Origin of the sequence: Streptomyces sp. DT2A-34 (assembly GCF_030499515.1) — a bacterium.
GTDB lineage: Bacteria > Actinomycetota > Actinomycetes > Streptomycetales > Streptomycetaceae > Streptomyces.
Genome location: NZ_JASTWJ010000001.1, coordinates 5,552,261 through 5,607,602, shown reverse-complemented (window position 1 = coordinate 5,607,602; position 55,342 = coordinate 5,552,261). Strand labels below are relative to the sequence as shown.

At 70.3% G+C, this 55,342-nt stretch carries 56 protein-coding genes and 1 pseudogene (1 of these 57 only partly in view); 29 read left to right on the top strand and 28 right to left on the bottom strand.

Translation table 11 applies throughout. The features are described 5' to 3' along the window. Positions 1 to 136: 136 nt before the first annotated feature. Positions 137 to 1,270: a peptidoglycan bridge formation glycyltransferase FemA/FemB family protein gene (locus QQM39_RS25065; protein WP_301999779.1), complete on the bottom strand. Its 1,134-nt coding sequence runs from the start codon at positions 1,268 to 1,270 to the stop codon at positions 137 to 139. A 173-nt stretch (positions 1,271 to 1,443) separates the two neighbouring features. Continuing rightward, positions 1,444 to 4,422 (bottom strand): FAD-binding and (Fe-S)-binding domain-containing protein, encoded by a 2,979-nt coding sequence (locus QQM39_RS25060; RefSeq protein ID WP_301999778.1) that lies wholly within the window; start codon positions 4,420 to 4,422, stop codon positions 1,444 to 1,446. 163 nt (positions 4,423 to 4,585) lie between these two features. Between QQM39_RS25060 and serC the strand changes: the two genes are divergently transcribed. Next, positions 4,586 to 5,704, top strand: coding sequence for a phosphoserine transaminase (gene serC / locus QQM39_RS25055; RefSeq protein WP_301999777.1), 1,119 nt, complete (start codon positions 4,586 to 4,588; stop codon positions 5,702 to 5,704). 72 nt (positions 5,705 to 5,776) lie between these two features. On the opposite strand, the gene QQM39_RS25050 is transcribed toward serC, so the two are convergent. The 4 genes from QQM39_RS25050 to QQM39_RS25035 all read right to left on the bottom strand — a co-directional run bounded on the left by QQM39_RS25050 (position 5,777) and on the right by QQM39_RS25035 (position 8,141). After that, positions 5,777 to 5,956, bottom strand: coding sequence for a DUF397 domain-containing protein (locus QQM39_RS25050; protein WP_301999776.1), 180 nt, complete (start codon positions 5,954 to 5,956; stop codon positions 5,777 to 5,779). Further along, the gene (locus QQM39_RS25045) at positions 5,953 to 6,375 is read right to left on the bottom strand and encodes a DUF5753 domain-containing protein (RefSeq protein ID WP_367669070.1); all 423 of its coding nucleotides are present in this window, start codon (positions 6,373 to 6,375) and stop codon (positions 5,953 to 5,955) included. The genes QQM39_RS25050 and QQM39_RS25045 overlap by 4 nt, the downstream gene beginning before the upstream one ends. 131 nt (positions 6,376 to 6,506) lie before the next feature. After that, positions 6,507 to 7,355, bottom strand: a complete 849-nt coding sequence (locus tag QQM39_RS25040) for a helix-turn-helix transcriptional regulator (protein WP_301999775.1) — start codon at positions 7,353 to 7,355, stop codon at positions 6,507 to 6,509. A gap of 18 nt (positions 7,356 to 7,373) precedes the next feature. Next, complete coding sequence (locus QQM39_RS25035; protein WP_302003714.1) at positions 7,374 to 8,141, bottom strand: DUF6879 family protein; 768 nt, start codon at positions 8,139 to 8,141, stop codon at positions 7,374 to 7,376. 378 nt (positions 8,142 to 8,519) lie between these two features. On the opposite strand from QQM39_RS25035, the gene QQM39_RS25030 reads away from it, so the two are divergent. Both QQM39_RS25030 and QQM39_RS25025 read left to right on the top strand, forming a co-directional pair. Further along, positions 8,520 to 8,744 carry a DUF397 domain-containing protein gene (locus tag QQM39_RS25030; protein WP_301999774.1) on the top strand — a complete coding sequence of 75 codons (225 nt, stop codon included), beginning with the start codon at positions 8,520 to 8,522 and terminating at the stop codon, positions 8,742 to 8,744. A 94-nt stretch (positions 8,745 to 8,838) separates the two neighbouring features. After that, positions 8,839 to 9,309, top strand: a complete 471-nt coding sequence (locus QQM39_RS25025; RefSeq protein WP_301999773.1) for a hypothetical protein — start codon at positions 8,839 to 8,841, stop codon at positions 9,307 to 9,309. On the opposite strand, the gene QQM39_RS25020 is transcribed toward QQM39_RS25025, so the two are convergent. Then, entirely contained in the window at positions 9,232 to 9,987 is a 756-nt protein-coding gene (locus tag QQM39_RS25020) for a hypothetical protein (protein ID WP_301999772.1), read from the bottom strand. The genes QQM39_RS25025 and QQM39_RS25020 overlap by 78 nt on opposite strands. A 162-nt stretch (positions 9,988 to 10,149) precedes the next feature. Between QQM39_RS25020 and QQM39_RS25015 the strand changes: the two genes are divergently transcribed. Continuing rightward, positions 10,150 to 11,190, top strand: a complete 1,041-nt coding sequence (locus QQM39_RS25015; RefSeq protein ID WP_301999771.1) for a helix-turn-helix domain-containing protein — start codon at positions 10,150 to 10,152, stop codon at positions 11,188 to 11,190. A gap of 62 nt (positions 11,191 to 11,252) precedes the next feature. On the opposite strand, the gene QQM39_RS25010 is transcribed toward QQM39_RS25015, so the two are convergent. From QQM39_RS25010 to QQM39_RS25000, 3 genes are all read right to left on the bottom strand, one after another. Then, the gene (locus tag QQM39_RS25010; RefSeq protein WP_301999770.1) at positions 11,253 to 12,782 is read right to left on the bottom strand and encodes a cellulase family glycosylhydrolase; all 1,530 of its coding nucleotides are present in this window, start codon (positions 12,780 to 12,782) and stop codon (positions 11,253 to 11,255) included. 303 nt (positions 12,783 to 13,085) lie between these two features. After that, positions 13,086 to 13,913: an ABC transporter permease gene (locus QQM39_RS25005; RefSeq protein WP_301999769.1), complete on the bottom strand. Its 828-nt coding sequence runs from the start codon at positions 13,911 to 13,913 to the stop codon at positions 13,086 to 13,088. Continuing rightward, the gene (locus tag QQM39_RS25000; protein WP_301999768.1) at positions 13,910 to 14,908 is read right to left on the bottom strand and encodes an ATP-binding cassette domain-containing protein; all 999 of its coding nucleotides are present in this window, start codon (positions 14,906 to 14,908) and stop codon (positions 13,910 to 13,912) included. The genes QQM39_RS25005 and QQM39_RS25000 overlap by 4 nt, the downstream gene beginning before the upstream one ends. Positions 14,909 to 14,996: 88 nt before the next feature. Here QQM39_RS25000 and QQM39_RS24995 point away from each other — a divergent pair, with 88 nt between their 5' ends. Further along, entirely contained in the window at positions 14,997 to 15,797 is an 801-nt protein-coding gene (locus QQM39_RS24995; RefSeq protein WP_301999767.1) for a TetR/AcrR family transcriptional regulator, read from the top strand. 10 nt (positions 15,798 to 15,807) lie between these two features. On the opposite strand, the gene QQM39_RS24990 is transcribed toward QQM39_RS24995, so the two are convergent. Then, entirely contained in the window at positions 15,808 to 16,782 is a 975-nt protein-coding gene (locus tag QQM39_RS24990; protein ID WP_301999766.1) for a WD40 repeat domain-containing protein, read from the bottom strand. A gap of 129 nt (positions 16,783 to 16,911) precedes the next feature. Here QQM39_RS24990 and QQM39_RS24985 point away from each other — a divergent pair, with 129 nt between their 5' ends. After that, on the top strand, positions 16,912 to 17,589 hold the full coding sequence (locus QQM39_RS24985) for an SGNH/GDSL hydrolase family protein (RefSeq protein ID WP_301999765.1): 678 nt from the start codon (positions 16,912 to 16,914) through the stop codon (positions 17,587 to 17,589). On the opposite strand, the gene QQM39_RS24980 is transcribed toward QQM39_RS24985, so the two are convergent. Continuing rightward, positions 17,550 to 17,786: an aminoglycoside adenylyltransferase domain-containing protein gene (locus QQM39_RS24980; protein ID WP_367669065.1), complete on the bottom strand. Its 237-nt coding sequence runs from the start codon at positions 17,784 to 17,786 to the stop codon at positions 17,550 to 17,552. The two genes, QQM39_RS24985 and QQM39_RS24980, sit on opposite strands and share 40 nt — an antisense overlap. A 163-nt stretch (positions 17,787 to 17,949) precedes the next feature. On the opposite strand from QQM39_RS24980, the gene QQM39_RS24975 reads away from it, so the two are divergent. Together QQM39_RS24975 and QQM39_RS24970 are read left to right on the top strand one after the other, a co-directional pair. Further along, positions 17,950 to 18,351, top strand: coding sequence for a hypothetical protein (locus QQM39_RS24975; protein WP_301999764.1), 402 nt, complete (start codon positions 17,950 to 17,952; stop codon positions 18,349 to 18,351). Between the two features lie 77 nt (positions 18,352 to 18,428). Then, a complete protein-coding gene (locus tag QQM39_RS24970) occupies positions 18,429 to 18,809 on the top strand; it encodes a hypothetical protein (protein WP_301999763.1) in 381 nt (126 codons plus the stop codon). Positions 18,810 to 18,891: 82 nt separating this feature from the next. Here the strand turns inward: QQM39_RS24970 and QQM39_RS24965 are convergent, their stop codons facing one another. Beyond that, complete coding sequence (locus QQM39_RS24965) at positions 18,892 to 19,836, bottom strand: nuclear transport factor 2 family protein (RefSeq protein ID WP_301999762.1); 945 nt, start codon at positions 19,834 to 19,836, stop codon at positions 18,892 to 18,894. 122 nt (positions 19,837 to 19,958) lie between these two features. Here QQM39_RS24965 and QQM39_RS24960 point away from each other — a divergent pair, with 122 nt between their 5' ends. The 4 genes from QQM39_RS24960 to QQM39_RS24945 all read left to right on the top strand — a co-directional run bounded on the left by QQM39_RS24960 (position 19,959) and on the right by QQM39_RS24945 (position 24,353). Continuing rightward, positions 19,959 to 20,951 (top strand): aldo/keto reductase, encoded by a 993-nt coding sequence (locus tag QQM39_RS24960; protein ID WP_301999761.1) that lies wholly within the window; start codon positions 19,959 to 19,961, stop codon positions 20,949 to 20,951. Positions 20,952 to 21,178: 227 nt separating this feature from the next. Then, positions 21,179 to 22,339, top strand: coding sequence for an ABC transporter substrate-binding protein (locus QQM39_RS24955; RefSeq protein ID WP_301999760.1), 1,161 nt, complete (start codon positions 21,179 to 21,181; stop codon positions 22,337 to 22,339). A 116-nt stretch (positions 22,340 to 22,455) separates the two neighbouring features. Further along, entirely contained in the window at positions 22,456 to 23,664 is a 1,209-nt protein-coding gene (locus QQM39_RS24950; protein ID WP_301999759.1) for a sensor histidine kinase, read from the top strand. Beyond that, complete coding sequence (locus QQM39_RS24945) at positions 23,661 to 24,353, top strand: response regulator transcription factor (protein WP_301999758.1); 693 nt, start codon at positions 23,661 to 23,663, stop codon at positions 24,351 to 24,353. The genes QQM39_RS24950 and QQM39_RS24945 overlap by 4 nt, the downstream gene beginning before the upstream one ends. A 105-nt stretch (positions 24,354 to 24,458) precedes the next feature. Here the strand turns inward: QQM39_RS24945 and thpR are convergent, their stop codons facing one another. Further along, on the bottom strand, positions 24,459 to 25,031 hold the full coding sequence (thpR, locus tag QQM39_RS24940) for an RNA 2',3'-cyclic phosphodiesterase (RefSeq protein ID WP_301999757.1): 573 nt from the start codon (positions 25,029 to 25,031) through the stop codon (positions 24,459 to 24,461). A 26-nt stretch (positions 25,032 to 25,057) separates the two neighbouring features. Between thpR and QQM39_RS24935 the strand changes: the two genes are divergently transcribed. Together QQM39_RS24935 and QQM39_RS24930 are read left to right on the top strand one after the other, a co-directional pair. After that, positions 25,058 to 25,576 (top strand): GNAT family N-acetyltransferase, encoded by a 519-nt coding sequence (locus tag QQM39_RS24935; RefSeq protein ID WP_301999756.1) that lies wholly within the window; start codon positions 25,058 to 25,060, stop codon positions 25,574 to 25,576. A 109-nt stretch (positions 25,577 to 25,685) separates the two neighbouring features. Beyond that, positions 25,686 to 26,276: a Uma2 family endonuclease gene (locus QQM39_RS24930; RefSeq protein ID WP_301999755.1), complete on the top strand. Its 591-nt coding sequence runs from the start codon at positions 25,686 to 25,688 to the stop codon at positions 26,274 to 26,276. A gap of 14 nt (positions 26,277 to 26,290) precedes the next feature. Here QQM39_RS24930 and QQM39_RS24925 read toward each other — a convergent pair whose 3' ends face one another. Then, positions 26,291 to 27,652, bottom strand: coding sequence for an MFS transporter (locus tag QQM39_RS24925; protein ID WP_301999754.1), 1,362 nt, complete (start codon positions 27,650 to 27,652; stop codon positions 26,291 to 26,293). Between the two features lie 27 nt (positions 27,653 to 27,679). Next, positions 27,680 to 28,117, bottom strand: coding sequence for a MarR family winged helix-turn-helix transcriptional regulator (locus QQM39_RS24920; RefSeq protein ID WP_301999753.1), 438 nt, complete (start codon positions 28,115 to 28,117; stop codon positions 27,680 to 27,682). A gap of 119 nt (positions 28,118 to 28,236) precedes the next feature. Between QQM39_RS24920 and QQM39_RS24915 the strand changes: the two genes are divergently transcribed. Next, complete coding sequence (locus tag QQM39_RS24915) at positions 28,237 to 28,419, top strand: CopG family antitoxin (protein WP_048581217.1); 183 nt, start codon at positions 28,237 to 28,239, stop codon at positions 28,417 to 28,419. Here the strand turns inward: QQM39_RS24915 and QQM39_RS24910 are convergent. Next, entirely contained in the window at positions 28,412 to 29,863 is a 1,452-nt protein-coding gene (locus tag QQM39_RS24910; protein ID WP_301999752.1) for an NCS2 family permease, read from the bottom strand. The genes QQM39_RS24915 and QQM39_RS24910 overlap by 8 nt on opposite strands. Positions 29,864 to 29,981: 118 nt before the next feature. On the opposite strand from QQM39_RS24910, the gene QQM39_RS24905 reads away from it, so the two are divergent. Both QQM39_RS24905 and QQM39_RS24900 read left to right on the top strand, forming a co-directional pair. Next, positions 29,982 to 30,266, top strand: coding sequence for a DUF2530 domain-containing protein (locus QQM39_RS24905; protein WP_301999751.1), 285 nt, complete (start codon positions 29,982 to 29,984; stop codon positions 30,264 to 30,266). A gap of 106 nt (positions 30,267 to 30,372) precedes the next feature. Then, positions 30,373 to 32,769 carry an HAD-IC family P-type ATPase gene (locus tag QQM39_RS24900; protein ID WP_301999750.1) on the top strand — a complete coding sequence of 799 codons (2,397 nt, stop codon included), beginning with the start codon at positions 30,373 to 30,375 and terminating at the stop codon, positions 32,767 to 32,769. 15 nt (positions 32,770 to 32,784) lie between these two features. Here QQM39_RS24900 and QQM39_RS24895 read toward each other — a convergent pair whose 3' ends face one another. The 3 genes from QQM39_RS24895 to QQM39_RS24885 form a co-directional block, all read right to left on the bottom strand. Beyond that, complete coding sequence (locus tag QQM39_RS24895) at positions 32,785 to 33,696, bottom strand: hypothetical protein (RefSeq protein ID WP_301999749.1); 912 nt, start codon at positions 33,694 to 33,696, stop codon at positions 32,785 to 32,787. A gap of 243 nt (positions 33,697 to 33,939) precedes the next feature. Further along, positions 33,940 to 34,878, bottom strand: a complete 939-nt coding sequence (locus QQM39_RS24890) for a hypothetical protein (protein WP_301999748.1) — start codon at positions 34,876 to 34,878, stop codon at positions 33,940 to 33,942. Between the two features lie 188 nt (positions 34,879 to 35,066). After that, a complete protein-coding gene (locus QQM39_RS24885) occupies positions 35,067 to 38,219 on the bottom strand; it encodes a molecular chaperone Hsp90 (protein WP_301999747.1) in 3,153 nt (1,050 codons plus the stop codon). Between the two features lie 378 nt (positions 38,220 to 38,597). Between QQM39_RS24885 and dacB the strand changes: the two genes are divergently transcribed. The 3 genes from dacB (at position 38,598) to QQM39_RS24870 (ending at position 40,830) form a co-directional block, all read left to right on the top strand. Continuing rightward, positions 38,598 to 39,878 carry a D-alanyl-D-alanine carboxypeptidase/D-alanyl-D-alanine-endopeptidase gene (gene dacB / locus QQM39_RS24880; RefSeq protein WP_302003713.1) on the top strand — a complete coding sequence of 427 codons (1,281 nt, stop codon included), beginning with the start codon at positions 38,598 to 38,600 and terminating at the stop codon, positions 39,876 to 39,878. A 105-nt stretch (positions 39,879 to 39,983) separates the two neighbouring features. After that, entirely contained in the window at positions 39,984 to 40,199 is a 216-nt protein-coding gene (locus QQM39_RS24875) for a hypothetical protein (protein ID WP_301999746.1), read from the top strand. A 436-nt stretch (positions 40,200 to 40,635) separates the two neighbouring features. Continuing rightward, on the top strand, positions 40,636 to 40,830 hold the full coding sequence (locus tag QQM39_RS24870; protein ID WP_301999745.1) for a hypothetical protein: 195 nt from the start codon (positions 40,636 to 40,638) through the stop codon (positions 40,828 to 40,830). A gap of 502 nt (positions 40,831 to 41,332) precedes the next feature. Here the strand turns inward: QQM39_RS24870 and QQM39_RS24865 are convergent. The 3 genes and pseudogenes from QQM39_RS24865 to QQM39_RS24855 form a co-directional block, all read right to left on the bottom strand. Beyond that, complete coding sequence (locus QQM39_RS24865; protein ID WP_301999744.1) at positions 41,333 to 41,545, bottom strand: DUF397 domain-containing protein; 213 nt, start codon at positions 41,543 to 41,545, stop codon at positions 41,333 to 41,335. Continuing rightward, entirely contained in the window at positions 41,542 to 41,760 is a 219-nt protein-coding gene (locus QQM39_RS24860) for a DUF397 domain-containing protein (RefSeq protein WP_301999743.1), read from the bottom strand. The genes QQM39_RS24865 and QQM39_RS24860 overlap by 4 nt, the downstream gene beginning before the upstream one ends. Continuing rightward, a pseudogene (locus tag QQM39_RS24855) lies at positions 41,757 to 42,632 on the bottom strand (helix-turn-helix transcriptional regulator). The gene QQM39_RS24860 and the pseudogene QQM39_RS24855 overlap by 4 nt, the downstream one beginning before the upstream one ends. Positions 42,633 to 42,791: 159 nt before the next feature. Between QQM39_RS24855 and QQM39_RS24850 the strand changes: the two are divergent. The 3 genes from QQM39_RS24850 to QQM39_RS24840 all read left to right on the top strand — a co-directional run bounded on the left by QQM39_RS24850 (position 42,792) and on the right by QQM39_RS24840 (position 45,299). Next, positions 42,792 to 43,286: an ATP-binding protein gene (locus tag QQM39_RS24850; protein ID WP_301999742.1), complete on the top strand. Its 495-nt coding sequence runs from the start codon at positions 42,792 to 42,794 to the stop codon at positions 43,284 to 43,286. Positions 43,287 to 43,500: 214 nt separating this feature from the next. Further along, complete coding sequence (locus tag QQM39_RS24845; RefSeq protein WP_301999741.1) at positions 43,501 to 44,355, top strand: helix-turn-helix domain-containing protein; 855 nt, start codon at positions 43,501 to 43,503, stop codon at positions 44,353 to 44,355. A 47-nt stretch (positions 44,356 to 44,402) separates the two neighbouring features. Beyond that, positions 44,403 to 45,299, top strand: coding sequence for a hypothetical protein (locus tag QQM39_RS24840; protein WP_301999740.1), 897 nt, complete (start codon positions 44,403 to 44,405; stop codon positions 45,297 to 45,299). A gap of 31 nt (positions 45,300 to 45,330) precedes the next feature. Here QQM39_RS24840 and QQM39_RS24835 read toward each other — a convergent pair whose 3' ends face one another. After that, a complete protein-coding gene (locus QQM39_RS24835; RefSeq protein ID WP_301999738.1) occupies positions 45,331 to 46,257 on the bottom strand; it encodes a DUF3027 domain-containing protein in 927 nt (308 codons plus the stop codon). Positions 46,258 to 46,613: 356 nt separating this feature from the next. Here QQM39_RS24835 and QQM39_RS24830 point away from each other — a divergent pair, with 356 nt between their 5' ends. From QQM39_RS24830 to QQM39_RS24815, 4 genes are all read left to right on the top strand, one after another. Beyond that, positions 46,614 to 48,041 carry an MFS transporter gene (locus QQM39_RS24830; RefSeq protein WP_301999737.1) on the top strand — a complete coding sequence of 476 codons (1,428 nt, stop codon included), beginning with the start codon at positions 46,614 to 46,616 and terminating at the stop codon, positions 48,039 to 48,041. Between the two features lie 79 nt (positions 48,042 to 48,120). Continuing rightward, positions 48,121 to 48,618, top strand: a complete 498-nt coding sequence (locus tag QQM39_RS24825) for a DUF2771 domain-containing protein (protein ID WP_301999736.1) — start codon at positions 48,121 to 48,123, stop codon at positions 48,616 to 48,618. Further along, positions 48,588 to 49,289 carry a futalosine hydrolase gene (locus QQM39_RS24820; protein WP_301999735.1) on the top strand — a complete coding sequence of 234 codons (702 nt, stop codon included), beginning with the start codon at positions 48,588 to 48,590 and terminating at the stop codon, positions 49,287 to 49,289. The genes QQM39_RS24825 and QQM39_RS24820 overlap by 31 nt, the downstream gene beginning before the upstream one ends. Next, on the top strand, positions 49,279 to 50,175 hold the full coding sequence (locus QQM39_RS24815; protein ID WP_301999734.1) for a 1,4-dihydroxy-6-naphthoate synthase: 897 nt from the start codon (positions 49,279 to 49,281) through the stop codon (positions 50,173 to 50,175). The genes QQM39_RS24820 and QQM39_RS24815 overlap by 11 nt, the downstream gene beginning before the upstream one ends. 40 nt (positions 50,176 to 50,215) lie before the next feature. Here QQM39_RS24815 and QQM39_RS24810 read toward each other — a convergent pair whose 3' ends face one another. Then, positions 50,216 to 50,599 (bottom strand): cold-shock protein, encoded by a 384-nt coding sequence (locus QQM39_RS24810; RefSeq protein WP_058924654.1) that lies wholly within the window; start codon positions 50,597 to 50,599, stop codon positions 50,216 to 50,218. 165 nt (positions 50,600 to 50,764) lie between these two features. Between QQM39_RS24810 and QQM39_RS24805 the strand changes: the two genes are divergently transcribed. After that, positions 50,765 to 51,052, top strand: a complete 288-nt coding sequence (locus QQM39_RS24805) for a hypothetical protein (RefSeq protein ID WP_301999733.1) — start codon at positions 50,765 to 50,767, stop codon at positions 51,050 to 51,052. On the opposite strand, the gene QQM39_RS24800 is transcribed toward QQM39_RS24805, so the two are convergent. The 3 genes from QQM39_RS24800 to QQM39_RS24790 all read right to left on the bottom strand — a co-directional run bounded on the left by QQM39_RS24800 (position 51,025) and on the right by QQM39_RS24790 (position 54,555). Then, complete coding sequence (locus QQM39_RS24800) at positions 51,025 to 51,672, bottom strand: HAD family hydrolase (RefSeq protein ID WP_301999732.1); 648 nt, start codon at positions 51,670 to 51,672, stop codon at positions 51,025 to 51,027. The genes QQM39_RS24805 and QQM39_RS24800 overlap by 28 nt on opposite strands. A gap of 102 nt (positions 51,673 to 51,774) precedes the next feature. After that, positions 51,775 to 52,818, bottom strand: coding sequence for a hypothetical protein (locus tag QQM39_RS24795; RefSeq protein ID WP_301999731.1), 1,044 nt, complete (start codon positions 52,816 to 52,818; stop codon positions 51,775 to 51,777). A gap of 96 nt (positions 52,819 to 52,914) precedes the next feature. Continuing rightward, complete coding sequence (locus tag QQM39_RS24790) at positions 52,915 to 54,555, bottom strand: substrate-binding domain-containing protein (protein WP_301999730.1); 1,641 nt, start codon at positions 54,553 to 54,555, stop codon at positions 52,915 to 52,917. Between the two features lie 211 nt (positions 54,556 to 54,766). Here QQM39_RS24790 and QQM39_RS24785 point away from each other — a divergent pair, with 211 nt between their 5' ends. Continuing rightward, positions 54,767 to 55,342, top strand: partial view of a helicase-associated domain-containing protein gene (locus QQM39_RS24785; protein ID WP_301999729.1) — the 5' end (the start) only. 1,959 nt of this gene lie beyond the right edge of the window; 576 of the gene's 2,535 nt are visible here — the first part of the coding sequence; it begins with the start codon at positions 54,767 to 54,769; its stop codon lies off the right edge, out of view.

Sequence of the window (55,342 nt, the reverse complement as noted above, 5' to 3'; positions counted from 1 at the left end):
AGGGCTCGACTCGGGGGCTTCAATTCGTTCATCGTGCTGTACTGCCTAGTCCAGGGTATTGGACATCGTCAGGTGTGTGAAGCCATTACGCCACTGTCCCAGAGTGCGGTCGAGCGAATTCCCGGGGTCGGGCGGACTACCGCCGCGCCATGTACAGGTCCAGCGCCTTGTGCAGCAGCCGGTTGAGCGGGAAGTCCCACTCCCCGAGGTACTCGACGGCCTCGCCGCCGGCGCCCACCTTGAACCGCAGCAGACCGAGGAGGTGGTTGGACTCCTCCAGCGTGTCGGTGATGCCGCGGAAGTCGTAGACGGCGGCGCCGAGTTCGTGGGCGTCGCACATCATGCGCCACTGCATGGCGTTGTTGGGCTGGACCTCACGCTTGCGGCCGGTGGAGGCGCCGTAGGAGTACCAGACATGGTCGCCGACGGTGATCATGGTGGCGGCGGCGAGGGTGTCGCCGTCGTGGTGGGCGAGGTAGAGCCGCATGCGGTCGGGGTGTTCGGCGGTCAGCGCGGTCCACATGCGCTGGAAGTAGGGCAGGGGGCGGGGGATGAAACGGTCCCGCTCGGCGGTCTCGGCGTAGAGGTCGTAGAAGACGGGCAGGTCCTCGTAGCCGCCCCGCACGACCTTCACGCCGGCCTTCTCGGCCTTCTTGATGTTGCGCCGCCACTGCTGGTTGAGGCCGCGCTGGATGTCGTCCAGGGTCCGCCCGGCGAACGGCACCTGGCAGACGTAACGCGGCTGGCCTGCGGCGAAGCCCTCCTCGCCGCCGGGCTCGGCCTGCCGCCAGCCGGACCGCCGCAGCCGCTCGGCGATGTCGGACGCGCCCCGCTCCGACGACGTCGGCTCCGCGTCCCGCAGTCGCCTGGCCGCCGGATCGGCGATGGCCGCCTTCACCGCCTCGGCGCTCCAGCGGCGGGCGACGACGGGCGGGCCCATCTTCACGGAGAAGGCGCCCTTGCCCCTGAGGTACGCGAGCATCGGCGCCAGCCACCGCTCGGCGAGGTCGGGCGCGTGCCAGTCGATCAGCGGCCCCTCGGGCAGATACGCCAGGTACTTCCTCAGCTTCGGCAACGGGCGGTACAGCACGAGCCCCGCCCCGACCGGCCGCCCCTCCGCGTCGAACCAGCCCACGCTCTCCGCGGTCCAGTCCGGCTTCACATCGCCCCAGGAGGGGAGCTGCGTATGGCTGGCGGAGGAGCGGGCCGCGACGAAGGCGAGGTGCTGGTCGCGGGTGAGGGGCTGCAGGCGGAGGGGCGGCTGAGACACGGGCGGGGCTCCTTGTGGGCGGCCGGGTGTGGCCCCTTGTGGGCGGCCGGGTGGGGCCAGCCTATGAAGCCACCTTCTGCCGGGACGTCATGGACGCGCACCACATGGATGCACACCATATGGACGCCCACCACATGGGCGCCCACCACCGGGCGCGCACCACATCACCACCGTCACTCGTCTCCCGCCGCCCCGGCCGCCCTCCCTTCCGTCCCGTCCGCCGACTCCTGCGCCGGCGCATCCGCCAGCAGCTCCGCCAGCACCTCCGCAAGATGCCGCCCCCGCACCCCGGCCAGCTGCTCCAGCTGCGTCCGGCAGGAGAACCCGTCCGCCAGCACCACAGCCCCCGCCCCCGCTCCCCGCACCGCCGGCAGCAACTGCTCCTCCGCGCACGCCGCCGACACCTCGAAGTGCCCTTTCTCGAACCCGAAGTTGCCCGCGAGACCGCAACACCCGCCGCTCAGTTCCCCGGTGAGCCCCGCGGCCTCACGCAGCACGCGGTCGGCCGTGTCCCCCAGTACCGCGTGCTGATGGCAGTGGGTCTGCCCGACCACCGGCCGGTCCACGCGGGGCGGCGTCCAGTCGGGCGCCAGGCGCTCCAGCGTCTCCGCGAAGGTCAGGACGCGGTCGGCCAGGAGGCGGGCACGTGGGTCGTCGTGCAGCAGCTCCGGCAGGTCCGCGCGGAGGGCCGCCGCGCAGCTCGGCTCCAGGACGACCACCGGGGCGGCCGTCTCCAGCACCGGTTCCATGAGGTCGAGCGTGCGCCGCAGCACCGAACGGGCGCGGTCGAGCTGCCCCGTCGAGAGGTACGTCAACCCGCAGCAGACCCGACCCCGGCCCCGTAGGAGGGACACCGGGTCCAGCGGCACCGTCGTACCGTCGCCCTCCGGCGGCCTCTTCAGCCGCACCGTCGGCGGCAGCGCCACCCGCAGCCCCGCCGCCTCCAGCACCCGTACGGCCGCCTGCCCCACGGACGGCGAGAGGTGCTCGGTGAACGTGTCCGGCCACAGGATGACCAGGTCGCCGCCGCCCTCGCCGCCGCCACCGACGGCCATCTGCTCACGCCTCCGCTCCCACCACCCGCTGAACGTCCGCGTCGCCAACCGCGGAATGTCCCGCTCCGGCGCGATCCCGCCGAGCCGTTTCGCCGCCCGGGCCAAGGGCCGTACGGCGGCCAGGGCATTGACCAGGGACGCCGTACGCGTGCGTGCCACCGCGCGCAGCCACTGTGGCAGTCGCCCCATGCTGTAGTGCGCGGCCGGGCGTCGGCGGCCCTCGTAGTGGTGGTGCAGGAACTCCGCCTTGTACGTGGCCATGTCGACCTCGACCGGGCAGTCGGACCGGCACCCCTTGCAGGACAGGCACAGGTCCAGCGCGTCCCGCACTTCCGTCGAGCGCCATCCGTCGGTCACCAGTTCCCCGGCCAGCATCTCGTGCAGCAGCCGGGCACGCCCGCGCGTGGAGTGCTCCTCCTCGCCGGTCGCGCGGAACGAGGGGCACATGACGGAAGAGCCGGACACCGACGTCGTACGGCACTTGGCGACCCCGACGCACCGCCGTACGGCCGCCGAGAAGTCGCCGCCGTCGGCCGGGTAGCCGAAGGCCACGTCCACCGGTTTGCGGGGCAGGACGGAGAAGCGGAGGTTCGAGTCGAGGGGGGCCGGGCGCACCAGCATGCCCGGGTTGAGCAGGTCGTCCGGGTCCCAGACGCCCTTGGCCCGCTCGAACAGCCCGACCATCTCCGTGCCGTACATCTTCGGCAGCAGCTCCGCGCGCGCCTGCCCGTCCCCGTGCTCCCCGGACAGCGAACCGCCGTGCGCGACGACGACCTCGGCGAGTTCCTCCGAGAACCGCCGGAAGCGGCCGATGCCCGCCTCGGTCATCAGGTCGAAGTCGATACGGACGTGGATGCAGCCGTCGCCGAAGTGCCCGTACGGCGTGCCGCGCAGCCCGTGCTCGGTCAACAGCGCGCGGAAGTCCCGCAGGTAGGCCCCCAGCCGCTGCGGCGGCACCGCGCAGTCCTCCCAGCCGGGCCACGCCTCTCCCCCACTCTCGGCTTCGCTCGAGCGGGAGGTGCCCCCACCGTCCGGCATCCTGGTCGCCGTACCGCTCGCGTCCTCCCGGATGCGCCACAGCGCCCGTTGCCCGTCCGGATCGGTCACGACCAGCGCGTCGACGACATCGGCCGCCCGCACGACCGCCTCCGCACGCGCGCGTGCCTCACCCTCGGACTCCCCGCCCGTCTCGACGAACAGCCAGGCGCCGCCCGCCGGCAGCGAGGTCGGCGAGGGCACCAGGTCGACCGCCATGCCCTCCACCGTCAACGGCCCGTAAGGCAGCAGTCCGGCGGCCGCCTCCGCCGCCGCGCTCTCGTCGGCGTACGCCAGCACGGCGAGCGCACGCGCGCGGGGCGCCCGAACCAGCCGTACGGTCGCCTCGGTGAGGATCCCCAGGGTGCCCTCGCTGCCGCAGAAGGAACGGGCGACATCGGCGCCCTTCTCGGGCAGCAGGGCGTCGAGCGCGTATCCGGAGATACGGCGGGGCAGTTCGGGGAAGCCGGTGCGCAGCCGCGCCAGGTCCCCTTCCACCAGGTCCCGCAGCCCCTGCGGCGCTCCGGCCCACTCCCGCCCGAGCCGCGACCGCTCCCCTCGCGCGGTGATCACGTCCAGCTCCCGCACGCTGTCGGCGGTCGTCCCCCACGCCACCGAGTGCGAGCCGCACGAGTTGTTGCCGATCATTCCGCCGAGCGTGCACCGGCTGTGGGTGGAGGGGTCGGGGCCGAAGCGGAGCCCGTGCGGGGCGGCGGCGTCCTGGAGGCGGTCGAGGACGAGTCCGGGCTGGACGACGGCGGTGCGGGCCTCCGGGTCCAGGGACACGAGCCGGTTCATGTGGCGGGTGAAGTCCAGCACGATGCCGATGCCGGTGGCCTGACCGGCGATGGATGTGCCTCCGCCGCGGGCCACGACCGGCACCATGTGGTCGCGGCACACCTCCAGTACGGCAGCCACGTCATCGGCATCATGTGGTGCGACCACACCCAGGGGGACGCGTCGGTAGTTGGACGCGTCCATAGTGGTGAGCGCCCGGGAGGTGACGTCGAACCCGATCTCGCCCCGGACGACCTTGCGCAGCTCCGCCTCAAGTTCCGACATACGTCCACTACACCAGCCCGTCCGGCGTTTGAGGACAAGGCCCCTCAAGGGCCGAAGCGGGGGTCTGGGGGCGGCGGCCCCCAGCTCCGACGCCAGCCGAAACGCCGTCTCACCCGACGGACGAGGTTTCACCGAGGTTTCCAGAAACAGCTACGCTCCCCCCGTGGCTGAGATCCAGATTCCCGCTGACATCAAGCCCGCCGACGGACGTTTCGGCGCGGGCCCCTCCAAGGTGCGGACGGAAGCGCTGGACGCGCTGGCCGCCACCGGAACCTCCCTCCTCGGTACCTCCCACCGCCAGGCCCCGGTCAAGAACCTGGTCGGCCAGGTGCGCGAGGGCATCAGCGAGCTGTTCCAGCTCCCCGAGGGCTACGAGGTCGTCCTCGGCAACGGCGGCTCGACGGCCTTCTGGGACATCGCGACGCACGGCCTGATCGAGAACAAGTCGCAGCACCTCACCTTCGGTGAGTTCAGCTCGAAGTTCGCCAAGGCCGCCAAGCTCGCCCCGTGGCTCGCCGACCCGGACGTCATCTCCACCGACCCGGGCACGCACCCCGAGCCGGTCGCCCAGGCGGGCGTCGACGTCTACGCCTTCACGCACAACGAGACCTCCACCGGCGTCGCCATGCCGATCAAGCGTGTGGCCGGTGCCGACGAGGGCGCCCTGGTCCTGGTCGACGCCACCTCCGGCGCCGGCGGCCTGCCCGTCGACATCGCCGAGACCGACGTCTACTACTTCGCCCCGCAGAAGTCCTTCGCCTCCGACGGCGGCCTGTGGATCGGCGTCTTCTCCCCGGCCGCGATCGAGCGCGCCGAGCGCGTCCACGCGTCCGGCCGCCACATCCCGGAGTTCTTCAGCCTGCCCACGGCGATCGACAACTCCCGCAAGAACCAGACGTACAACACCCCGGCCCTCGCCACCCTCTTCCTGCTCAACCAGCAGCTGGAGTGGATCAACGGCCAGGGCGGCCTGGACTGGTCGGTCCGCCGCACGGCCACCTCCGCCCGCGCCCTGTACGGCTGGGCCGAGGACATCAAGTACGCCAACCCGTTCGTCACCGACCCGGCCAAGCGGTCCCAGGTCATCGGCACGATCGACTTCACGGACGAGATCGACGCCGCCGCCGTCGCCAAGGTCCTGCGCGCCAACGGCATCGTCGACACCGAGCCCTACCGCAAGCTCGGCCGCAACCAGCTCCGCGTCGCGATGTTCCCGGCGATCGACCCGGCGGACGTCGAGGCGCTGACGAAGTGCATCGACTACGTGATCGAGAAGCTCTGACCTCGACACCCGTACGACAGCGAAGGGCGCCCTGCGATGGTCCGCAGGGCGCCCTTCGTGTGCGCTGTGCGCCTACGCGAGCTGCCGGACGAAGGCCTGCCAGCTGTCGCGGGAGACGGTGAGCAGGGGACCGTCCTGCTGCTTGCTGTCGCGGACGGCTCGGCCGCCGGGGGTGGTGTCGGCGACCTCGACGCAGTTGGTCTCCGGCTGGGAGTACGACGACTTCCAGAAGGGGCTTACAACCTCGGTCACGATGCGTCTTCCTTCAAGCTCCGCAGTATGCCCCGGATGAGCTTCGCGCTCGCCTCCGGTGCCAGTGCCGACGATCGTAGTAGGTCGTACATATTGGCGTAAGCGGTGAGGTCTTCGGGGTTTTCGAGGACCGATGCCCCTCTCAGGTTCTCCAGGCTCACCGCTTCGACCACCGGCTCGGAGTCGAAGCTGAAGGCGGAGAAGTCGGACGTCACGGCTCCCAGTACGCCTGCGCTGTACGGCAGCACTCGCACGGTGACGTTCTTCCGCTTGCCGACCTCAAGGATTGCGGCCAGCTGCTCCCGATGGATCTCGACGCTCACCAACGGGTGTGCGATGACCGATTCCCAGAGGATGGCGGAGTACGTCGCCCCACCCTCCTCGATCTTGGCCTGCCGACTCTCGCGCACCTTCCCCAACTGGGCCGAGCGTTCCCGCGCGGCCGGCTATCGCTTGCCGTTTCCGCAGGACGAGGAGTGCTGGTCGGCCGCCCTCCCCTCGCAGGGGCCGCTCTGGGAGACCTCCGACGACGTGGTACGGCCGTACGTCCTCAGAGCTTGATGCTGCGGCGGACGCGGGCGATCACCTGCTGGGCGTCGGCGCCGTAGACGGCCGACTCGGCGAAGGTGTCCCAGACGCGACGGTAGAGAGCGATCGTTTCGGCGTCGTCGAGCCAGAGTTCGGCGTGCCAGTCCTCGACGACGACCAGCCGGTCGTCCAGCATGCAGAAGGAGTTACCGAGCGCCAGGGACAGGTTGGTATCCAGCGGCAGGATTCCCATGCGCACGGTGTCCATGCCCACCACGCCGAGCAGGCGATCGAGTTGGGCCACCAGTACCTCCGGTGGGCAGATGCGAGCCCACAGCACGCTCTCGTGCATGAGCAAATTCAACCGTTTGCCCGGCCGGTACAGCCACTCCTGCCGTTTCATGCGGGCTCGCACCGCGGCTTCCGTGTCCCGTGGCGCATTCTGGAGTGCGGAGTGACCCTCGAAGACGTACCGAGCGTAATCGGCTGTCTGGAGCATTCCGCTGATAGCGGCGTTGCTCAACATGTGCATGGCCTGGGCCTCGGAGACGAGAGTGTTCCAGGTCTCCTGGACCGGCCCGTGGCCTTCCGCGAGCTGTCGCCGCCAGGAGCGGATGTGGCTCTCGAAGCCCTTCAGACGGGCACGCAGTTCCGGGAACACGGCAGGCTGCCCCACGGCCTCGGTCCATGCTCGAAGGTCGTCGTCCGTGGGGGTCTGTCTACCTTTCTCCAGCTTGCTGACCTTCGACTGCGGCCACCCCAGCCGCTGGGCCAGTTCGGTACCGGTGAGCCGGCCATCGGGGCTCTCGACGCGCAGCTCCCGAAGCCTGCGGCCCAGTTCCGCGCGCGCCCTCTGATAGTCCGTGCTCACCGGTACCCGTTCATGCTCCTACGCGTCGCCGTGCATCTCCGCCGTGAACTGCTTCCACGGTACGGCGTGGTGCCAAGCAGCATCCCGGATCACGGCGCAACGCACCACCTCTGCCGGTTCCGTGATGAGGTCGACGTGGGTGAGCTGGTCGTCGTCATCGAACCGGAGAAGCGCGATGAGGCGGCTGTCGAACAGCCAGAAGTCCTCGGCGGGCAGGCGGAGTCGTTCCGCGTCGGCACGCCACATGTTGCGGATGTCCTCACCGGTCGCGATGTTCCACCTGGCACCATCGAGGAGGTAGCGCTGGCCGGTCGTGGCAGGCTGGTCCACGAGCCGCACCCGCTCGACACGCTTTCCCTGTGCGGTCTGCGCACGGATCGTGTCGCGGAACGCCTTGGCCGGCGAGCCTTCCGGCCAGTCCTCCACGACGCTGCCGGCCTCGATGAACGCGTCCCAGCGGTCGCTTGCCTCGTCACTCGCGTACCGCCGACGGGTCTCCAAGCGCCATGCCGTGTGCTCGAACTTGCCGAACAAGTCGCCGAACTCGTCCAGATCGATCGTCCGCACCTGCCGAGTCGCCTCCTTCGGCGCCCAGTCCACTAGCAGTTCACGAGGTACCACGACCGCAACCTCTCCATCCGAGAGGTGCTGAAGCTGCGCCACATCTCCGTCGTCGGTGAGCGGAGGCCCATGCACGATGATCTCCCCGCTGTCCAAGTCCTCGTGCAGGGACGGGCACCCGCCGACGTCGCTGCCCGTCCCGTTGAACCGCAACCTACGCGCCATGAACGACAACTCCCTTGGCTCTCGACGATGTTGCGGACCCAGCCTGCCGCTCTCTCTGAGTGAATGCCCATGCATCCAGAGTGACCGCACGAGAATAACGGCGAATATTCTCCCGTTGCTCTCTTCGACCCACCTACGGTCATCCCCGAAGCCACACCAACCCGGGGAGGCGCCCCATGACAACGCAGTTGCCCAGCGGCGTCGACGCGTGGTGCCGCGAACTGGCGCCAGCTGCTCGCCTGCAAGCAGTCCGGTGACATCCCGCAGGCCGCGCGCCACGCCACGGAAATCCGGGATCACGGCTCTGGCGTGCACGAAAAGCCCTAGGCCGGGCGCCGACGCCCGCCCCACTCCCCCCTCGAACAGGAAGGTGCAGCAATGCTGAACGAAAACGACCTGTACGCACTCGACATCAACGACGCCTCATTCGTGAAGGCTTGCGGAGGCCCCTGCAGCGAGGGGTGCGTGACCCTTGCCCGGATCGGCGACGACGCCTGGGCGCTCGGTGACAGCAAACGGCCGGACGCACAGCCCCTCCGCTTCTCCACGGAGGAACTGGCCGTGGCCGGCATCGACCCCGCGCGCTTCGGCCTGTCCGTCTGAGACACCCCTCCCACAGCCGGTCCTGGTTCGGGGCAGCCACGACCGGGACCGGCTGACTCGCACACGTCGACACCGAACCCGAACGGGACAACCCGTGCACCACCACGGCTACCTGTGGACCGGCCCAAAGGCCCGCTTCGACCAGGAGGCACTGCGGCGGCCGCCCCACCCCGAGCCGCCGCCGGCAGATAGCCGACCGGAACTGGTCCAGCGATACCGCGAGGTCGCCGCAGCGTTCCCCACCTCGGATCTGCCACCGCTGGAAACGGCGTACTGGCTCGTCAAACCACGCTCGCTGGTCCGTGGCACATGGCCGGACCCCTGGGCGGCGGCGGCATGGCTCAGTGACCGGTTGACCGAGTACGCGCCCCGGTTCGCTTCCCCGGCCCAGCGCGAGGTCCGTCACCTCACCGGCCTCGTGACCTCCGCCGGCGAGCGGCTGGCATCAGGCAGCGACGTGTCACTCGGCTTCTACCTCGAACACCCTTCATACCTGTCCCTGGCCGTGGTGATGTGCGACCCGAGTCATGAGCTCCGCAGCCTTCCGTGCCCGCTGGAAAGATGAGGGGCGCATAGGGCCTGACCTGCGGGATTTACGTCGGATGCAAATTCCGGGCCGGTCGAGTCTGGGTATCCGTGACATTGTCCGGGGCGCTCGTCGGCGGCGCCCGTCGCGGGCGCCCCGTCCGAGCCCTCCGTCGCGGGCGCCCCGTCCGACCAGCACTGCGGCGCCGGCGGCGTCCGCGAAGATCACGCAGGTCGACCGGTCCGACGGGTCCACCCAGGCCGACATCTTGTCCGAGCCGATCACCAGCGCGCCCCGGGCGGACCCCGCGCGCAGCGCGTCGGCGACACCGGCCAGCGCGTAGGAGAACCCGGCGCAGCCCGCGTTGATGTCGTAGGCCCCGGGCGCCTCGATGCCCAGCCGGTGTGCGACGCCGGGCGCCGCGACCGGGATCTGGGTCTCCTGGGTGCAGGTCGCCACGACCACCAGGTCGATCTCGTCGGACGGCAGTCCACTGGCGGCCAGTGCCTTCGCTCCGGCGTGGACGGCCATGTCCGTCACCGACTCCTGCGGAGCCGCGATGTGCCGGCGGGCGACCCCGACGCGGCTGCGGATCCACTCGTCGCTGGTGTCCACCCGGGCGGCGAGTTCCTCGTTGGTGACCACCCGCTCGGGCTGGTAGTGGCCGAACGCCAGGATCCGCGGCCCCGTCGCCGTCCGTCGTGTCTGTGCGCTCATCGATGCGCTCATCGATGCACCTGGCAAGTGATCATCTCGGCACGTCTCCCCGTTCGTCGTTCCTCGTGTCGACCGATGCGCCGGTCGACGTGTTGTTCGACGTGCTTCAGCCTCGCCGCGGGGAAGAGCCACGAGCAATATCACCGATGCCCAGACCGGTGTATGCAGGAACGGCCGCTCCATGACCGGGAACGCCATGAGCTCCACGGAGTCGGGGAGACGATCGCCGCGTCCGGTGGGCGCCCACCGACCCTGGTCGTCCTCCACAGCACGCTGCTCCTCGGGCACAGCGAAGCCCTCCGCTCCATGGACGAGAGCGGCTTCTCCGGGCCGGTGATGACCAGGCTGGAGCACCACGGGAAGCGGCTGCTGGACATCAGCGAGGAGATGGTCGGCCTCATCGCGGACGGGTATGCGGAACACCGCCGCGCCCGTCACGACGGTGGCGGGCATCATCGGCCGATCGACGCCCTGTGCACCCTCATCACCGAGCCGACCCAGTCATGGCGGCGCTCCTACCTGACCAAGCTGGTCCTGGAGAGCGAGCTGGACTCGTTCTTCCCCGCGTCCATCGCCGTGACCCGCGGCCACCTCTTGGAGCACACCGAGGCCACGACTCTCCGGATCGGCCGGTCCGTCGAGGTGATAGCCGCCCCGATCCCGGCTCCGGAGCCACGCACACTGCTGTTGTGCCCCGCCGGCGACATCGTTGCCTTCACCAAGTGGCTGCGCAGGACCGTCACCTCCACCACCGTGTACACCCGGGCCGTCACCTTCGAGGAGGCACCGGCCCGTTACACCGCGACCTGCGAGGTCCTCCCCCTCGGCGACTCGATCGACCAGGACGACCGGGTCATCGACGCCAAGAGGCTGCTGTGGCACCGCATGCTCGCGAACCAGCAGGTCGACTACGTCAGTGACTACGTCGAAGAGGTCATCGGCCCCATCCTGCGGCTCCCGGAGGGCCAACGGACCTCTCTGCTGGAAACCCTGCGGTCCCTGGACCGGCACGACGGATCCGTCCGTGCTGTCGCCGCCGCCCTCAACATCCACGAGAAGACGGTCCGGCACCGCACCGGCCGCATCGAGAGCCTCACCGGCCTGAACGCCCTCAGCAGAGCCCACTGGCCGCTGCTCCACCGCGCGGCACAGCTGTGCGCCATGTTCCCCGCGATCCTCGAACTGTGGGACTCCTTGTTCTGAGAACCCGGGCCCAGGGGCAGGCGCCCGGCGCACACCGGGCGCCTTCTCCCACGTCGCTTCTCTCACGTCCCCACGCAGCTCACGACCGGCACCCCACCACCCCCAGGCGCGCCCCCGAACCCGAATCTCGCCGAACCTCCCGCCGCGACCGCCCCGTTGTGACCCGCGTCGGTCGCCGTGACCGTGGACCCGGTCTGGGTGTACGACGCGTTCCACATGGACGTGACCTGCTGGGACCCGCTCCAGGTCCAGGTCACCTTCCAGGAGGCGAGCGGCGTGGTCCCCGTGTTGGTGACCTTCACCTCGGCATTGAAGCCGCCGCCCCAGTCGCTGCTGACGGTGTAGGCGGCGCTGCAGGTGGCCGTGCCCCCGCCCGGGTCGGGATCACCCCCGCCTCCGCTCCCCGGAAATCCCGGTGCCTTGATGCCCGCCAGATACCCGTCCTTCACGGTGTCCACGGTCGACCAGTCGTCCTTCAGGATCCCGCCCGTGTCACCGGAGTTGGGGTTCCAGGACCAGAACGTCCAGTGGAACGAGTCCGCCCCGTACGCCGACGTCGACCGCAGATACGTCACCAGCGCGGCCAGCCACTTCTGGTCCACCGTCGACTGGAGCGTCGTACCGAACTCGCCGAGCCACACGGGGGCGATGTTCTGCTTGAAGATGTAGCCCCAGTACCTGTCCCAGACGCCCGGCATGTTGTCCGGGAAGGCCGGGTCGCTGAACCAGGGCTGCTGGGCCACGCTGGTGGCGTAGTCGTGGGCCGAGTACACGAGCCGGTTCGGGACGTCGAGCTGGACCGGGTACTGGGCCACGCCCATGAGGTTGCCGCCCCACCAGCCGTTGACGCCGTCGTACGACTGGACGCCCTCGACCATGATCAGCAGCTCGGGGTTGACGGACAGGACGGCGTTCCCGGCCCGTTGCGCGGCGAGGCGCCAGTCGCGGGTCGTGTCGCCGCAGCCCCAACAGGCGGGGTCGTGCGGCTCGTTGTGCAGGTCGATGCCGATGACGGTGCTGTCGCCTTTGTAGCGCTGCGCCAGTGCCTTGAGGTTGGCGATCCACCTCGATTCCGGCACCGCGCTCGTGTACCAGAGCGCCGACTGCCCGCCCGCGTCCGGTCGGTGCCGGTCCAGGACGATCTTCAGGCCGGCCTGACCGGCGTACGCCACGATCTTGTCCATCACCTGCAACGACGTCAGCCCTTGCAGATCGGCGTTCTTGCCGTCGGCGAAGTTGATGCTGTCCGGCATGGTGCCGGCCTTGAGGATGTCGTCGCTGAAGGGCAGGCGGAGGGTGTTGTAGCCCAGCGATCGCATCTGGTCGAGCATGCTCTTGTAGTCGCGGGCCCACAGGCCGTGGACGACGTGGTTGCCTGTCTCGAAGCCGAACCAGTTGATCCCGGCGATACGGACCGGCTGCCCGGCCGCGTCCAGGATCTGCCGGCCGCTGGTGTGCCAGTATCCGGCGCCGGCCTCGGCGGCCGGTACGGCGCCGGGCTCCGCCGCGTGGGCGGTCTGCGCACCGGCCCCCAGCGGTAACAGAAGCGCCGCCGCGGCGGCACACAGCGCTCTTCGCAAGCTGCGGAACATGTCGCTGCTTCCTCTCGGGAGGCGCGGGCCGGAACCGGTGGGAGCGCTCCCACATCCCGCACCTCCCATGGAAGTCAGGTCACTTGGACACGTCAAGGACTAGGGCCTGTCGTCAAATTCCCGTCGTCCGCCCGAAGGGCGGGCCGCGCGGCGTCAGGTGCGTGCTCTCGGCGTGCCGCGCGGAAGCCCTCGTAGCGGAGCTACTTGGGCTTTCGCGCGGTGCGGCGAGTGGGGGTGCCCCCTCTGGGGGAGCGTGCATGGCGTCGCGCGGCAGGCGGGAATTTGACGACAGGGCCTAGGGCGTCACCGGCTCAGTTTCTGGAACCTGCGCACCGCGAGCGGCAGGAAGATCGCCGTCAGGATCACCGGCCACACCCCCGCCATCAGCAGCGCGTGCTGCTCGACCCAGGAGTCCCCGGCCACAGCCGCGCCCGGCACCCCGAACAGCTCACGAGTGGCCGCGGCCGTGGAGGAGATCGGGTTCCAGGCCGCCACCCAGCCGAGCCAGTCGGGCATCAGCTGCGGCGCGACGAAGATGCTGGAGATCATCGTGAGCGGGAAGGCGACGGCGAACAGACCGCCCGCGGCCTCCGGGTTGGGGACCAGCAGGCCCAGCCACACCCCGATCCAGATCAGCGCGAACCGCAGCCACAGCAGCAGCCCGAAGGCGCCCAGGAAGCCGAGGCCGCCGTCCGGGCGCCAGCCCATCGCGAAGGCCGTCAGCATCATGATCGCCAACTCCGCGCAGGCGGTGAGCAGATCGGTGATCCCGCGTCCGGCGACCACCGCGGAGGAGGCCATCGGCATGGAGCGGAAACGGTCGATGACACCCTTCGTGGAGTCGTAGACGACGAGCGTGGCGGTGTTGATGAAGCCGAACGCCATCGTCATCACGAACATGCCCGGCATCAGGAAGTCCTTGTAGTCCCCGCCGCCGGGCACCTTCATCGCGCTGCCGAAGACATAGCCGTAGAGCAGCACGGACAGGATCGGGAAGCCCAACTGCCAGGCGATGTTGACCGGTTGGCGCTGGTAGTGGGTCAGGCCGCGGCGGACGATGTTCCAGACGTCGGCGAGGGTCCAGTACAGGCGGCCGCGGGTGGCCGGGACGGTCAGGTCTACGGCGGTCATGCGACGGCCCCCTTCTCGGTCTTGTCGGTCTTCTCGGTGCGGTGTCCGGTCAGGCGCAGGAAGACGTCGTCGAGGCTCGGCCTGCGCAGCCCGATGTCCTCGACCTGGACGCCCTCGTCCTGCAGCGTCCGCGCGACCTCGGTCAGCGCGGACACCCGGTCGACCACGGGCGCGTGCACCCGCGACTCGCCCTCCTCCGTCTCGGGTTCGCCGTCCGAGACACGGGCGACCACCTTCACCACGCGCGGGATGTCGGACGGCTCGGCGACGACGACCTCGATGCGGTCGCCGCCGACGAGGTTCTTCAGCCCGTCCGGGGTGTCGTCGGCGATGGCGCGGCCCTGGTCGATGACGGTGATGCGCGAGGCCAGCTTGTCGGCCTCCTCCAGGTACTGCGTGGTCAGCAGCACGGTCGTACCGCCCGCCACCAACGCCCGTACGGACTCCCATACTTCGCCCCGGCTACGGGGGTCGAGTCCCGTCGTCGGCTCGTCGAGGAAGAGGACGGCCGGGGCGAGGATCATCGAGGCGGCGAGGTCGAGGCGGCGCCGCATACCGCCGCTGTACTTGCCGACGCCCTTGTCGGCGGCGTCGGCCAGGTCGAACTGCTCCAGGAGCTCCGCGGCGCGCACCTTCGCCCGCTTGCCGCCCAGGTGGAAGAGGCGGCCGAACATCTCCAGGTTCTGCCGGCCGGTGAGCACCTCGTCCACGGCCGCGTACTGCCCGGTGAGCCCGATGCGCGCCCGCACCTCGCGCGGCTGCCGGGCCACGTCGAGACCGGCCACCGTCGCCCGGCCGCCGTCCAGCCTGATCAGCGTGGACAGGATGCGTACGGCGGTGGTCTTGCCGGCGCCGTTCGGGCCGAGCAGGCCGTGCACCGTGCCCGCGCGGACGGCCAGGTCGAAGCCGCCGAGGGCGCGCTTCTCGCCGTAGCGCTTCTCCAGACCCTCGGCCCGGACCGCGTATCCGTCGTTCCCCTCGCTTCCCTCACCCATGGGGACCCCCTTTCGTTAACTGAGTACACCGTACCCGATTGCGCGTACGCCGTACTCAGTTTTTTTGGAAGGTCTTAAGCTGAATCGCATGACGAGCGGCAAGGGCAGCACCAGCGGTACCGGCAGCACGGAGACCAGCGGCAGCGGCGACATCGTGCGCACGCTGGAACTGCTGTGGGAGACGGGCCGGCGCCCGAGCCGCGGGCCCAAGCCGACCCTCACCCTGGACCAGATCGTGGAAGCGGCCGTCCGGGTCGCGGACGCCGAGGGCCTGGAGTCGGTGTCCATGCGCCGGGTCGCCGCCGAGCTGGGCACCGGCGCGATGTCGCTGTACCGGTACGTCCCCGGCAAGGCAGAGCTGCTCGACCTGATGCTGGACCGCGTCCAGCGCCCCTCCGAGAACCCGGCCGACCTCGGCGACGGCAGCTGGCGCTCGGCTCTGGAGGCGATGGGCCGCGCGACCCTCGACCTCTACCGCCGCCACCCCTGGCTGCTCCAGGTCAACCAGTCCCGCCCGATCCTCGGCCCGCGCGCCCTGGACGGCATGGAGAAGGTGCTCGACCGCATCAAGCCGATGGGCCTGACCGACCGCGAGCTGGTCTCGGCGATCATCATGATCGACGGGTACGTCGTCGGGGCCGCGCGCACCCAGCTGTACCACCAGGAGGCGGAGCGCCGGACGGGCCTGACGGACGGGGAGTTCTGGCAGGCCCAGGCGCCGATGCTGGAGAAGATCATGGCCTCCGGCCGCTACCCCCTCCTCGCCTCCCTCGACGAGAACACCTGGAACCCCGACTTCGACCACTTCGAGTTCGGGCTGCAACGGATCCTGGACGGACTCGAGGTCTTCGTCGCCCGGCGCGAAGAGCCCTCACCCCCGGCGCCCTGACCGCTCACGCTCACCTGTGGCGCACCAGCCGCCGGAACCCGAGGACGACGACGCAGGCGACGAGTACGGCGACGGCGCCGACCTTGAGGTCGCCGGTCCTGCCGCTGTCGCCGTCGCCGTCCCCGGAGGCCGAACTCCCGCCGCCGGACGAGGAGTCGGCGGACCCGGCGTCCCCGGGGGCGTCCTTCGCCACGACGCTGCTGTTGGCTCCCTCGCTGCCGAGCATGATCTTCGTGCCGTCGGTGGAGTAGGAGACGGACTCCCCCTGGCCCAGCGGCACGCTGATGCGCTCCAGCCGCTTGAGCCTGCCGCCGTTCCAGTCGTAGGCGATGCCGCCGAAGTAGCCGCGTACGGCGAGGGTTTCGCCGTCCGGGGAGAAGGCGGCGTCGGTGGCCCACAGGTCGACCGGGGTGATGGGCTTGAAGACGTTCGTGCCGGTGGCGGAGAGCTTGGCCGGCGCCTCGTACAGGTGCCCGCGGTCCTCCTGCTTGTCGATGATGTAGACGCGTCCGGTCTTGGGGTGCACGACGAGGGACTCGGCGTCGCGCGGCCCGTCGGAGTACTTCACCACGTACTGCGTGGCACGGATCGTCTGGTCCTTGAGCGTCTTCGGCTCGGGCAGCCGGTAGACCCACACATAGGGCCACTCCACACCGTCGTTGTCGCCGATGTCGCCGACGTAGATCTCGTTGTCCGGCCCCATGGAGATCGCCTCCACGTCGCGCGGGGTGCCCACGCCGGTCATGGTGATCGTCGCGACGGTCTCGCCGGTGCCGCTGTCGACGGCGTAGAGGTAGGCGCCCTTGTCCTGGTCGTTGTGCGTCCAGTAGATGCCCGGGTGCTGACGGGAGGCGGCGAGGCCGCTGGACTCCGTGATGCGCGGGTCCTTGATCGTGAAGTCCTCGTCGCCGTCGGCGGCGGAGGCGGGCAGGGCGCACGCGCCCGCGATCAGGAGTCCGGCGAGTAGGGCGATCGGTCGGCGCATGTCCCCAAGCCTGCCATCCGGCCCGGTGATTCGGAGTCCGGGTCGGCAGCGGGGTGAACCGCTCGGGAGTGTCAGGCTTCACACCCCGCCTCCCCCTACCGACAGGTAGCGATCGACCATCATGAGCGGATGCTCAGGTTCATGCCCGTCGGCGACTCCCAGACCATCGGCAGCGCCGGCGAACACACGTGGCGCTACCGCATGTGGCAGCACCTGCGTGAGACGTACGGCGGCCCCTTCGCCCTCGTCGGCCCGCGCGAGACGCTGTACGACAAGGCGACGGACGCGCCGACGTCGTACGAGTACGCCGACCCCGACTTCCCCCGCGCCCACCTCGCCGGCTGGGGCGAGGGCTGGCTGCACATGGCCCCGCTGATCGGCGAGGCGGTGCGGTCGTACCGGGCGGACGTCCTCCTGGTCTCCCTGGGCCTGATCGACCTGGGCTTCTACACGAACGCGGAGCAGACCGCGGAGAACGTACGGGGGTTCGTGGCGGCGGCAAGAGCGGCGAACCCGAAGGTGCGGATGGCCGTGCTGCCGGTGATCCCCAACGTCCGCGCCACCGCGGACGTCCCCTTCGCCGCCGAGGTCACCCGCTTCAACGAACTGCTGGCCAAGGCGGTGGCAGACCTGGACGAACCACGCTCACCCCTGCTCCTGGCGTCCCCTCCCCCGTCGTACGACATCCACCTCGACACCTACGACGGCACCCACCCGAACGCGAGCGGCGAGCACAAGATCGCGGAGGCGTTCGCGGACGCGATGTATCAGGCGTGGGGGTTGGGCAGGCCGTACGAGGCCCTCTGACGGTCGATGGCCGCGGCGAGGAAGTCGGCGCAGGGGCGGGCGCCGGGTAGCAGGTCGTCGTCCCAGCGCTCATCCCTGTCCCCGAGGTAGACGGCGCGGGCGCGGGCGAGGACCGGCCGGTGCTCGGCGGGGAGCCTGGGGCGGACCCAGTCGGCGGCCGTGTCCTTGGCGCGGATGGTCCCGGTGGCGAGGGACACCGACGTCACTGTGCGGGCGACTGGCGTCCCTCTCCACGCGCCCCCCTGAAGGCCAGCCCGACCGGCGGGCCGAAGAGCAGCTCATCGTCCGAGCTACGCTTCCCTCACGTTGATCAGAGAAGCGAGACGCGGAGAGCAGGTGCAGCCAATGAGGAAGGGCCGCTTGGGCATTTGGGTCGGTGGGGCACTGCTCGTGGGATGGCTCACCACCATTGTCGTCAGCATTAACAACGAGCCCCCCGGTGGAGCACCGAGCCTGAATGCCCTCGAAGAGCACACGATCACGGCATTGCACACCCAGGACGCGGATGAATTCCAGCTGCTCTTCACCGAGGACAGCATTGCCGACGACTACGCGGCGAGCTATCTGAATCGCCTCGGCAAAACGGCCGCAAAGAATTCCCGAGGATCTGTCAAAAAGTCCGCGGACGCCACCTTCCTCGTGGTCGACGGCCCCGGCACCTGCACGGCCTGGCAGGTGGTCGAAACGGAAAAGCGCTGGTATCTCGACGGAACGCCGCCCGTACTCAACACATTGTGCAGCGACAGTGAAAAGCGGCGATAACAACTTGCCGGGAAAGATCACCCATCAATAGCGTCGACTCCGACCGAGCAACACAATGACAACAACGGGGAGTTGACGTGCTCAATCGCACGCGTACCGCAATCATGGCCGGGGCCTGTCTGATCGGAGCCCTGGCCATGTCACCGCCCGCATACGCCTCCGGCAGCGGCTGCACCGGAAATGCGGGCAGCAGCGGATCCAAGTGCATATACGTCACGGGCACCAAGCTCAAGGTGAAGACAGTCAAGACCACCCTCACCAAGAACCACGCCGACGACTGCGGCAAGGCCACCATCACCATCGGCTCCTGGAAGAAGACCAGCGGCAAGATCTGCAAGGCCCGGAGCTTCTCCTGGGGCCCCATCACGGTCAACAAGTCCTTCAAGGACGGCACCAAGGCGTGCGCCAGCTGGTCCAACTACCCGCGCGGCAAGGCCTGCGTGACCATCCACGACTGATCCGAAACGGACCAGGCGCGGCATGGGGTGCGGGGCGGCCTCGACGGCCGCCCCGCACCCCATGCCCTTCGCATGCCCTCTTCTAGAACATCCCGTTGTCGTTCGCCGAAGTCTCCGGCACGTCCTGCAGCACGTCCCAGTGCTCGACGATCTTCCCGTTCCGCACCCGGAAGAGATCGACGACCGCCATGCCCCGCTCACCCGGCGCGTTCACATAGTGGCTGTGCACCGCCACCAGGTCACCCTCGGCGATCACCCGCTTCGGAGCGACCGTCAGCTGCGGGAACGCCTCGAAGTAACCGCCCAGCCCTGCCTTCACGCCCTCCACCCCGTCGGCGATCGTCGGGTTGTGCTGGTGATACTCGGAACCCCAGTACCGGTCGACGGCGGACAGGTCCTTGCGGACGAGGAGTTGGTCGAAGGCCTGGGTGACCAGCTCCTTGTTGTACGCCGTTAGCCAGGCCGGCCCCGGCTGCTCGGTCCGCGGCCGACTCACCGTGGAGAACATGTCGTTGCCGTTGGCGGAGCCCTCCGGCACGTTCTGCCCCACGTCCCAGTGCTCGGCGATCTTCCCGCCCTGGAAGCGGAAGATGTCGAACACGGCCTGGCCGCGCGTACCCGGCGCCAGGACCACGTTGGAGTGGACCAGCACGAGGTCGCCCTCGGAGATGACCCGCTTGACGTCGTACCGGGCGTCCGGGAACTGCTGATGGACGGACGTGCCCAGGTTCTTCAGCGCCTCGGCGCCGTCCGGCGCGAGCGGGTTGTGCTGGATGTAATCCGACCGCACGAACCGGTCCACGACCTCGGTGTCGCCCTGCTCGAACACGCCCTTGAGGACGCGGACGGCGACGGCCTTCTGGTAGCCGAGGCGCAGCATGGAGTCCGCGTGACCGGAGAAGGACGGGGCGGACGCGGTGGAAGCGGACCCGGAGGCGACAGCCGGCACAGCGGCGGCGGCGAGCAGGCCGGCCGAGGCGAGTACGGCGACGAGGGCCCTGCGGGCGGGGGTGGCAGTGGGGGTCACGACGCTCTCTTCCCAAGAAAATTGAAAGTTCAAGCTAGTGCTAACCAAAGGAAAGCACTAACCATTGGTTAGCGTCAAGCTCGCTTGCATAGAGCGCACTCCAAGACGTTGGCTGAGTGGTCATGAAGTACACGCAACTCGGACGCACGGGACTCAAGGTCAGCCGACTCGTCCTCGGCACCATGAACTTCGGTCCGCAGACCGACGAAGCGGACAGTCACGCGATCATGGACGCGGCGCTGGACGCGGGCATCAACTTCTTCGACACGGCGAACGTGTACGGCTGGGGCGAGAACAAGGGCCGTACCGAAAGCATCATCGGCAACTGGTTCGCGAAGGGCGGCGAGCGGCGCGACAAGGTCGTCCTCGCCACCAAGGTGTACGCCAACATGGCCGCGGACGGCGAGGCGTGGCCCAACCACGACAAACTGTCGGCGGTGAACATCCGGCGCGCCGTGGACGCCTCGCTCAAGCGGCTGCGGACCGACTACATCGACGTCTACCAGTTCCACCACATCGACCGCGCCACCCCCTTCGAGGAGATCTGGCAGGCGATCGACGTCCTCGTCCAGCAGGGCAAGATCCTGTACGTCGGCTCGTCCAACTTCCCCGGGTACAAGATCGCCCAGGCCAACGAGATCGCCGCCCGGCGCGGCGGCACCATCGGCCTCGTCAGCGAGCAGTGCCTCTACAACCTCTTCGAGCGCCGCGCCGAGATGGAGATCATCCCGGCAGCGCAGGACTACGGCCTCGGCGTCATCCCGTGGTCGCCGCTGCACGGCGGACTGCTCGGCGGCGTCATCAAGAAGGAGGTCGAGGGCGCACGGCGCACCTCCGGTCGAGCCGCCGAGGTCCTCGCCGACCCGGCCGTACGCGCGAAGATCCAGGCGTACGAGGACCTGCTCGACAAGCACGGCCTGGAGCCCGGCGAGGCCGCCCTGGCCTGGCTGCTCACCCGCCCCGGCGTGACCGGCCCGATCGTCGGCCCGCGCACCGCCGGGCAGCTGAAGTCCGCGCTGCGGGCGGCCGAACTGGAGCTGAGCGAAGGACTGCTGGCGGGGCTGGAGGAGATCTTCCCGGGGCCGGGGCCTTCTCCGGAGGCCTTCGCCTGGTGATCTGCCGGGGGTCCGGGGGTTGTCCCCCGGGAAAGCACAGCCCGGGTCCCGGGCCGTCCCCGGAGGCCTTCGCCTGGTGACGCCTGCTCGCCCATGACGCCGTTCCATCGAACGGTTGAACAAGAAGACAGCGGGCGGACGATGCGGAGCACCCCCTCCCGTAGGCAGACTTGCCGCGCCGCCGCGTATGGGATGCGGCGGCGCAACAGGCAGGGAGGACCCCCCACATGTCCAGGGACTTCAGCAGGCGCCGACTGCTCGCCACGGGAGCCGGTGTCGCGCTCGGCGGGGCCGCCGCGGTCTCGGCGACCACCGCGATGGCCGCCACGCCCACCTCGCAGGGCGGCACCGCCGACGCCGCTTGGTCGGGCCCCCGCGAGGAGACCCGCTCGCTCGACGAGCTGTACCAGGCCGCGGTCGCCGAGGGCGGCAAGCTCGTCCTGTACCAGGGCGGGGACGTCGACAGCCAGGCGGCCAGGGTGCGGGCCGACTTCGGGGCCCGTTTCCCCGACATCGACCTGACGGTCGCCGTCGACTACAGCAAGTACCACGACGTCCGCGTCGACAACCAGCTCGCGACCGGCAGCCTGGTCCCCGACGTCGTACAGCTCCAGACGCTCCAGGACTTCACCCGCTGGAAGCGGGAGGGCAAGTTGCTGCCCTACAAGCCCGCTGGGTTCTCCAAGGTCCACAAGGGGTTCAAGGACCCCGACGGCGCGTGGACCGCGTTGATGGTCATCGGCTTCAGCTTCATGTACGACATCCAGGCGGCCGGCGACAATGCGCCGAAGTCCCCCCTGGACCTCGTCGACCCGCGCTGGAAGGGCCAGATCGCCTCCTCCTACCCGCACGACGACGACGCGGTGCTCTACCTCTTCTCCCTCTACCAGCGGACGTACGGCTGGGACTGGGTGGCGAAGTTCGCCGCGCAGCAGCCGCAGTTCGCCCGTGGCTCGCACACGCCGGGTCTCGCGGTCAACGGCAAGCAGAAGGTCATCGGGGTCGGCGGGGGAGGCAGCTCGGTCTCCACGTCGACCGCCACGAAGTGGGTCGTGTCCGAGGGGCACCCCTTCATGGCGTGGGGGCAGCGGGCCGCGATCCTGAAGCAGGCCGCCAACCCGACGGCGGCCAAGCTGTACCTGAACTGGGTGCTGTCCGAGGAGCGCCAGAAGGCCAGCTCCAACGGCTGGTCGGTGCGCACGGACATCACCCCGTCCCCTGGCCTGAAGCCGGTGTGGGAGAACCCGGACGCCCACGTGGACGGCTTCCCGAAGTTCATGGAGGACCGCGCCGCGATCGAGCGGCTGAAGCAGACCTTCGCGCTGTACTTCGGCGAAGTGAAGGGCGACCCGTCGCCGGGCTGGCTGGGCCTCCACCCGGGACGCTGAGGCCCGGCCGACGGCGGCTCCTTCCCCGGCGGTCCTTACGACGGTCACACCGGCAACGCCTTAAACTCCTGACGGCATCGCCGAGTTCCGTTCGGCCCGTCCAGGGAGCCACCGTCGTGCCCGCCACCTTTCCCGCCGTACGCCGGCCCCGTATGTCGGCGCGGCGCCTCCCCCATCTGGTGTTCCTGGTCGTCGTCGCCGGAACCCTCGTACGGCTCTTCGCGCTGAACAACGAGCTGTGCTGGTCCATCGCGCCGCCCACCGCCGCGCTGGCCCTGCTGTACGTCGCCGGGCCGGCCCGGTGGGACCGGCTCGGCGGCGCGGGCCGGCCGGTCTGGCTCGGGACACTGCTGGCGCTGTGGTCCTGGGTCGCCTGGACCCTTCCGGCCCCGCTCACGTTCGCCTACGCGTGGCTGGCCGTCCCGTTTGCCGTCCTGGCCGTGCGGATGCCCACCCGCACGCTGCGCGCCGTGGCGCTCGGCGTCGTCACGGCACTGCTGGTGGCGGTCCTCGTGCGGGCCTGCGGCGGAGCCGACCCCGATGTACTCACCCCGCCGATCGCCGCCGTCTGGGCCACCGCCGTCCTCTACCGCAACCAGCAGCACCTGACGCGTGAACTGGCCGATACCCGGGGCGAGTTGGCGCGGCGGCAACGCGAGGCCGGGCGGCTCACCGAACGGGCCCGCATCGCGCGCGACCTGCACGACACCCTCGCCCAGGAACTCGCGGGCAGCCGCATGCTCCTGCAGGCCGCCGAACGGGACTGGGACCGCCGCCCGGACGCGGCCCGGCGGCAGGTGCGGGTGGTCACCGACGCGCTCGGCGAGCATCTCGCCCAGACCCGCGGCATCATCGACGACCTCACCCCGCCCGTCCTCGCCCGGGACGGCCTGGAGGCGGCGCTGCGTGAGCTGAGCGCCCGTACGGGCTGTGCCGCCGAGGCACCCCGGATCTCCTTCAGCGCCGAGCACGCCCCGCGCGCCCTGCCCACGGAGCAGGCCGTGGCCCTGCTGCGGGTGACGCAGGGCCTCCTCGCCAACGCGTGCGAACACGCGCGCGCCACGCACGTACACGTCACCCTGAGCTACGTCGGTGGGACGACGGCGGCCGTCGAGGTCCGCGACGACGGAGTGGGCTTCGACCCGGCCGTCGTGCGGTCGAACCTCGGGTCGACGGCCGTCGGCCGCGGATTCGGGCTGGCCGGAGCACGCGAGCGGCTCAGGGACCTCGGCGGCACACTCACCGTCGACACCGCGCCCGGCCACGGCACCCGCGTGCGGGCGGCCCTGCCGGCCGAGGACCGTGTGCCGGTCGGCGCCCGATGAGCGAGGCGGAGGCTCCGCCGCTGCGGATCCTGATCGTCGACGACCACACCGTCGTACGGGCGGGTCTGCGCGCCCTGCTGGAAGGCGAACCCGGCTTCGACGTCGTCGGCGAGACCGGCGACGGCACCGACGCCGTACGCCTGGTGACCCGGCTGCGCCCCGACGTCGTACTCATGGACCTCCGGCTCACCGACCCGGGCCCGCCGCGCACCGGCGTCACCGGGCTGGACCCCGTCGACGCCATCGACGGCATCGAGGCGACCCGCCGGATCCTCGGGGCCCGCGCCGACACCCGGGTCGTCGTGCTCACCAGCTACGGCAGCCAGGCCAATGTCCTGCGGGCCGTGGAAGCCGGCGCCCGCGGCTACGTCCTCAAGGCGGGGCCGCCCGACGAGCTGTTCCGCGCGGTCCGCGCCGCGGCGGCCGGGGGCATGGCCCTGGCGCCGGAGGCCGCCGCCCGTGTCGTCGGGCGCGCGGTCGAGCCGGGGCCGGTGCTCAGCGGGCGGGAGATCGAGGTCGTACGGCTCCTCGCCCGGGGACACAGCAACCGGGCCATCGCGAGCGCGCTGTTCCTGGCCGAGTCGACGGTCAAGACCCACCTCGTACGGATCTACCGCAAGCTCGGCACCGAGAACCGGGCCGCCACCGTCAGCGAAGCCGTCCGGCTGGGGCTGATCGAACTCACCTGACGGGTCTACCCTCCGAGCGCCGCCGCGACAGCCACCAGCACGAACATCAACACAAGCGCACCGGCCATGATCCGGTTCCGGGTTTTCGGGTCCACGCCACCGAGCCTAACCGGCCCCTGCGAGCGGCCAGCGGGCGACCGCCTCGTACCGGGGCTGCTCGCCCGCCACCCCCGACTTCGGCAGCCTGCTGCGCACCAGCACCAGTTCGTCCACGGTCCACGTGAGGCTCGTGAACGCCTGGAGGGCCGTGACATACGGCCGTACGTCCACCGCGTCCCGACTCCGCGCCACCGTCAGATGGGCCTTGTACCGCCGGTGCTCCCCCATCGGCACCCCGGCCTTGCGCGCCGCCGCCTCACTGCGGTCCGCCAGCAGCCCCAGTGTCGCCAGGTCCCCCTCCGCGCCCGCCCACAGGGCCCGCCCGTGCCCGAACTGCCCGCCACCGCTGAGCGCCAGCGGGAAGGACGGCGTACGGTGCGCGGCGCGCTCCAGGCGGGCCGACAGGTCGGGTACGAGGCCGTCGTCGACCTCGCCGTAGAAGGCGAGGGTGAAGTGCCAGCCGGGGCGACCGGTCCAGCGCAGCCCGTGCGCGCCGGGCAGCTTCTTCAACTCGGCGACTTCGGCGGCCAGTTCGTTGGTGACGTCCTGTGGTGGCAGCACGGCGGCGAAGAGTCTCATGGGATCCAGCCTGGCACCATGAGGAGATGGAGATCAGCATCAGGGACGGCGGACCCGACGACATGCCCGCGATACTCGCCATGCTCGACAGCGGCGTGGAGTGGCTGGTCGCGCAGGGCCGCACGGGGCAGTGGGGGACGAAGCCCCTGTCGGAGAACCCGAAGACGGCGGAGTCGATTGCCCGCCACATGGCCGAGGGCAACGTGTTCATCGCCGAGATCGACGGCGTGCCGGCCGCCGCGCTCACCCTCACCCACGGCCCCGGCGCCCAGCTGTCCCACCTCCCCCCGCCCGGCGAGCCCGAGCGGTACATCAACTGGCTCGCCTCCGACCGCCGCTTCAAGGGCCACGGCGTGGGCGGCGCCCTGCTCGCACACGCCGCCGAGGAGACCCGCAGGGCGGGCGTCTCGCTGCTGCGGGTGGACTGCTACGCGGGCGACGACGGCGGACTCGTCCGCTACTACGAGAGCCACGGCTTCGTCCGCACCGAGACCTACGAGGGGAAGGACGACTGGCCGGGGCAGGTGCTGGCCCGGAGGGTCTAGCCCCCCTTGTCCGTGAGCGTGACCATGCACACACGTGACACGGTCACCGTGCGTATCGTTGTACTGCGCGGCTGTCGTGACCGAGCGGCAGCCGGGGAGGAGCGCCACGATGACCGTCCTTGAAGACAGGATCGCGATGGCCCAGAGCGACGACACGTCCTGGCTCGACGACATGTTCGAGCGGCTCGAGAAGATGCCCGTCCCCGAGGGATACAAGGTCGAGATCGTCGAGGGGACCATCTACATGTCGCCACAGCGGGACATCCACTGGAAGACCATTCGAGCGATCATCTGGGCCATCGAGGACGCCTTTGGCAGGCACGCGGAAGTGTTCTCGGACGTCCGCATCGACTTCCCCGGCCGCAAGAACGGTCTCGCCCCGGACGTGGCGAAGCTGCGCGACGGCGCCCAGAAGAACTCCGAAGACCGCTGGCGCCACGAGGACGTCGAGTTCATCGCCGAGGTCATCTCCACGGACACGGCCAAGAACGACTACGGCCCCAAGAAGACCGCGTACGCCCTCGCCGAAGTCCCCGTCTACCTCATCGCCGACCCTTACACGGGCAAGTGCCACCTGTTCACCCAGCCCAAGGACGGCGACTACATGAGCGATACGTCGATCACGTACGGCGGGGACGTCGACATGACCAGCACCCTCCTTGGCCTCACTCTCAAGACCGACGAATTCCCCCGCGGCTGACCCGGACGCCCTTTCTACGCCACCGTCGCCAGCTGCTCCTCCCGCCGCTCACGGGGGACGAAACGGGCGTACGGGTGCCCCTGATTCCACCCCACCGACAGCCGCAGTCCGCCGACCCGGGCCAGGACCAGGGCGATGGTGACAGCCGCGGCAGCCGTGATCGCCCCGCCCACCGCCAGGCCCGCCCGGACGCCGTACGCGTCCGTGATCCAGCCGGCGATCGGTGCGCCCAGCGGCGCGCCGCCCATGAACACCATCATGTACAGGGCCATCACCCGACCCCGCATGCTCGGGTCGGTGGACATCTGGATGCTGCTGTTGGCGGTGACGTTCACCGTCATGCCGAGCATGCCGATGGGGACCATGAGCAGCGCGAACAGCCACAGGGAGGGCGCGAGCGCGGCCACCATCTCCATGGTGCCGAAGGCCACCGCCCCCGCGATCAGCACCCGCATCCGGGCCGTACCGCGCCGGGCCGCGAGCAGGGCGCCCGCCAGGGAGCCCACCGCCATCAGCGTGTTGAAGAGGCTGTAGGAACCGGCGCCCGCACGGAAGACGTCGTCGGCGAAGGCCGACAGATAGACGGGGAAGTTGAAGCCGAAGGTGGAGACGAACCCGGCGAGGGCGATGGTCCAGATCAGCTCCGGGCGCCCGGCGACATACCGCAGCCCCTCCCGCAGCTGCCCCTTGCCACGCGGGGCCCGCTCGACGACGTACAGCTCACGCGCCCGCATCAGCAGCAGTCCGGCGATGGGCGCGACGAAGGACAGGCCGTTGGCGAGGAACGCCCAGCCCGTGCCGACCCCGGTGATCATCAGGCCGGCGACGGCGGGGCCGACCAGGCGGGCGGACTGGAAGTTCGCCGAGTTGAGGCTGACCGCGTTCTGCAGTTGGTCGGGGCCGACCATCTCGGAGACGAAGGACTGGCGGGCCGGGTTGTCGACGACCGTGGCGAGGCCTACGGCGAAGGCCGCGAGGTAGACGTGCCAGACCTGGACGTGTCCGGTCAGGGTGAGGACGGCGAGCGCGATGCCGGTGAGGGCCATCGATGTCTGTGTGACGAGCAGCGTGCGGCGCTTGGGCAGACGGTCGACGAGGACGCCGCCGTAGAGGCCGAAGAGCAGCATCGGCAGGAACTGCAGTGCCGTCGTGATGCCGACGGCGGTGGCGGAGCCGGTGAGGCCGAGCACCAGCCAGTCCTGGGCGATGCGCTGCGTCCAGGTGCCGGTGTTGGAGACGACCTGGCCGAGGAAGAACAGACGGTAGTTCCTGACCTTCAGCGAGCTGAACATCGAGGACTTGCGGGTCTTGGAAACGGATACGGAGTCGTAGGTGTCTGGTGCGGGGGCGGAGTCTGCTCCGGATCCCGAACTCAAAAGTGTTCGCCTCCTCGCGAATACGGCTTACAGGTGTGCGAGCTTCTCCAGCACGGGGGCGGCGGCGCGCAGTTTCGCCCACTCGTCCTCGTCGAGGCCCTCGACCAGGGCGGCCAGGAAGGCGTTGCGCTTGCGGCGGCTCTCCTCGAGCATCGCCTCGGCCTGCTCGGTCTTCGTGACGACCTTCTGGCGCCGGTCCTCCGGGTGCGGCTCCAGACGGACCAGTCCCTTGGCCTCCAGCAGAGCGACGATGCGGGTCATCGACGGCGGCTGGACGTGCTCCTTGCGGGCCAGCTCACCGGGGGTGGCCTTGCCGCAGAGGGAGAGGGTGCCCAGCACCGACATCTCGGTGGGGCTCAGCGACTCGTCGACCCGCTGGTGCTTGAGTCGGCGTGACAGTCGCATCACAGCGGAGCGTAGAGAGTTCACGGCGGCAGTGTCGTCGCCATGGGTAAGGTCCGACATGTTCTTTAGGGTAACTCATTACCCTGACTAAAGACCACCGGGTTCAGCATCACTCATCCGGGTGATCCCGTGGTGGAACGTGACACGGCGGACCGGCGGGTACCGCAACCCTCGTGTCCATGGGGACCAGCGTGCTCAGCCTGCGGATAGACCACGAGCTGCTCGAACGACTCCGAGAGCATGCGGCGAAAAGAGGAATGAGCGTCCAGGACTACGTAGTCCGGACGCTCATCCGCGATGACTTCGACGAGCGGTTCCAGTCCGCGGTCGAGGAGACCGAGAAGTTCTACGGCCTTACGTGAGGCCCAGCGCCGGCATCAGGTAGTGGAAGCCGAACACCGCCGCCACGACATACATCGCGACCGGCACCTCACGGCCCCGCCCGGCGGCCAGCCGCAGCACCGCGAAGGTGATGAAGCCCATACCGATGCCGTTGGTGATCGAGTAGGTGAACGGCATCATCACCATCGTCACGAAGGCCGGGATCGCGACCGTGTAGTCGGCCCAGTCGATCTCCTTGACGGAGTTCGCCAGGATCAGGAAGCCGACGGCGAGCAGGGCCGGGGTGGCCGCCTGGGACGGGACCATCGTGGCCACGGGCGTCAGGAACAGCGCCACACCGAACAGGCCGCCGGTGACGACGTTCGCGAAACCGGTACGGGCGCCCTCGCCGACGCCGGCCGTGGACTCCACGAAGGCGGTGGTGGCCGAGGAGGAGCTCGCGCCGCCCGCGGCGACGGCGAGGCCGTCCACGAACAGGACCTTGTTGATGCCGGGCATCTGCCCCTGGGCGTCGGTCAGCTTGGCCTCGTCGCTGACGCCCATGATCGTGCCCATGGCGTCGAAGAAGCAGGACAGCAGGACCGTGAAGACGAAGAGGGTGCCGGTCAGCGCGCCGACCTTCTCGAAGCCGCCGAAGAGGCCGACCTGGCCGATCAGGCCGAAGTCGGGGCTCGCGACCGGGTTGCCGGGCCACTTCGGGGTCGTCAGACCCCAGGACGGCACCGTCACGACCGCCTCGATGACGACGGCGAGCACGGTCATCGCGACGATCGAGATGAGAATCGCGCCGGAGACCTTGCGCACGATGAGAGCGAGGGTGAGCAGCACACCGAGGATGAACACCAGGACCGGCCAGCCGTTGAGGTGACCGTCCCCGCCGAGCTGAAGGGGCACGGTCGTCTGGGCGACGTCCGGGATGCGGGAGACGAAGCCGGAGTCGACGAGGCCGATCAGCATGATGAACAGGCCGATGCCGATGGAGATGGCCTTGCGCAGGCTGTAGGGCACGGCGTTCATGACGCGCTCGCGCAGACCGGTGGCGACCAGCAGCATGACCACGAAGCCGGCGAGCACCACCATGCCCATGGCGTCCGGCCAGGACATCCGGGGCGCCAGCTGGAGCGCGACCACCGAGTTCACACCCAGACCGGCGGCCAGCGCGATCGGCACGTTGCCGATGACGCCCATCAGGAGCGTGGTGAACGCCGCCGTGACGGCCGTCGCGGTGACCAGCTGTCCGTTGTCGAGCTGGTGGCCGTACATGTCCTTCGCGCTGCCGAGGATGATCGGGTTCAGCACGATGATGTAGGCCATCGCGAAGAAGGTGGCGAAACCGCCGCGGATTTCACGGGGCAACGTGCTGCCGCGTTCGGAGATCTTGAAGAAGCGGTCGAGTGCGCCGTATGCGGGGCCGGCTCCCGGCTGTTCAGGGGCGGGGACCTTGGCGGGGGCCGAGGAGGGCATGTGTTCGGTGTTTCCTACGAAGAGAAGCAGTCAGACACAAACCGTTTCAGTATGAACATATAAGTGCGACATCGGCTATCTCCGCGCGTAGACCCGATCGCCTCGTAAGCTGTCCCCCATGGCGAAGTGGACCCCCAAGCACGAGGCGCCGGAGCCCCTGGAGGGCCCCGTGGTCGCCACCATCACCGGCGGCACGATCCTCTGGTTCGTCCTCTTCGTCGTCCAGCTGCCCTTCTACGGCTGGTTCGCCGACCACGAACTCACCAAGTGGGTGTGGACCTGCCTGGCCGGCGGCGGCCTCGGGCTGATCGGCATCTGGTACGTCCGCAGGCGCGACGCGGCGCTCAAGAGGGCGGCGGCGCCGGCGGAAGCCGACGAGACCAAGGCTCCCGCCACCGACTGAGGGCGTACAACCACGGCACCACATCGGGCCGTTCCGGTCCTCCCCACGTCGGAACTTCCGCCCACTCGGCGGGTGAAGCCGCACATCCGCACGTACCGTCGAATGCATGACGCATACCGACGCGGGCGCCGAAGTGGACACCCCGGTGCATCCCGCCTCCGTCACGGTGGCGACGGGTGGGCTGACCGCGGCCGAGGTGGCCGAGCGGGTCGCGCGGGGGCAGGTCAACGACGTGCCGGTGCGCAGCAGCCGGTCCCTGGCCGACATCGTCCGCGCCAACGTCTTCACCCGGTTCAACGCGATCATCGGCGTGCTCTGGGTGATCATGCTGTGCGTCGCGCCGATCCAGGACGGCCTGTTCGGCTTCGTGATCCTGGCCAACACCGGCATCGGGATCATCCAGGAGTGGCGGGCGAAGAAGACCCTCGACTCGCTCGCCGTGATCGGTGAGGCGCGGCCCACCGTGCGGCGGGACGGGGCCGCCGCCGAGGTCAGTACCTCGGAGATCGTGCTGGACGACCTGATAGAGATCGGGCCGGGTGACAAGGCGGTCGTGGACGGGGTGTGCGTCGAGGCCGACGGGCTGGAGATCGACGAGTCGCTGCTCACCGGGGAGGCGGACCCCGTCGTCAAGCGGCCGGGAGACCAGGTGCTGTCCGGCAGTTTCGTCGTCGCCGGGGGCGGCGCCTTCCAGGCCACCAAGGTCGGCCGCGAGGCCTACGCCGCCCAGCTCGCCGAGGAGGCCTCGCGCTTCACGCTCGTCCACTCCGAGCTGCGCTCCGGCATCTCCACCATCCTCAAGTACGTGACCTGGATGATGGTCCCGGCCGCGATCGGCCTGATCATCACCCAGTTGGTCGCCAAGGACAACGAGCTCGACGACTCGATCGCCCGGACCGTCGGCGGCATCGTCCCCATGGTCCCGGAGGGGCTTGTGCTCCTCACCTCGGTCGCCTTCGCCATCGGCGTCATCCGGCTCGGCCGCAAACAGTGCCTGGTGCAGGAGCTCCCCGCCATCGAGGGTCTCGCCCGCGTCGACACGGTCTGTCTCGACAAGACCGGCACCCTCACCGAGGGCGGCATGGACGTCACCGAGCTGCGCCCGCTGAGCGGCGGCGACGAGGAGTACATACGGAAAGTGCTGGGCGCCCTCGGCGAGTCCGACCCCCGCCCCAACGCCTCCCTCCAGGCCGTCATCGACGCCTACCCCGACGCCGAGGACTGGCGCTGCACCGAGTCCCTGCCCTTCTCCTCCGCCCGCAAGTACAGCGGCGCCACCTTCAGCGAGGGCAACGGCGAGGCCAGCACCTGGCTGCTGGGCGCCCCCGACGTGCTCCTGGCCGCCGACGACCCGGCCCTGGCCGAAACCGACCGGCTGAACGAACAGGGCCTACGGGTCCTGCTGCTCGCCCGCGCCGGCCGCGACCTCGACGATCCCGACGTCACGGACAGCGCCAAGCCCGCCGCCCTCGTCGTACTGGAACAGCGACTGCGGCCCGACGCCGCCGACACCCTGCGCTACTTCGCCGAGCAGAACGTCCGGGCGAAGGTGATCTCCGGCGACAACGCGGTGTCCGTGGGCGCGGTCGCGGACAAGCTCGGCCTGACCGGTACGACGCTCGACGCGCGCACGCTCCCCCACGACCAGGACGGCATGGCGACGGCCCTCGACGACGGCACGGTGTTCGGGCGGGTCACCCCGCAGCAGAAGCGGGACATGGTCGGCGCGCTCCAGTCCCACGGGCACACCGTCGCCATGACCGGCGACGGGGTGAACGACGTCCTGGCCCTGAAGGACGCCGACATCGGCGTGGCGATGGGCTCGGGCTCGGAGGCGACCCGGGCGGTCGCGCAGATCGTGCTGCTCAACAACAGCTTCGCGACGCTGCCCTCGGTGGTCGCGGAGGGGCGGCGGGTGATCGGCAACATCACGCGGGTGGCGACACTCTTCCTGGTGAAGACCGTCTACTCGGTGCTGCTGGCGCTGATGGTGGTGTTCTCGCAGGTGGAGTACCCCTTCCTGCCCCGCCATCTGACCCTGCTCTCCACCCTCACCATCGGCGTCCCGGCGTTCTTCCTGGCCCTCGCGCCCAACAAGGAACGCGCGAAACCCCATTTCGTACGGCGCGTGATGCGGTACTCGATCCCGGGCGGGCTGGTGGCCGCGGTGGCGACCTTCGCGACGTATCTGATCGCCCGTCACTACTACAGCGGGGACGGCGCGCTGGACGCAGAGACGAGCGTGGCGACGCTGACGCTGTTCCTGATCTCGATGTGGGTGCTGGCGATCATCGCCCGGCCGTACACCTGGTGGCGTCTGGCGCTGGTGGCCGCGATGGGCCTCGGGTTCCTGCTGGTGCTGGTGGTGCCGTGGCTGCAGGAGTTCTTCGCGCTGCGGCTGGTCGGGATGACGATGCCGTGGATCGCGGTGGGGGTGTCGGCGGTGGCGGCGGTCGCCCTGGAGTTCACATGGAAGTGGGTCGACCGCCGTTTCCCGGCGTAGTCGCTACGGCGGTTGCTACTGCACGTCGACGAAGTCACCCGTGGCGGTGGCCGCCGGGGTCGTCGTCGTGCCCGCGAAGGTGTAGCGGAAGTAGCCGTCCTCGGTGGCCTTGACCGTGGTCTTCAGCTCGCCCGTCGCGTTGGTCTTGATGGTCTTCACTGTGGTGTAGGTGTTGCTGTTCTTCTTGCGGAACTGCAGGTTCACCGGCTGCTCGACATAGCCGTTGTAGGTGCCGCGTTCCCAGTTGGCGCGGGACAGCTTGCCGGTGACGGTGATGGTCTTGCCCTTCTTCACCGGCTCCGGCGAGGCGTTCACCGTCAGCTTGGAGAAGCGCTGGATCAGCGTGGTGCCGAGGCCGCTCTGGCCCTTGTAGCCGACCTTGGTGATGTCGAAGGTCTCGCCGTCCGGGTCCTGGCCGTTGAAGGCGGTGGCCTCGGCCGCGGCGCGCCACGTCCCCGCGTCCGAGTTGATCAGCTCGTGGCTGCCCGGGTAGACGTCGATGGTGCCCTTGCAGTTGGCGGTGGTCGCCGAGGTCGCGGTGCACTTGGCCGGCTTGTTGCCGTAGAGCATGTTGTCCGGCGCGGTGGCGGAGCCCCGGTAGACGATGGGGTCGGTGACGAAGTCGGCGGCGGCGATGTCGACGTCCTCGCCGTGGGTCAGCGTGTACGTCACCGTGGTCGCGACGTGGTTGGTCGTGCCGACCTTGACCGCCTTGGCGATCTTGAAGTTGGAGAAGGTGACGTTCAGGGCGTACGGCTTGCCCTCCTCGGCCACGGCCCTGCCGGACGCCGCGTGCGCGGCCTGGCGGATCTTCGCGACGTCCGCGCGCTGGGCGGCGGCGGAGTCGTCGGCCTGCGCGGCCGGAACGGCGAGGGCGGAGAGGGCCAGGGCGCCGGAGACGGCGGCCACGGTGGCTCTGATGCGCATGCGTTCCCCTGGTACGGAAAGGGGCCCCGCTGGTCGTCGTTCCGTGCACTGCCGGTCACGTCGGGGCCCGGGTGATCGTGGGGCCTGTTGACCCATGTGATCAGATAGGCGACGGGGGTCACCGGTTGTGCGGCGGGTACGGAATCTTCGTGAGCTTCGTCACGAACTCCCGGCGGCGACCGGGAAGTTCGTGACGCCTGCCCTGTTTCTGCCGTGCTGCCCTACTGCCTACTGCCCCGCTGCCTACTGCACGTCGACGAAGTCACCCGTGGCGCTGACCGCCGGGGTGGTCGAGGTGCCCTCGAAGCGGTAGCGGAAGTAGCCGTCCGTGGACGCGGTGACCGTGGTCTTCAGGTCGCCGTAGGTGTTCGTCTTGATGGTCTTCAGCGTGGTGTAGGTGCTGGTGCCCTTCTTGCGGAACTGCAGCTTCACCGACTGGGTGGAGTAGCCCGCGTACTTGTGGGTCTCCCAGTTGGCGCGCGACAGCTTGCCGGTGACCGTGATGGTCTTGCCCTTCTTGACCGGCTCCGGCGAGGCGTTCACCGTCAGCTTGGAGTAACGCTGCAGCTTGGTGGAGCCCAGGCCGTCCTGCATGGCGAAGCCGACCTTGCTCCAGTCGATGTCCTCGGAGTCCGGGTCCTGGTCGTTCCAGTCGATCGCGTAGCCGCCGGCCTTCCACGTGGTGGCGTCGGCGTTCACCAGCTCGAACTCCGGGTAGACGGCGATGGTGCCCTTGCAGGTGTCGGTGGTCGACGAGGTGGGGGTGCAGACCGGCCAGTCGTCACCGTAGAGAACCTTGGTCGCGTCCTCGTACGTGGTGCCGCGGTAGATCTCGACGTCGAGCATGAGGTCGGCGGCGTTGAGGTCCATGCCCGCTTCGTGGGTGACCGTGTAGGTCACCGGGACGGTCACCGGGTTGCTGATGCCGGCGACGATCGGCTTACCGCTGTTGATCTTCACGTTGGAGAAGGAGAGGTCCAGGGCGTACGGCGTGCCCGTGTCCTCGGCGGCGAAGGTGCTGCGGGCGGCGCCGTCGGCGTCCGCCTGACGCGCCGCCTGCACGGCCGCCCGGACGTCTTCCTTGCTGTACGACGGGGCGTCGGCGGCCTGCGAGGCCGGCACAGCGAGGGCGGAGAGGGCCAGGGCGCCGGAGACGGCGGCCACGGTGGCACGAATGCGCATGCGATCTCCATAGGGAGAAAGGGACCCCGGCGATGGTCGTTCCCAACGGCTCGTCGTCTCGCGGGGCCCCAAGTGATCAAGGAGTCTGTTGACTCGCATGATCAGATCCGCGAAGGACACGAATGGTTGTACGGCCGGTGAAGAATTCGTGCGGACACGTCATCACCGGCCGGGCCCGCCCGGAGGGCTCAGTCGAACCAGCGGTCGCGGGCCAGTTCCGCCGTCCTGGACGGATCCTCCAGCAGGGCGGCGACCTCGAACCGCCGCGGCCACTGCCCGGCCGCCCACGCGAGCCCCGCGGCCACGCCCTCCAAGGTGGCGGCGTGCAGGACACCGTCGTTGGTCAGCCGCCAGTCGATCTCCACACCTTCGACGACGAGTTCCTCGTGTTCGACGTACGACTTGGGGGTCCGCGCGCCGAGCAGCACCCGTACCGACTCCGGTACGTCATGCTCGGTGCCCTCGCTCGTCACCTCCCCGGTGACGGACTCGCTCAGCCGCCGCACCTGGAACAGCTCGGCCAGCTCGGCGGCCCGGGACGGCCGTACGGGAAGCAGCGGCACACGGTCGGTGAAGGGCAGCAGGTCCGGCGAGTCCACGACCACCGCGTCGGCCGCGTCCACGACCTCCACCCGCCCGTCCACGACGGCCCGCAGCTCGTCCGGCAGGGTCACCTGCTCGGGGTCCAGATCGGCCAAGGCGCCGTACAGCGCGTGCAGTTGGGGCGAGGTGACGGGGCGCTCCGGGTCGGCGAGCCGGTCGAGGAGCTCGGCGGCGCCGCCCGGCTCGTCGAGCAGCGCGGCGACGGACGTCCGCACACCCAGCGCCCGCAGCACCTGCTCGTCCTCGAAGCCGGTCGCGTCCGCCTCGTCGTACAGGCCGCGCAGGAGCGGGTCGCCGCCGGAGGCCAGCAGGCCCGCCGGGCGGCGGCCGTCCAGCACCGGGTTGCCCCGTAGCCACCAGGCCGTGTACGGCCGTACGACCTCATGCGTGCCGTCGGGCAGCAGGATCCGTACCTGCTGGGTCAGCGCGTCACGGAGGGGCGGCTGGGCCAGCAGCGCGAGGGCCTGCGGCCACTTGTCGTCGTCGACGAGGTCGAGATCCCGTACGGCGATCAGCTCGGTGGCGACCGGCGGTACGGGCGTGTCCGGGAACCGGTCGAGGATGTCCTCGCTCCACACGTCGACGGCGTCCAGCAGACCCGCGTCGTCGGGCTCGGCGAAGTCCCCTTCGCGCGGCTCCAGTTCATCCGGGTCGAGGACGACGTCCGTGGCCCGGACGAGGGCGAAGTTGGCGAGGACGCCACAGGCGGCGAGAGGCTGCTCGCCCCACCTCTCGGCCAGCTCGGCGTCGACGGCGGCGAGCTCGTCCTCCCGCATGACCTGGGCGAAGGGGCTGCCGGGGAGGACGAGCTCACCGGCGGGCGCCAGCTCGCCGTCCTCGTCGGGGAGGGCGAGGGCGCCGAGCCACGGCTCGTCACCGGGCTCCAGACCCGCGTCCCGCACGAGCGCGAGGACGGTGTCGGCCAGTTCCTCGGCGTCGGGCGCCTCCTCCTCCCAGCTCACGCCACTGTCCTCATCCAGGGAGGCGGCGACGGCGGCACGCACCTGGGGCGTGGTGAGGACCGCGCGGGGCGTGGCCGGCAGGGCGCCGAGCTTCTCCAGGAGCGGGTGGACGGCGTCCGGGTGGGCGACCTTGAGCCCGAGGCGGGCGAGGACCTCGGGGTCGACGGAGGCGCCGTCGGGGGTGGGGAGCAGGACCTGCCGGGGCCCGATGGTGGTGCGCCCGTCGGCCAGCGGCACGGGCAGGCCGGACAGGCGGTCCGGGTCGACCCCGGCGAGGCTGTCGTAGAGCCGCCGCCACCAGCCCGGGTCCTTCTCCAGCCCGGCGAGCCGGTCGACGGCGTCGGTGAGCGGGACGCGGGCGACGCCCAGGGTCCGCAGCTCCACACGCCGTTCGAGCCCGGCGGGCAGGAGGGTGGGCAGCACCTCGGCGAGGACGCGCACCGTCTCGGCACCGGCGCCTTCGACGACCTCGGCGTCACGGGGCCGGAGCGACTCGGGCAACTCGTCGTCGTGCTCACGCGGCTCGACAGCCGGCGGGAGGAAGGCCGGGTGGGCGGGCGGGAGAAACGCAGTACGGGGCAGCCGCTCCAGGATCGCCTGGCGCAGGGCCCCGTCCAGCTCGCCCTTGCCGAGCGGCCCGGGCACGAGCCCGATGATGCCTTCGCTCACCGGGCGCCAGTCGGCGAGCAGTTCGGCGTACGCATCGGCCGCCCGCTGCACGAGGAAGTCGGTCAGCGGGCCGGGGGCGGCGTGGCGGCGGGTGGTGTCGAGGGGGAAGGAGGCGATGAGGAGGGCGGGGACGCCGAGGGGTTCGTCGCTGGGGGTGGGCGCGTGGACCACCGGAGCCGTGCGGGGCCGGTCGGGCGTGCTGTCGGCGGCGTTGACGGGGACGGCCCAGGTCAGCGACCAGTGGGGCCGCAGCCGCTCCTCCACCGGGCGGTCGGCGAGGAGCTCGGGCGTGAGCGGGCCGTGGGCGGCGGCCGTACGCCAGTGGGTGACGCCGTTGTGCGAGTCCTCCACGACAGTGAAGGGCCCGTCGGTACGACGCCGCAGCGTGCGCGGCTCGGCGTCGCCGACCTCGACCACGACCTCCTCAAGCCCGGGCAGGGCGAGGAGCAGCGCGTCGTCGACGGCGTGCAGCAGCCGCTCGGCGAGGTCGGCGGCCGCGGTGTCGCGCAGGGGGAGGATGACGGCGGTGTCGTACGGGTCCGGGGCGGTGCCCTCGGCGGCGAACGGCAGCCGCAGGAGCGGCACATGGCCGTCCCGCCGCCGGATTTCATCCCCCAGCCCCGGGCTGTGCCGCGCGGTGTCGTTCGCCATCTCCCGGGCCTCGGCGAGGGACCAGCGGATGCCGCCGTGCCGCCCGACGACGGCCGGCTCGTCGGTGACGGCGAGGACGGCGGCGAAGCCGACACCGAACCGGCCGACGGAGCCCTGCTGGGTGTCCCGCTTGGCGGAGGCACGGAGGGTGGACAGCGACTCGACGCCGGCGGCGTCCAGCGGGGCGCCGGTGTTGGCGGCGACGAGAACCCCGTCCCGCAGGGTGAGCCGAAGCCTGCCGGGCACCCCTGCCCTTGCTGCGGCATCGGCGGCGTTCTGAGCAAGCTCGACGACGAGCCGGTCCCGATACCCGCCGAGGACGAGATCCTCCTCGGCGTTGGCGTCCTCGCGGAAACGGGCGGGGCTGGTGGCCCAGGCGTCCAGCACACCGCGGCGCAGACGGGCCGTACCGAAGGGGTCGGCGCCTTCGGCTGCGGGCCGCACGAACTTGCTCACGTTGACTCTCCTCATCGGCTGACGATGAAGGTACCGCTTGGGAAGCGGGGCTCAGAGCACAGGATGCGCGCGCACCGGCCGGGCGCGCCCCGCGTCACTCGGCGGAGTTCCCGAGCCGGCGTGACCGGCTCAGCTGCGCGCCCAGATGCCGGGTTCTCGGCTGAAACCGACCGCCACCCCCCACGACTCCACTTACGCAACACCTCCACATCTACTCCACATACCTCCATACGTAGCCAGTTGTAACTCTGCCCACCCCTGTTACCTGCACTTTCAAGAAGATTGTCCGCACCGCACTCCAGACCGAGGCCCCCCCCCCACATGCCCAGCAACCCCCGCACGGCCACATCCGGTGGCCGTCACCGCAAGCCCAAGACGATGAGCCCGTCCGTCCGCCGCACGCTCGTGATGGCGGCGACCGCCCCCATAGCCGGGACGATCCTGACCGCTCCGTCCGCCTTCGCCGCCGACAAGGCCGACGCGAAGAGCGCCGCCACCGCACTCGACGCCGCCGAGCAGAAGATCGTGGACAACCTCACCACGCGGAGCCAGGACACGCGCCTCGGCAGCAACCTCAGCGGTATCGTCATCGACGCCAAGTCGGACAAGGTGATCTGGGGCCACAACGCGACGACGGCGCTGATGCCCGCGTCCAACACCAAACTCGCCACCGCCACGGCCGCGTTGACCGTCCTCGGTCCCGACCACCGGTTCACCACCAACGTCGTCTACGGCGACGGCACGCTCACCCTCGTCGGCGGGGGCGACCGCACCCTGACCACCGACGACCTCGACGCCCTGGCCAAGGCCGCGGTCGCGGGCCTGAAGAACGCCGGTCTGACCTCGGTGAAGGTCCGCGTCGACGACAGCCTCTTCCCCGAGCCCGCCCTCGCCACCGGCTGGAACGCCGACTACTACCCGAACGAGATCGCGCCCGTGCGGTCCCTCGTGGTGGACGGACACGCGGTCACGGACACCTCCCTGGACGCGGGGCAGGCCTTCGCCAAGCTTCTCGCCGACCGGGGTGTCACTGTCACCGGTGACGTCACCCGCGGCGCGGCCGGGACCGGAGACGTCCCCGTCGCCCAGCACCAGTCCGACAAGCTGAACAAGATCGTCAAGCACATGCTCAAGGTGAGCGACAACAACATCGCCGAGACGCTGCTGCGGATGACCGCGCTCGGCGCCGGCCGTCAGGCCACGTTCGAGGACGGGACGGCGGTCGTACGCGAGGTGCTCGGCCAGCGGTACGGCGTGTCTCTGGACAACTTCGAGATGTACGACGGCAGCGGGCTCTCCCGTTCCACCAGGATCCCGGCCCGGACCCTGGCGGAGATCCTCGACCTGAGCACCGAACCCCGTTACAGCCAGACCCTGAAGTCCATCAAGGACGGCCTTCCCATCGCGGGCAAGGCGGGCGAGACCCTCGGCCCCGAGTGGGGCCGCTTCGACACCGCGGACTCCCAGTGCGCCGTCGGAAAGGTCATGGGCAAGACCGGCACCCTCTCCGGCGCCATCGCCCTCAGCGGCATGACCAAGGCGGAGGACGGCCGCTGGAAGGTCTTCTCCTTCATCGAGAACGGCTCCACCGCCTCCCCGGGCGACACCAAGGACGCCCTGGACGGCCTCGCCGCGACGGTCAACGGCTGCTGGGCGTGACCCCGCTCCATCGGCCCTCGGCGAGCCGGGGCCGGGGTGAGAGCCTGATGCGCGGTTGATCATGTGGACATCTCGCGCGCCCGGGGGCGTCGAACAGTGCTGGAGTTGATCAGGGAGTCCCTCAGCGGACTGGCCTGGACGGTCTTCGCGATCATCGTCTTCCTCTGGTGGATCGGCGGTCCGGGGGTGACCGCCATCCTCTGGAGCGAGGGCGACAGGAACGACGCGCTTCGGTTCCTTGCGGCCTGGGCGTCCGTCACCGCGCTGTACTTCATCGCGTCCCGGCTGATCCGCCACGCGCTGCGTGCCCGGCGTTCTTGACCGCCTCTCGAGGGCGGAGGCACGCCTTCCCCGACCCGCCTGACCAGCGGTTCACCGATCGGGGCGTCTGTCGCGCATCTGTCTGACCAACAGAGCAAGAGGGGAACACGACGTGACACCGTGGATATCCACGCGCCGTCCCGCTGTCGACCCGGCCGCCGGAAAAGGGTACTCAAGGCGGCTGCTGTCATGGCTGCCGCAGCCGTGGCGCTGGGCGTAACCGCCCCCCTGGCGGCCGCGTCAGAGACGCGGGACTCCGCTGCGACCGCGAGCGGGTCCGTACTCCAGACCGCCGCGACCAACTCGTCGGACCTGGCTTTCACCGCGAGTTCGAGGCCTACGCCAACCATCTGGAGGGCAAGGCCGCGTCCCCGCGGTTCGGCTGGAGCACCATCGTGCGGAAGCTGGTGGTGGCCGGCTTCCGGCATGGCGGAACGTGGCTTGGCAAGGTGCTCAAGCACGTCTCGCCGAAGGCCTCGCGTACGCCTCCAGGTACGGCAACAAGATCGCCGACGCCGTCGACGCCGTCGAAAACTGGGGCGAGCACGCTCTCACCCATGCCCTGGTGAGGTCAGGGTTGCACCCCTGGCCAGGCGGGACGATGGAGGAACTGGAGGTGAGCACGGCGTGAACGCACGATCCGTACCGGCCGGAGACGAGGACCACAACGCGGAGGACGAGCCGTCAACTCCTGATGAGAAGCGGCTCGCCCGAGCCGTCATAGGCGGGTTGATCCTTTTGGTGACCGCGATGGTCGGCCTCGTGATGCTGCTCGCTCTGCTCGTCACGGTGGCAGTGTTTCCCGGGACGATCGAGATCGACGGACTTGCGTCGGTGTTCTGGGCACTGTTGCTTCTGGCGCCCTGCTCCGCTATCGCCGCTGCCGTCACCGTTCCCATACGCAGGCTGGTGCGCGCCTCGTTCGCCCACTCCGCGCCTACCGCCCGGCTCGCGGACGCTGCCTCTGGCTGGCTGTCGGCCTTCCTGGTCGGAGTGATGCTGCTGGAGTGGACGCCGGGGGTTCACTCCCACTCCGTCCTGCCGGCCGTTGCCGTGGCCACGGCCGGGCTCCTGACAGCACCCCTCGCGGAGCGAGCGGGACGCAAGAGCGCGGGGAACCGAGGCGGGTCGGGTCAGGCCTGGGCTGCGTACGTGACGAAAGAGGACCAGGCCTGCGGCGCGAGGGCGAGGCGGGGGCCGGCGTCACGGTACTTGGAGTCACGGACGTGGATGGTGCGGGGCGCTGCCGCTATCTCGACGCAGGAGTTGCCATCGGTGCCGCTGCTGTAGCTGCTCTTGAACCACGCCAGTTCGGAGGCCCCCCCGGCGAGTGCCCTGCGGATCACGCCGACCCCTCAGACGCGTACGTGACGAAAGCGGACCAGGCCTGGGGGGCGAGGGCGAGGCGGGGGCTGGTGTCGCGGTACTTGGAGTCGCGGATGTGGATGGTGGCGGGGGTGGGGGCGATCTCGACGCAGGAGTCGCCCTCGCTGCCGCTGCTGTAGCTGCTCTTGAACCACGCCAGCTCGGAGGCGTTCCCGGCCGAGGCGTTGCGGATCATGTTTCCCCCAGCAGTTGCAATGAAGGCCGTCGACTCACGTGGTGTGAGAGCCTGCGCCCGGATGATGCCATACCGCAGTTCAAGGATACGGAGCTGCTTGGGCTCGGTGACCGGGCGGCCGTTGGCCATGGCTGGCGAACGCCCCACTGCCGAGCCGTCCTCGAACTTCAGCACCTCGATCCCACCGTCCACCCCGGCATGCTCCTCGCGATCCATCGGCATCACCTGAAGCTCGACGTTCCGCAACTTCCCCGCCTCCAGCAGATGTTCGAGCTGACGACGCAACGCCATCCTGCCTCCGAGCGGACGCCGCAGCGTCCACTCCTCCAGGACGAAGCTGAGTTCAGGCGCCGGGTCGCGCTCGAATACGGTCTTGCGTGCCACGCGCGCCGCGATGAACCGCTCCACCTCGTCCTCGGTGTATGCGGGGCGCCGCATCAGGAGGAGCCCGCGTGCGTACTCCGGCGTCTGCAACAGACCGTGGACGTTCAGCGGATCGTAGAGCTGGAGCTCGACCGCCTTGGCCTCCATCTCCCCCAGCGCCCGCACCTTCTTCGGGTACCGGACCCTCTTCACGTCCTCCCACGCGGCGGCGATGAGCCCACCCGCGTCCAACACCTCGTCGGCCTTGTCCAGGTACTCCCGCTGAGGAATCCGCTTCCCGCCCTCGATCTTGTAGACCATGTCCTCGCCGTACCCGACCGCCCTCCCGAAGTCGGCAGCGCGCATCCCACCGCCTCCCGCCGCAGCTTCAGCTGCCGCCCAACCGTCGCGATGACCGCGACGCCCCACTCGTCGTCCGGATCGACCTCCCAACCCGGCTCATCTGCCTAGGTCTTGAGCCGTACGCCATCGCCGTCAACCGCAGTCATGCCTACCCCTCCGTCGTACCACCGCAGTGCAGCAGCGCCCCTACCCGCACGCCCGCCCGCCCCGACAGCCCGGACACGACCGGACAAGCTCCGGACAGTCACCGTACGCACCCGCTGAGTCACTGTTCACAGTAAGCACGCACGGCCACGCTGAGTGATGTGAATCAAGAAGCCGCCGCCCCCGCGACCCCGCTCCCCCAACTCAACAACCACATCCGTAACTTCAGCGTGCAACTGTCCCCCACCCCACGCGGAGCCCGCCTCGCCCGCCTCCTCGCCACCGAACAACTCCGCAACTGGGGCCTTCCCTTGGACCCGGCGAAGCACATCGTGGCCGAACTGGCAGCCAACGCCGCCACCCACGGCCGCATCCCCGGCCGGGACTTCTCGCTGCTCCTCCACGTCGTCGGCGACACCCTCCGTATCGAAGTCACCGACACCCGAGCCGACCGACTACCGCACCCCGAACAGCCCGCCCCGGAGGCGGAGTCGGGCCGCGGCCTCACCATCGTCGACGCATTGGCCGACCGCTGGGGCGTCGCCCCAGGACCACCCCCACGCAAAACGGTCTGGGCCGAAATCGACCTGTCACCGGCACCCGGAAACCCGTGCTCCGGCGCTACAGGCTTCCTCCTCCAAGAAACACGAGGGTGAAAGAACCCCACCAAACCCCACCCCGCCCTCCCGCCCACGGCGCAAACTCACCCAAGCGGGTGAACATCACCAACTCGGCTGGATTCGGGAGCTGTTGCCTGCCTTACGCTCGGCGCAACACAACCGCGAATATGCCCCAGACATACGACGGCCCTCGCCGGGACGGCAATCCCAGTGCGAGGGCCTGACCACCAAGGAAGTAAGCGCCTTCCCGATGGACACCCAAAACCCTAGCGCGCCCACGCGCGCCCAGTCCCGTATCGCGGGCAAAAACCACCCCCACCGAGAGACCCCCGCGGGCGGTCTCATCCACGACAACGCCCGCCACACCACCCGCTTCACGGTGATCGGCAACCACCTCGCCCAGCACCCGGAGCTGTCGGCCCTCGCCATCGGCCTGGCGGTCTACATCCAGTCGCTCCCCACAGGCGCCCGCACCGACATCAAGACCCTCGCCGCCCGCTTCCCCGAGGGCAGCACCCGCATCGCCGCAGCCCTACGCGAACTGGAAGCCCACGGCTACCTACGCCGCGAACGCCGACGCACCCCCAACGGCCGCATCGTCACCCGCACGATCTCCTGCAACCAGCCGGGCCGCCACCAGGACCACCCGGCCCCGCCCCGGAAGAAGCGCCCCCAGTCACCCCGCAAACCCCTCCCCGCCGTACCGCAACCCGCCTACCCGGCCCCCACCCTCCTCCAGACGGCAACCGACCTCCTCGCGGACCTCCGCCGCCACGACGACCCCCGCCTACTGCTCAGCCAGCACGACACAGCCCACCTGGCCCCCGGCGTCGCGGCCTGGCTGGAACGGGACGTGACACCCACCGCCGTACGCCACGCCCTGACCACCGACCTGCCACCCGGCCCCTTGTGCCGCCCGGCAGCCCTCCTGGCCCACCGCCTCACCACCCAACTGCCGCCCCCGCCACCATTCCGCGCCCCAGCACCACCGCCACCCGTCCGGCACCCCTTCCAGACCTGCGAAGGCTGCGACCGAGCCTTCCGCTCACCGCTGCCCGGCCGCTGCCGCGACTGCCGTATCCACGATCCCGTACCAGCCGCCTGAGCGGCAGCCCAGTCACAACACACCTACGAAAGGCCCGAAACCGCACCATGGTCAGCTCGTCCCACGAGGCGATGCACCGCATCTTCCAGGACTATCCGGGGCTCTTCTCCGGAGTCTCCGAGGTGCTGGGCATCGACTTCGCCCCACCCACCTCGGTCACCGTCCTGCCCAGCGACCTCACCGAGACCAGCCCGGTCGAACGCCGTGTGGACACACTCGTACGGTTGGAGACGGAGGACGACGAGCCGTTGCTCCTCGCGATCGAGGCCCAGGGCCAGAAGGACCCGGCCAAGCCGGCGAGCTGGGCGTACTACGCCTCGTACTTACTCACGAAGTACCGGCTGCAGCCGATGCTGCTGGTCGTCTGCCAGGACCGCGCCACCGCGGAATGGGCCGCGCGCGAGGTCAACTTCGGCCCTCGCCAGTGGCCTCTGCTCACCCTGCGCCCGCTGGTCGCGGGACCGCACAACATGCCGGTGATCACCGATCCGACCGAGGTCCGCAAGGACCTCGCGCTCGCCACACTGTCGGCGATCACCCACGCCAAGAATCCGGACGTCGGGGCCATACTGAAGGCAGTGACGACCGTGCTGCGGGACACCCCGCAGGCCATCGCCGAACCGATCACCGAACTCATCTCACAAGGCTTGGGCAAGCACCCGGCCGCGGAACTCTGGAGGAACCTGGTGGCCGTGGACCTCTCCTTCTACAAGTCGTACATCGCAGAAGAAATCCGCGACGAAGGCCGTGCCGAAGGCCGTGCCGAAGGCGAAGCACGACGCGCCGCCAAGGACATCCTGGCTGTCCTGGCAGAACGAGGCATCGACGTCCCGGAAGACGCCCGTCAGCGCATCACCAACTGCGGCGACCTGGAGACCCTGCACCGTTGGCTCCTGCGCGCCGTCACCGCTCCCTCCACCGACGAGATCTTCGCGGACGAGTAACCAGTAACCACGGTCGGCGGAGCTGACGTCGCTAAGAGTGCCCCAGCTCCGCCGAATCCTCGTCCGCCCCCACCAGCACCGACCCCGAATCCGCCGCCGGCCGCAGCGGGAACGGATCCACCCGTGTCTCGTCGATCACCGGCGGAGCCGGACGCGGTGGCTTGGGCATCACCGCGGCCTCGGAGTGGCCCCCGCAGCCGTACGTCAGGGACACCACCCGGCCGTCCGCCGGGGAGAACTCGTTCGCGCAGACTCCGAAGGCCTGGCCGAGCGAACCGCCGATGGGCGCCAGGAAGCCACACGTCACACACGACGCCGGGGCCGCCTGGGCCATGGGGGTCTTCGCGCCGTACGCCTCCTCCCAGCGGTCCGCGGCGATGTGCAGGCCGTAGCGGGACAGGACGCGGGCGCGGCGCATGCCCAGTTCCTCCGCCACCGCGGCGATGGAGCCACGGGAGGGGGCGACGAGAAGGTTCGCGGGGGCGCCGGCGGTGACCTCCGCGTCCTCCGCCTCCACCAGCTCCGCCATCTCCTCCGAGACGACCGAGCTCGGCACCGGCTCGTCCTCGCCGGAGAAGCCGGGCTCCAGGCGGAGGTCCTCGGCGTCCGTGGGGAGCAGGTCGCCGGGGCCCATGTCGCCGGGGCGCAGGCGCTCGCTCCACGGGACCCACTCGGGGGCCAACAGCGCGTCCGGCCCCGGCAGCAGCACCACCTCGTCCAGCGTCACGAGCTTCGCGCGCGACGCCCTCGCCACCGTCACCGCCCAGCGCCAGCCGCGGTATCCGAGTTCCTTGCACTCGAAGAAGTGCGTGACAACGCGGTCGCCTTCGGAGAGCAGGCCCGCGTGCTCTCCCACTACGCCGGGCGCGGCGGCCTCCTCGGCTGCGCTGCGGGCGAGGTCGACCGCCTCGGCGCACAGACGGTCGGGGGTGCGGCTTCGCGTTGTCGCTGCGCTCACAGGTATCGCTTCTCTCCTACGCCGTCTCTCGGGTGCGGTGCCTTGAGGCGGTGGAGCGAACGGAGCGGACCAGTGGGCCGCGTCGACGTCCGCATCCGAATCGCGCTCGGGCGCACCTACGTCATCCATTGTGCGGGATGGCTGAGATACGCACGCTACCTGTTCGCGAGCGCTGGGCCTACACCGACGGCCCTTTCACCGCTGCGCGGCGGGTGCCGGAACCGGGTCGGAACCGTGCCGGAACCGGGCCGAGACCGGGCCGCGACCCGTCGGTCACCCTCGGCCGACCCGAGACCGTGCCCTCCATACGCGCCGTAACCGCACTACCCACCCCCATCTCGGGGCACTATTGCGTCGTGGCAACCGCGAAGCCGCCCCAAGGAGCCACCGGTGTCGGTGGGGCCAAGGGGGGCCGGAATCGAGGTGGCGGATCGGGCCGGACGCGCGGCTCCTTCCGTGCGATCGGCCGTGCCCTGCACTTCCCGTTCACCGGCACCGCCCGCGGCATCCGCAAGGCGACCCACGCGCACGGCGCCGGTGAGTCCGGCCTCGGCAAGCTGATCGAACTGCACGCGGTGAACGGCGCCGGGGACATGATGATCACCGTCGCCCTCGCCTCCACCGTCTTCTTCTCCGTCCCGACCGACGAGGCCCGCGGCCGGGTCGCGCTCTACCTCGGCATCACCATGGCGCCGTTCACCGTCCTCGCGCCGGTGATCGGCCCGCTCCTCGACCGGGTTCCGCATGGCCGCCGCGCCGCGATGGCCGGGGCGATGTTCGCCCGGGCGATGCTCGCGCTGGTCCTGTCCGGGGCGGTCGTCACCGGCAGCATCGAGCTGTATCCGGCCGCGCTCGGGGTGCTGGTCGCCTCGAAGGCCTACGGCGTCGTCAGAAGCGCCGTGGTGCCCCGGCTGCTGCCACCCCGCTTCTCGTTGGTGAAGGCCAATTCCCGGGTCACGCTGGGCGGCCTCCTCGCCACCGGTATCGCGGCGCCCATAGGCGCGGGGCTCCAGGCACTGGGGCCGCGCTATCCGCTGTACGGCGCCTTCGTGATCTTCATCGCGGGTACGTTCCTGTCGTTCTCCCTGCCGCCGAAGGTCGACTCGGCCAAGGGCGAGGACACCGCGCTGCTGGCGGCCGACGAGCAGCATCTGCACGGGCCGCACCTCAAGCCGGTCAAGCGCCCCGGGCTGCGCACGGTCGGCATCGCCGTCACCCACGCCCTCGGCGCCAACGCCGCCCTGCGCTGCCTGTCCGGCTTCCTGATCTTCTTCCTCGCGTTCCTGCTGCGCGAGCACCCGATGTCCGGCCAGAGCGCGGCCGTGTCGCTGGGCATAGTGGCCGGCTCGGCCGGGGTCGGTAACGCGTGCGGTACGGCGGTGGGGGCGTGGCTGCGCTCCCGGGCGCCCGAGATCATCATCGTGACCGTCGTGGGGTTCGTGCTGCTGGCGGCGCTCACGGCCGCGGTCTTCTTCGGCGCGGTCCTGGTGGCGTTCCTCGCTGCGACCGCGGGGTTCGCGCAGGCGCTGGCCAAACTGTCGCTGGACGCGCTGATCCAGCGGGACGTGCCCGAACTGGTCCGTACGTCGGCGTTCGCGCGCTCCGAGACGCTGCTGCAGGTGTCCTGGGTGCTCGGCGGCGCGGTCGGCATCGTGCTGCCGCTGAGGGGCTCCCTGGGCCTGCTGGTCGGCGCGGCGATCGTCGCCGTCGGCTGGCTGACCACCATCAAGGGCCTGATCGGCTCGGCGCGGCACGGCGGCCACGCACGGCCGCGCGTGGACTGACGCGCTCGCCCGGCCCCTGACGTACGGCACGCCGCCCCCACATGGAGAGGGCGTCACATGGGCCCGATAACCTTCGCCCATGACCTCGATGCCACGCGGCGGAGCCGCTAATGTCCGCGCCGTTGTGCGACGCCACCGCGCGCTCGCCGCCGCCGGCGCCGTTTCCGCCGGACTGCTCGTCCTGTCGGCCTGCGACAAGCCGACGCCGATGGCGACGATCACCGTCGGCACCTCCTCCGTCAACGCGGAGGCCACCTGCGGTGGCGAGGGCGACGCCCTGAAGACCGCGGATCTGGCCAAGTGCCTGAAGGACAAGGACATCAAGTCCATCAAGGTGGACCCCGACGACACCGTGCGCTTCGGAGTCGACCCGGAGATCGCGGACAAGGGCTGGACCGTCCTCATGAACGGTCAGCCGCTCACCGACTCCAGCAAGAAGACGTACCGCACCATCCCGGGCAGCGTGTTCTTCAACGCCCAGTACGGCGCCAGCGGCGACTCCACGCTGGTGTCGATCAAGGAGGGCGAGCAGGACGTGACGGGTCTGTGGTCCTTCAAGCTCAAGAAGGACAGCTGACCACGTCTGCCGTACGTGTCCTGGTGGCCACCGCGGTCCCCGCTGAGCGGGACGCGGTGGCCCAGGCGCTCGACCTGCCCGGCATCGACGTGATCGCCGTCGGTGTGGGCCCCGCGCAGGCCGCCGCCGCCACCGCCACGGCCCTCACTCGGGCCGCCCTCGAAGGCGCCCCCTACGGCTTGGCCGTCTCCGCCGGCATCGCGGGCGGCTTCGCGCCCCACGCCCCCGTCGGCGCCCTCGTCGTCGCCGACGAGATCACCGTCGCCGACCTGGGCGCGCAGACCCCCGACGGCTTCCTGCCCGTCACCGAGCTGGGCTTCGGCACCGTCACCCACCGTCCTCCCGAAGCACTCGTACGAGAGGTGGCGACCGCCACCGGCGCGCGCCCCGGCGCGATCCTCACCGTCTCCACGGTGACCGGCACCGCCGTCCGCGCCGCCGAACTGCGCGAGCGCCACCCCACCGCCCTCGCGGAGGCCATGGAGGGCTTCGGCGTCGCCGAGGCCGCGGCCGCGCACCGCACGCCCGTGCTGGAGCTGCGCGCGGTCTCCAACCCCGTCGGCCCGCGCGACCGCGCCGCCTGGCGCATCGGCGAGGCGCTGGCGGCCCTCACGGAGGCCTTCGGGAAGCTCGCACCCGTCCTGGAAGGTTGGCACCCGCATGACCGGTGAGCAGCAGCGACAGCCCTTGCGGATCGCGTACTCCCCCTGCCCGAACGACACCTTCGTCTTCGACGCCCTCGCCCACGACCGCGTCCCCGGCGCCCCCGCCCTCGACGTCACCTTCGCCGACATCGACATCACCAACGGCATGGCCGAGCGCGGCGAGTTCGACGTGCTGAAGGTGTCGTACGCCGTGCTGCCGTACGTCCTCGGCGAGTACGCCCTGCTGCCCTGCGGCGGCGCGCTGGGCCGAGGCTGCGGCCCGCTGGTGCTGACGCTCCCCCACTCTCGGCTTCGCTCAAGCGGGGGGACCCCCATGGCGGGCGTGGACCTCGCTGGTCGTACGGTCGCCGTACCGAGCGAGAAGTCGACGGCGTACCTGCTGTTCCGCCTCTGGGCGGCGGACACGCTCCCGGGCGGGGTCGGCGAGATCGTGGTCATGCCGTTCCACGAGATCATGCCGGCCGTGCGGGACGGGAAGGTCGACGCGGGGCTCGTCATCCACGAGGCGCGCTTCACGTACCAGCACTACGGGCTGCACAAGCTCGCGGACATGGGCGAGCACTGGGAGGCCACCACCGGGCTGCCCATCCCGCTGGGCGCGATCATCGCGAAGAGGTCCCTGGGCACGGCCACTCTGACCCTGCTCGCCGACTCGATCCGCACCTCCGTCCGGGCCGCCTGGGACGACCCCGAGGCCTCCCGCGCGTATGTCATGGAGCACGCCCAGGAGATGGACCCGACCGTCGCCGACCAGCACATCGGCCTGTACGTCAACGAGTTCACCGCCGACCTCGGCGAGGACGGCTACGCGGCGGTGCGGGGGCTGCTCACACGCGCGGCGGCCGAGGGGCTGGTGCCGCCCCTCGGCCGTGCTGTGCTGGACTTCCCGTAAGTCCGTTAAGTCCGTCGATTCGGTTGAGTCAGTTGAGTCCCTATACGTCGAGCTGGTCGGCGACCGCCCGCAGCAGGCCGGCGATCTTCTTGCCTGCGGTCTTCTCGGGGTAGCGGCCTCGCTCCAGCATCGGCGTGATGTTCTCCAGGAGGGTCGTCAGATCCTGGACGATGGAGGCCAGTTCGTCCGGCTTCTTGCGGGTGGCGGCCGCGACCGAGGGGGTCGGGTCCAGGACCGTGACCGAGAGCGCCTGGTCGCCGCGCTGGCCGGCGACCACGCCGAACTCGACGCGCTGGCCCGGCTTGAGTGTCTCGACTCCGGCGGGGAGGACCGAGGAATGGACGAAGACGTCACCGCCGTCGTCGCGGGAGAGAAAGCCGAAGCCCTTCTCGCTGTTGAACCACTTGACCTTGCCGGTAGGCACGTCTGTCCTCGTCCTCGTACTCGTCGGAAAACTGCTTCTGAAAACGGCTCTTGATAGCACTACAGCGGGTCGACCATGACCCGCCGCTACCAAGGCTAATGCTCCCGGGGCCGGTGACAAGACGTCGCCCGGTTGTTCCTTCGCGCAGGGAACTACCCTGGTCCGGTGCGCGACACTCCTCCCTTCTGGGGGACATCCCCCAGACCCCCGGACCAAACGAATTCCGCCGCTCCCGGTGACCGACTGATCCGTGCCGGTGCGGTCGTGTTCTTCATCGGTGCCGTGGCCACTCTGGTCACTGTGGCCCCGTTCCTGCTCGGTACGACGCCATTTCCGACGTACATGTTCGGACTGAGCATGCTCATGGGCGTCGGATTCCTCGTCGCCGGCGCGGGGGTGTTCCGGTCGATCGCGGCCGGCCGGCGTCAGGCGCGCGGCGTCCCGTCGAGGTAGCCGGCGAGCCAGGCCGGGAACTCGGTCAGGTCCGTGAGCACGACGTCCGCGCCGAGCGCGCCGAGCTCATCGGCGCCGTACGGTCCGGTCGCCACGGTGACGGACAGGGCGTCGGCCGCGCGGGCGGCGCGGATGTCTCCCTGGTGGTCGCCGACGTAGACGCTCGCCGCGTACTCGCGCAGGGCCTCGGCCTTCTGCTCGGCCCAGAGGTTGCCGATGACCGCGTCCGGTGCCATGCCGAGGTGTTCCACGTGCAGCTTGGCGTTCGGCTCGTACTTGGCGGTGACGACGATCGCGCGCCCGCCCGTCTCCCGTACGGCGGCGATCGCCTCGCGGGCGCCGGGGAGGGCGGGCGTGGCGGCGATGGCGATCGTCGGGTACATCTCGCGGTACAGGTCGGCTGTCGCCGCGACCTGCTCCGCCGGGAACCAGTTGATCAGCTCCTCCTCCAGCGGTGGCCCGAGCCGGGTGATCGCCAGGTCGGCGTCGACGTATGTGCCCGTCCGCTCGGCCAGTGCCGTGTAGCAGGCGTGGATACCGGGGCGGGAGTCGATGAGGGTCATGTCGAGGTCGAAGCCGACGGTCAGCGGGAGCGGGGTTGTGTAGGCCATATGGGTCATTGTGCCCAGTAGCTCGGTCCTACTCGTTGTATGGCGGCTGCGGGTTGTGGGGGCTTGTCGCGCCCACGCGGCGGAGCCGCATATCGATACAGCCTCGCGCCCCTAAGGGCGTTTCTGCGACCGCCAGACGATGAACAGCGCCGACGCCACCGCCGCACCCCGCAGTACCCAGGGCCAGGTCTCGCTGAGCGCGGCGTTCATGTGGCCCTCGGCGATCGGAGTTCCCCAGCGGCCCTCCGTACGGCCCCACAGCCAGACCACGCCCGCGGTGAGGGAGAGGCCGGGCAGGATCACGACCGCCCACTTGGTCTCGGCGTCCGACAACCGTCGCGAGCCCCAGGCGATGAGCCAGCCGAGGAGCAGGGCGATGAGGTTGCCGAGGACGGCACCGGCGACGAGGAGGGCGGCGGCGAGCAGGAGCAGGGGGTTGCTCCAGCGGCCGGTGGGGAGGGCCGGGCGGCGCGGCAGGAGGCGGCGGCGACGGGGGGCGGCGGCGTCCGCCTCCGGGGCGTCGGCCTGCTCGACGGCGGCCGGGGCGGCGGCGTCCTCGGCGGGCTCCTTCTTCTTGAGCCGCGTCTCCTCCGGCGAGGGCGGGCGGCGGAGCATCTCCGGGATCTCGACGCCGCCGACGAATCCCGGGACGTCCTCGCCGGGCCCGAAGGGGCTGCTGTCCACCCGCCACCAGTCGGGCTGGGTCGCGCTGCCGCCCAGGTCCGCCGTGCCGGCGAGGTGGGGCGGCGGGGGCGCGGCGTCGGGTACCGCCGGTGTCTCGGCGAGGCGGGGGCGGGGGCGGGGCACGATACGGCGCAGCCCCTTGGGCCGTTCCTCGTCGGCCCGGCTGCCCCGGCTGTCCGGCTGGACGGGCACGGAGGTGACCGGCGCCTGGGGTGCGGGGGCGGCGTTGCCTCCCCCAGAGGGGGTACCCCCAGCGGCCGCGACGACCTCGTCCGGGGTGCCGAGGCGGGCGATGATGCGGCGGACGGCGGCGGGGCTGTCGACGGGGGCCTTCGCGCGCCGCCGGTCGATCTCGCCGCGCAGCTCGTTCACCAGGCGCATGCGGCTGGCCGACGGCAACTGCCGCTGCTGAGCCACGTCGCCGACGCGGCTCAGATACTCGTAGACGACCTGGTCGCTCTCGATCCCCACGAAGTCCCCTCCGGGGTGGGTGCGTTGAATGCCCGGTGGGACGACGTTAGCGCAGGACAGGGTGGGTGGGGCGGGTCGGACCGGTGGGCGGGGCGGTCAGAGCGGGCGGCACTCCCCCGAGTTCCGCGCTTCGGAGCAGAGGCCGTGGCCGTGGTCGCGGAGGATGTCGCGGCCGCTCTGCTGGGTGAGGAAGTTCAGGAAGGCCGCGGCGACGGAGCCGGCCGGGGCCTCGCCGTAGGTGTAGGCGAACTCGGTCTGCCAGTAGGGGTAGTCGGTGTCCTCGACGCCCTCCGCCGTCGGTTCCCGGCCGTCGATCGTCACTTTGACGAGTCCGCCGGCCGCCTTGTGGCCGTCGACGCCGCTGGTCTCGCTGTAGCCGATGGCGCCGGGGGTCGCGGCGGTGGTGTTCAGCATGGTGTCCGTGCTGGTGACCTCGCAGCGGCCGTACCGCTTCGGGTTGAGGGAGGCGCAGTCGGTCTCGGTGAACTGGGGCGGTTCCTTGCCGCCCAGGACCTTGCCGACGAGGGCGCTGCGGGTGCCCGAGCCGGGGTCGCGGTTGACGAGGTGGACGGGCACGTCGTTGCCGCCGACCTCGGACCAGTTCTGGATCCGGCCGGCGAAGATCTCGCGGATCTGGGCCAGTCTCAGGTTCTGCACGCCCGCGTCCTTGTTGACGACGAGGGTGAACACGGACAGCGCGACAGGTCGGGGGATCAGCCGGGGGTGGCCGTCGGAGGCCATGCCGTCGGTGAAGGCGATGTGGTGGCCGAGGCCCTCCCCGACCGGGATGCCGGCGTCCTTGCCTGCCCTGTCCAGGTCGGTGACGCCGTCGGTGCTGCCCTTGAAGGTGTCGTCCGCGAGCGGGATGTGCACATCGGCCCCCTCGCACCGCTTGAGGTAGTCCTCGGCGGCGGCCCGTACCGCGGGCGCGAAGGCGGTGGAGCCGTGCAGGTACAGGGTGCCGCCGACGCAGTCCAGCGGGGGCCGCCGGTCGCTGCGGAAGAAGAGCGTGAAGGAGGCCTGGACGACGACGGCCGTGATCAGGATCCAGATGGCCCACCAGGCGGGCCGGGACGCGAAGACATGGCTCTCGGTCCTGGTCGCCTTCAGCCGGAAGAACCTCACCAGCGGGTCGTACCAGCGGTCGTGCCCGTCGGTGCCCTGGACGACGGGGTCCGGGAAGTTGTCGGTGCTGTGGTCGTCGGGCCAGCGTTCCAGTACGACGAGCACCTTGTACTCGGCGCCCCGGGGCAGGGTCACCTTCGGCAGCCGGATGGTGCCGGTGCGCTCCCCCACGTGGTTGCTGCGGCGGAAGCCGGGTTTGGCGACGATACGAAGGTTGTCGCCTTCCGTCACCTCCTCGAAGAAGAAGTCGCGCAGCGCGTTGTTGCTCGGATCGGTGAGGACCACGGCCGCGACCCGGCGGTCCCGGAAGGTGACCTTGATGCCGTAGGGGTCGGCGGGGTCCGCCAGGTAGTCCTCGGAGACGATCTTGGCCGACCCGGCGTTCTCGATGCGCAGCAGGACGAACGAGGGGTCCCTGAGCTGGTGGCCGTCGTGCCGCATGTCCCCCAGGACGTCGGCGTACGGCTTGTCGGCCGCGTCCGCGGCCAGGGTGTCCATCTGCACCCGGTAGCCGAGCCGCTTGCGGCCGACGATGGCGAACTCCCACAGGAACGCCACCACGGGAAACCCGAGACTGAGGATCGCGATCCACTGCTCGACCCGTTCGCCCATCGCAGGATCCCCCGAATTCCCTTGAGCCGTGAAGCAGTTGGCAGGGAGCCCAGGGTGACCAGTGGGTGCGCGGTGTTGCCAGAGGCGTCGGAATCCTCCGGACGATGTTCATCCGGGGGTCATCTGCGAAACGTTCCGTTCGCCGTCGGACGGCGTTTCAGGCGTCCGGCACACCCCCTGCCCCGTCGCCCCACCCGCTAACGTGGGTCGGATGAGCGACCCGGCTACACCGCCCCGTTCCCTCGCGGAAGCCCTCCGTGCGCGGGACGACGCCTCCCTGGCCGTGCTCCTGCGCAGCCGCCCCGACCTCATCACCCCCGTCCCGACCGACCTCACGCAGCTGGCGACCCGCGCCGGTACGCGGGCCTCCGTGGTGCGCGCCCTGGAGCGGCTGGACCGTTTCGCGCTGCAGACGGCCCAGGCGCTGGCCGTGGCGGCGGATCCGGCGGCGTACGACGAACTGCTCGCGTTGATGGCGGGCGACGAAGGCGATCCGACCGTCGCCGGCGCGCTTCCGCACGCCCTGGGGGCCCTGCGCGACCAGGCCCTGGTGTGGGGCGCCGACGACCGGCTGCGGCTCGTCCGTACGGCACGTGAGCTGCTCGCGCCCTCCCCGCAGCACCCGTCCCCCACCGGACTGGGCCCGACCGTGCAGGAAGCCACCGCGGGCATGTCGCCGGGCCGTATCCAGGAGATCGTCACGGCGGCCGGGCTGCCCTCGACGCACGACGCCGTGTCCGCCGTGTCGTCGCTCACCGCCCTGTTCACCGACCGGCGGCGCATGGCG

What these genes read in the sequence shown, in the direction of transcription:
- QQM39_RS25060 (WP_301999778.1), bottom strand. Translation starts at nt 4,422, where the DNA reads ATGTCGGAACTTGAGGCGGAGCTGCGCAAGGTCGTCCGGGGCGAGATC.
- QQM39_RS25035 (WP_302003714.1), bottom strand. Translation starts at nt 8,141, where the DNA reads ATGGCGCGTAGGTTGCGGTTCAACGGGACGGGCAGCGACGTCGGCGGG.
- QQM39_RS25030 (WP_301999774.1), top strand. Translation starts at nt 8,520, where the DNA reads ATGCTGAACGAAAACGACCTGTACGCACTCGACATCAACGACGCCTCA.
- QQM39_RS25020 (WP_301999772.1), bottom strand. Translation starts at nt 9,987, where the DNA reads ATGAGCGCACAGACACGACGGACGGCGACGGGGCCGCGGATCCTGGCG.
- QQM39_RS25015 (WP_301999771.1), top strand. Translation starts at nt 10,150, where the DNA reads ATGCAGGAACGGCCGCTCCATGACCGGGAACGCCATGAGCTCCACGGA.
- QQM39_RS25010 (WP_301999770.1), bottom strand. Translation starts at nt 12,782, where the DNA reads ATGTTCCGCAGCTTGCGAAGAGCGCTGTGTGCCGCCGCGGCGGCGCTT.
- QQM39_RS25005 (WP_301999769.1), bottom strand. Translation starts at nt 13,913, where the DNA reads ATGACCGCCGTAGACCTGACCGTCCCGGCCACCCGCGGCCGCCTGTAC.
- QQM39_RS25000 (WP_301999768.1), bottom strand. Translation starts at nt 14,908, where the DNA reads ATGGGTGAGGGAAGCGAGGGGAACGACGGATACGCGGTCCGGGCCGAG.
- QQM39_RS24995 (WP_301999767.1), top strand. Translation starts at nt 14,997, where the DNA reads ATGACGAGCGGCAAGGGCAGCACCAGCGGTACCGGCAGCACGGAGACC.
- QQM39_RS24990 (WP_301999766.1), bottom strand. Translation starts at nt 16,782, where the DNA reads ATGCGCCGACCGATCGCCCTACTCGCCGGACTCCTGATCGCGGGCGCG.
- QQM39_RS24985 (WP_301999765.1), top strand. Translation starts at nt 16,912, where the DNA reads ATGCTCAGGTTCATGCCCGTCGGCGACTCCCAGACCATCGGCAGCGCC.
- QQM39_RS24960 (WP_301999761.1), top strand. Translation starts at nt 19,959, where the DNA reads ATGAAGTACACGCAACTCGGACGCACGGGACTCAAGGTCAGCCGACTC.
- QQM39_RS24955 (WP_301999760.1), top strand. Translation starts at nt 21,179, where the DNA reads ATGTCCAGGGACTTCAGCAGGCGCCGACTGCTCGCCACGGGAGCCGGT.
- QQM39_RS24945 (WP_301999758.1), top strand. Translation starts at nt 23,661, where the DNA reads ATGAGCGAGGCGGAGGCTCCGCCGCTGCGGATCCTGATCGTCGACGAC.
- thpR (WP_301999757.1), bottom strand. Translation starts at nt 25,031, where the DNA reads ATGAGACTCTTCGCCGCCGTGCTGCCACCACAGGACGTCACCAACGAA.
- QQM39_RS24935 (WP_301999756.1), top strand. Translation starts at nt 25,058, where the DNA reads ATGGAGATCAGCATCAGGGACGGCGGACCCGACGACATGCCCGCGATA.
- QQM39_RS24930 (WP_301999755.1), top strand. Translation starts at nt 25,686, where the DNA reads ATGACCGTCCTTGAAGACAGGATCGCGATGGCCCAGAGCGACGACACG.
- QQM39_RS24920 (WP_301999753.1), bottom strand. Translation starts at nt 28,117, where the DNA reads ATGTCGGACCTTACCCATGGCGACGACACTGCCGCCGTGAACTCTCTA.
- QQM39_RS24915 (WP_048581217.1), top strand. Translation starts at nt 28,237, where the DNA reads ATGGGGACCAGCGTGCTCAGCCTGCGGATAGACCACGAGCTGCTCGAA.
- QQM39_RS24910 (WP_301999752.1), bottom strand. Translation starts at nt 29,863, where the DNA reads ATGCCCTCCTCGGCCCCCGCCAAGGTCCCCGCCCCTGAACAGCCGGGA.
- QQM39_RS24905 (WP_301999751.1), top strand. Translation starts at nt 29,982, where the DNA reads ATGGCGAAGTGGACCCCCAAGCACGAGGCGCCGGAGCCCCTGGAGGGC.
- QQM39_RS24900 (WP_301999750.1), top strand. Translation starts at nt 30,373, where the DNA reads ATGACGCATACCGACGCGGGCGCCGAAGTGGACACCCCGGTGCATCCC.
- QQM39_RS24895 (WP_301999749.1), bottom strand. Translation starts at nt 33,696, where the DNA reads ATGCGCATCAGAGCCACCGTGGCCGCCGTCTCCGGCGCCCTGGCCCTC.
- QQM39_RS24890 (WP_301999748.1), bottom strand. Translation starts at nt 34,878, where the DNA reads ATGCGCATTCGTGCCACCGTGGCCGCCGTCTCCGGCGCCCTGGCCCTC.
- dacB (WP_302003713.1), top strand. Translation starts at nt 38,598, where the DNA reads ATGAGCCCGTCCGTCCGCCGCACGCTCGTGATGGCGGCGACCGCCCCC.
- QQM39_RS24860 (WP_301999743.1), bottom strand. Translation starts at nt 41,760, where the DNA reads ATGATCCGCAACGCCTCGGCCGGGAACGCCTCCGAGCTGGCGTGGTTC.
- QQM39_RS24845 (WP_301999741.1), top strand. Translation starts at nt 43,501, where the DNA reads ATGGACACCCAAAACCCTAGCGCGCCCACGCGCGCCCAGTCCCGTATC.
- QQM39_RS24840 (WP_301999740.1), top strand. Translation starts at nt 44,403, where the DNA reads ATGGTCAGCTCGTCCCACGAGGCGATGCACCGCATCTTCCAGGACTAT.
- QQM39_RS24825 (WP_301999736.1), top strand. Translation starts at nt 48,121, where the DNA reads ATGACCTCGATGCCACGCGGCGGAGCCGCTAATGTCCGCGCCGTTGTG.
- QQM39_RS24815 (WP_301999734.1), top strand. Translation starts at nt 49,279, where the DNA reads ATGACCGGTGAGCAGCAGCGACAGCCCTTGCGGATCGCGTACTCCCCC.
- QQM39_RS24800 (WP_301999732.1), bottom strand. Translation starts at nt 51,672, where the DNA reads ATGACCCATATGGCCTACACAACCCCGCTCCCGCTGACCGTCGGCTTC.
- QQM39_RS24790 (WP_301999730.1), bottom strand. Translation starts at nt 54,555, where the DNA reads ATGGGCGAACGGGTCGAGCAGTGGATCGCGATCCTCAGTCTCGGGTTT.